At 45.2% G+C, this 53,654-nt stretch carries 78 protein-coding genes and 6 tRNA genes (2 of these 84 cut by a window edge); 9 read left to right on the top strand and 75 right to left on the bottom strand.

Annotated features, from left to right (window positions below; genetic code table 11):
* A protein-coding gene (locus DWY84_RS01440) for a hypothetical protein (RefSeq protein WP_118530170.1) crosses the window boundary here: on the bottom strand, positions 1–374 show its 5' portion. Its footprint begins 67 nt before the window's first position; only the first 374 of its 441 coding nucleotides appear in the window; its start codon is at positions 372–374; its stop codon lies beyond the left edge, outside the window.
* Positions 375–470: 96 nt separating this feature from the next.
* On the opposite strand from DWY84_RS01440, the gene DWY84_RS01435 reads away from it, so the two are divergent.
* Positions 471–707, top strand: coding sequence for a hypothetical protein (locus DWY84_RS01435; RefSeq protein WP_118530168.1), 237 nt, complete (start codon positions 471–473; stop codon positions 705–707).
* On the opposite strand, the gene DWY84_RS01430 is transcribed toward DWY84_RS01435, so the two are convergent.
* From DWY84_RS01430 to DWY84_RS01415, 5 genes are all read right to left on the bottom strand, one after another.
* Positions 700–1,653, bottom strand: coding sequence for a hypothetical protein (locus tag DWY84_RS01430; protein ID WP_118530166.1), 954 nt, complete (start codon positions 1,651–1,653; stop codon positions 700–702). The genes DWY84_RS01435 and DWY84_RS01430 overlap by 8 nt on opposite strands.
* The gene (locus tag DWY84_RS01425; RefSeq protein ID WP_118530165.1) at positions 1,653–2,789 is read right to left on the bottom strand and encodes a hypothetical protein; all 1,137 of its coding nucleotides are present in this window, start codon (positions 2,787–2,789) and stop codon (positions 1,653–1,655) included. The genes DWY84_RS01430 and DWY84_RS01425 overlap by 1 nt, the downstream gene beginning before the upstream one ends.
* Positions 2,789–2,947: a hypothetical protein gene (locus DWY84_RS17305; protein ID WP_182434895.1), complete on the bottom strand. Its 159-nt coding sequence runs from the start codon at positions 2,945–2,947 to the stop codon at positions 2,789–2,791. The genes DWY84_RS01425 and DWY84_RS17305 overlap by 1 nt, the downstream gene beginning before the upstream one ends.
* On the bottom strand, positions 2,940–4,916 hold the full coding sequence (locus DWY84_RS01420; RefSeq protein WP_243024701.1) for a tail fiber domain-containing protein: 1,977 nt from the start codon (positions 4,914–4,916) through the stop codon (positions 2,940–2,942). Before DWY84_RS01420 ends, DWY84_RS17305 begins: the two co-directional genes overlap by 8 nt.
* A 207-nt stretch (positions 4,917–5,123) precedes the next feature.
* Positions 5,124–5,525, bottom strand: coding sequence for a DUF6711 family protein (locus DWY84_RS01415; protein ID WP_118530162.1), 402 nt, complete (start codon positions 5,523–5,525; stop codon positions 5,124–5,126).
* A 99-nt stretch (positions 5,526–5,624) separates the two neighbouring features.
* On the opposite strand from DWY84_RS01415, the gene DWY84_RS01410 reads away from it, so the two are divergent.
* Positions 5,625–5,993 carry a hypothetical protein gene (locus DWY84_RS01410; protein ID WP_147354260.1) on the top strand — a complete coding sequence of 123 codons (369 nt, stop codon included), beginning with the start codon at positions 5,625–5,627 and terminating at the stop codon, positions 5,991–5,993.
* 588 nt (positions 5,994–6,581) lie between these two features.
* Here DWY84_RS01410 and DWY84_RS01405 read toward each other — a convergent pair.
* From DWY84_RS01405 to DWY84_RS01305, 25 genes are all read right to left on the bottom strand, one after another.
* Positions 6,582–7,046, bottom strand: coding sequence for a hypothetical protein (locus DWY84_RS01405; protein ID WP_118530159.1), 465 nt, complete (start codon positions 7,044–7,046; stop codon positions 6,582–6,584).
* An 18-nt stretch (positions 7,047–7,064) separates the two neighbouring features.
* Complete coding sequence (locus DWY84_RS01400) at positions 7,065–8,780, bottom strand: hypothetical protein (RefSeq protein WP_118530158.1); 1,716 nt, start codon at positions 8,778–8,780, stop codon at positions 7,065–7,067.
* Between the two features lie 79 nt (positions 8,781–8,859).
* A complete protein-coding gene (locus DWY84_RS17550) occupies positions 8,860–9,339 on the bottom strand; it encodes a hypothetical protein (protein WP_207665115.1) in 480 nt (159 codons plus the stop codon).
* Positions 9,320–9,631 (bottom strand): SPFH domain-containing protein, encoded by a 312-nt coding sequence (locus tag DWY84_RS17545; protein WP_207665114.1) that lies wholly within the window; start codon positions 9,629–9,631, stop codon positions 9,320–9,322. The genes DWY84_RS17550 and DWY84_RS17545 overlap by 20 nt, the downstream gene beginning before the upstream one ends.
* Positions 9,624–9,776, bottom strand: coding sequence for a hypothetical protein (locus tag DWY84_RS17300; protein ID WP_182434894.1), 153 nt, complete (start codon positions 9,774–9,776; stop codon positions 9,624–9,626). The genes DWY84_RS17545 and DWY84_RS17300 overlap by 8 nt, the downstream gene beginning before the upstream one ends.
* A 1-nt stretch (position 9,777) precedes the next feature.
* Complete coding sequence (locus tag DWY84_RS01390) at positions 9,778–10,029, bottom strand: hypothetical protein (RefSeq protein ID WP_118530156.1); 252 nt, start codon at positions 10,027–10,029, stop codon at positions 9,778–9,780.
* 6 nt (positions 10,030–10,035) lie between these two features.
* A complete protein-coding gene (locus DWY84_RS01385) occupies positions 10,036–10,329 on the bottom strand; it encodes a hypothetical protein (protein WP_118530155.1) in 294 nt (97 codons plus the stop codon).
* 64 nt (positions 10,330–10,393) lie between these two features.
* Positions 10,394–10,837: a hypothetical protein gene (locus tag DWY84_RS01380; RefSeq protein ID WP_118530153.1), complete on the bottom strand. Its 444-nt coding sequence runs from the start codon at positions 10,835–10,837 to the stop codon at positions 10,394–10,396.
* A 72-nt stretch (positions 10,838–10,909) separates the two neighbouring features.
* Positions 10,910–10,981, bottom strand: a tRNA-Gln gene (locus tag DWY84_RS01375).
* A gap of 13 nt (positions 10,982–10,994) precedes the next feature.
* The gene (locus DWY84_RS01370) at positions 10,995–11,261 is read right to left on the bottom strand and encodes a hypothetical protein (protein WP_118530152.1); all 267 of its coding nucleotides are present in this window, start codon (positions 11,259–11,261) and stop codon (positions 10,995–10,997) included.
* 23 nt (positions 11,262–11,284) lie between these two features.
* A tRNA-Thr gene (locus DWY84_RS01365) sits at positions 11,285–11,357 on the bottom strand.
* A gap of 130 nt (positions 11,358–11,487) precedes the next feature.
* A tRNA-Ile gene (locus DWY84_RS01360) sits at positions 11,488–11,561 on the bottom strand.
* Positions 11,562–11,798: 237 nt separating this feature from the next.
* Positions 11,799–11,883: transfer RNA gene (locus tag DWY84_RS01355), tRNA-Ser, on the bottom strand.
* Positions 11,884–12,442: 559 nt separating this feature from the next.
* Positions 12,443–12,515 (bottom strand) — tRNA-Asn (locus tag DWY84_RS01345).
* Positions 12,516–12,911: 396 nt separating this feature from the next.
* Positions 12,912–12,969, bottom strand: a tRNA-OTHER gene (locus DWY84_RS17295).
* 329 nt (positions 12,970–13,298) lie between these two features.
* A complete protein-coding gene (locus tag DWY84_RS01340; protein WP_118530149.1) occupies positions 13,299–14,015 on the bottom strand; it encodes a hypothetical protein in 717 nt (238 codons plus the stop codon).
* Positions 14,016–14,020: 5 nt separating this feature from the next.
* Positions 14,021–14,563, bottom strand: coding sequence for a LemA family protein (locus DWY84_RS01335; protein WP_118530148.1), 543 nt, complete (start codon positions 14,561–14,563; stop codon positions 14,021–14,023).
* A complete protein-coding gene (locus DWY84_RS01330) occupies positions 14,560–14,778 on the bottom strand; it encodes a hypothetical protein (RefSeq protein WP_118530147.1) in 219 nt (72 codons plus the stop codon). Before DWY84_RS01330 ends, DWY84_RS01335 begins: the two co-directional genes overlap by 4 nt.
* A gap of 4 nt (positions 14,779–14,782) precedes the next feature.
* The gene (locus tag DWY84_RS17290) at positions 14,783–14,944 is read right to left on the bottom strand and encodes a hypothetical protein (protein WP_182434893.1); all 162 of its coding nucleotides are present in this window, start codon (positions 14,942–14,944) and stop codon (positions 14,783–14,785) included.
* Position 14,945: 1 nt separating this feature from the next.
* Positions 14,946–15,587 carry a hypothetical protein gene (locus tag DWY84_RS01325; protein ID WP_118530145.1) on the bottom strand — a complete coding sequence of 214 codons (642 nt, stop codon included), beginning with the start codon at positions 15,585–15,587 and terminating at the stop codon, positions 14,946–14,948.
* A gap of 2 nt (positions 15,588–15,589) precedes the next feature.
* A complete protein-coding gene (locus tag DWY84_RS17630) occupies positions 15,590–16,036 on the bottom strand; it encodes a DUF3310 domain-containing protein (protein WP_243024700.1) in 447 nt (148 codons plus the stop codon).
* Between the two features lie 595 nt (positions 16,037–16,631).
* Positions 16,632–17,270, bottom strand: a complete 639-nt coding sequence (locus tag DWY84_RS01315; protein ID WP_118530144.1) for a hypothetical protein — start codon at positions 17,268–17,270, stop codon at positions 16,632–16,634.
* Positions 17,271–17,967: 697 nt separating this feature from the next.
* The gene (locus DWY84_RS01310) at positions 17,968–18,291 is read right to left on the bottom strand and encodes a hypothetical protein (protein ID WP_118530142.1); all 324 of its coding nucleotides are present in this window, start codon (positions 18,289–18,291) and stop codon (positions 17,968–17,970) included.
* Positions 18,292–18,571: 280 nt separating this feature from the next.
* A complete protein-coding gene (locus tag DWY84_RS17285; protein ID WP_182434892.1) occupies positions 18,572–18,727 on the bottom strand; it encodes a hypothetical protein in 156 nt (51 codons plus the stop codon).
* Positions 18,728–18,833: 106 nt separating this feature from the next.
* Entirely contained in the window at positions 18,834–19,031 is a 198-nt protein-coding gene (locus tag DWY84_RS01305) for a hypothetical protein (RefSeq protein ID WP_118530141.1), read from the bottom strand.
* Positions 19,032–19,243: 212 nt separating this feature from the next.
* Between DWY84_RS01305 and DWY84_RS01300 the strand changes: the two genes are divergently transcribed.
* The 3 genes from DWY84_RS01300 to DWY84_RS01290 all read left to right on the top strand — a co-directional run bounded on the left by DWY84_RS01300 (position 19,244) and on the right by DWY84_RS01290 (position 20,295).
* Entirely contained in the window at positions 19,244–19,498 is a 255-nt protein-coding gene (locus DWY84_RS01300) for a hypothetical protein (protein WP_118530140.1), read from the top strand.
* Between the two features lie 82 nt (positions 19,499–19,580).
* Positions 19,581–19,841, top strand: a complete 261-nt coding sequence (locus DWY84_RS01295) for a hypothetical protein (RefSeq protein ID WP_118530138.1) — start codon at positions 19,581–19,583, stop codon at positions 19,839–19,841.
* Between the two features lie 157 nt (positions 19,842–19,998).
* Positions 19,999–20,295, top strand: a complete 297-nt coding sequence (locus DWY84_RS01290) for a hypothetical protein (protein WP_118530137.1) — start codon at positions 19,999–20,001, stop codon at positions 20,293–20,295.
* A 1,072-nt stretch (positions 20,296–21,367) separates the two neighbouring features.
* Here DWY84_RS01290 and DWY84_RS01285 read toward each other — a convergent pair.
* The 40 genes from DWY84_RS01285 to DWY84_RS01100 form a co-directional block, all read right to left on the bottom strand.
* Positions 21,368–22,408 carry a tyrosine-type recombinase/integrase gene (locus DWY84_RS01285; RefSeq protein ID WP_118530135.1) on the bottom strand — a complete coding sequence of 347 codons (1,041 nt, stop codon included), beginning with the start codon at positions 22,406–22,408 and terminating at the stop codon, positions 21,368–21,370.
* Positions 22,409–22,506: 98 nt separating this feature from the next.
* A complete protein-coding gene (locus DWY84_RS01280) occupies positions 22,507–23,046 on the bottom strand; it encodes a hypothetical protein (RefSeq protein ID WP_118530134.1) in 540 nt (179 codons plus the stop codon).
* A gap of 4 nt (positions 23,047–23,050) precedes the next feature.
* Positions 23,051–23,434: a hypothetical protein gene (locus DWY84_RS01275; RefSeq protein ID WP_118530133.1), complete on the bottom strand. Its 384-nt coding sequence runs from the start codon at positions 23,432–23,434 to the stop codon at positions 23,051–23,053.
* 11 nt (positions 23,435–23,445) lie between these two features.
* The gene (locus tag DWY84_RS01270) at positions 23,446–24,147 is read right to left on the bottom strand and encodes a phosphoadenosine phosphosulfate reductase (protein WP_243024699.1); all 702 of its coding nucleotides are present in this window, start codon (positions 24,145–24,147) and stop codon (positions 23,446–23,448) included.
* Between the two features lie 242 nt (positions 24,148–24,389).
* Complete coding sequence (locus DWY84_RS01265; RefSeq protein ID WP_118530129.1) at positions 24,390–24,659, bottom strand: hypothetical protein; 270 nt, start codon at positions 24,657–24,659, stop codon at positions 24,390–24,392.
* 16 nt (positions 24,660–24,675) lie between these two features.
* Positions 24,676–25,041: a hypothetical protein gene (locus DWY84_RS01260; protein WP_118530127.1), complete on the bottom strand. Its 366-nt coding sequence runs from the start codon at positions 25,039–25,041 to the stop codon at positions 24,676–24,678.
* 36 nt (positions 25,042–25,077) lie between these two features.
* Positions 25,078–25,581 (bottom strand): Rha family transcriptional regulator, encoded by a 504-nt coding sequence (locus DWY84_RS01255; RefSeq protein WP_118530125.1) that lies wholly within the window; start codon positions 25,579–25,581, stop codon positions 25,078–25,080.
* Positions 25,582–25,595: 14 nt separating this feature from the next.
* Entirely contained in the window at positions 25,596–26,606 is a 1,011-nt protein-coding gene (locus DWY84_RS01250) for a hypothetical protein (RefSeq protein WP_118530123.1), read from the bottom strand.
* A gap of 21 nt (positions 26,607–26,627) precedes the next feature.
* On the bottom strand, positions 26,628–26,828 hold the full coding sequence (locus DWY84_RS01245) for a hypothetical protein (protein ID WP_118530121.1): 201 nt from the start codon (positions 26,826–26,828) through the stop codon (positions 26,628–26,630).
* 18 nt (positions 26,829–26,846) lie between these two features.
* Positions 26,847–27,227 (bottom strand): hypothetical protein, encoded by a 381-nt coding sequence (locus tag DWY84_RS01240; protein ID WP_118530119.1) that lies wholly within the window; start codon positions 27,225–27,227, stop codon positions 26,847–26,849.
* 18 nt (positions 27,228–27,245) lie between these two features.
* Positions 27,246–27,974 (bottom strand): MBL fold metallo-hydrolase, encoded by a 729-nt coding sequence (locus DWY84_RS01235; protein ID WP_118530117.1) that lies wholly within the window; start codon positions 27,972–27,974, stop codon positions 27,246–27,248.
* Complete coding sequence (locus DWY84_RS01230) at positions 27,940–28,203, bottom strand: hypothetical protein (protein WP_118530115.1); 264 nt, start codon at positions 28,201–28,203, stop codon at positions 27,940–27,942. Before DWY84_RS01230 ends, DWY84_RS01235 begins: the two co-directional genes overlap by 35 nt.
* A complete protein-coding gene (locus tag DWY84_RS01225) occupies positions 28,190–28,591 on the bottom strand; it encodes a YkgJ family cysteine cluster protein (RefSeq protein ID WP_118530113.1) in 402 nt (133 codons plus the stop codon). Before DWY84_RS01225 ends, DWY84_RS01230 begins: the two co-directional genes overlap by 14 nt.
* Positions 28,592–28,597: 6 nt before the next feature.
* Positions 28,598–28,846, bottom strand: coding sequence for a hypothetical protein (locus DWY84_RS01220; RefSeq protein WP_118530111.1), 249 nt, complete (start codon positions 28,844–28,846; stop codon positions 28,598–28,600).
* A gap of 14 nt (positions 28,847–28,860) precedes the next feature.
* Positions 28,861–30,141 (bottom strand): DnaB-like helicase C-terminal domain-containing protein, encoded by a 1,281-nt coding sequence (locus DWY84_RS01215; protein WP_118530109.1) that lies wholly within the window; start codon positions 30,139–30,141, stop codon positions 28,861–28,863.
* Positions 30,138–30,380, bottom strand: a complete 243-nt coding sequence (locus DWY84_RS01210) for a hypothetical protein (protein WP_147354259.1) — start codon at positions 30,378–30,380, stop codon at positions 30,138–30,140. Before DWY84_RS01210 ends, DWY84_RS01215 begins: the two co-directional genes overlap by 4 nt.
* Positions 30,381–30,477: 97 nt before the next feature.
* Positions 30,478–30,915 carry a hypothetical protein gene (locus DWY84_RS01205; protein ID WP_118530105.1) on the bottom strand — a complete coding sequence of 146 codons (438 nt, stop codon included), beginning with the start codon at positions 30,913–30,915 and terminating at the stop codon, positions 30,478–30,480.
* A 25-nt stretch (positions 30,916–30,940) separates the two neighbouring features.
* On the bottom strand, positions 30,941–31,117 hold the full coding sequence (locus DWY84_RS17280; RefSeq protein WP_178716297.1) for a hypothetical protein: 177 nt from the start codon (positions 31,115–31,117) through the stop codon (positions 30,941–30,943).
* 210 nt (positions 31,118–31,327) lie between these two features.
* Positions 31,328–31,564 carry a hypothetical protein gene (locus tag DWY84_RS01200; protein WP_118530103.1) on the bottom strand — a complete coding sequence of 79 codons (237 nt, stop codon included), beginning with the start codon at positions 31,562–31,564 and terminating at the stop codon, positions 31,328–31,330.
* Positions 31,565–31,582: 18 nt separating this feature from the next.
* Positions 31,583–31,864 (bottom strand): hypothetical protein, encoded by a 282-nt coding sequence (locus DWY84_RS01195; RefSeq protein ID WP_118530101.1) that lies wholly within the window; start codon positions 31,862–31,864, stop codon positions 31,583–31,585.
* A gap of 253 nt (positions 31,865–32,117) precedes the next feature.
* The gene (locus tag DWY84_RS01190; protein ID WP_118530099.1) at positions 32,118–32,510 is read right to left on the bottom strand and encodes a hypothetical protein; all 393 of its coding nucleotides are present in this window, start codon (positions 32,508–32,510) and stop codon (positions 32,118–32,120) included.
* A gap of 326 nt (positions 32,511–32,836) precedes the next feature.
* Positions 32,837–33,340 carry a hypothetical protein gene (locus tag DWY84_RS01185; protein ID WP_118530097.1) on the bottom strand — a complete coding sequence of 168 codons (504 nt, stop codon included), beginning with the start codon at positions 33,338–33,340 and terminating at the stop codon, positions 32,837–32,839.
* Between the two features lie 19 nt (positions 33,341–33,359).
* Positions 33,360–35,810: a DNA methyltransferase gene (locus DWY84_RS01180; protein ID WP_243024698.1), complete on the bottom strand. Its 2,451-nt coding sequence runs from the start codon at positions 35,808–35,810 to the stop codon at positions 33,360–33,362.
* Positions 35,811–35,961: 151 nt separating this feature from the next.
* Positions 35,962–36,147: a hypothetical protein gene (locus DWY84_RS01175; protein ID WP_147354258.1), complete on the bottom strand. Its 186-nt coding sequence runs from the start codon at positions 36,145–36,147 to the stop codon at positions 35,962–35,964.
* Positions 36,125–36,295, bottom strand: coding sequence for a hypothetical protein (locus tag DWY84_RS17275; protein ID WP_182434891.1), 171 nt, complete (start codon positions 36,293–36,295; stop codon positions 36,125–36,127). Before DWY84_RS17275 ends, DWY84_RS01175 begins: the two co-directional genes overlap by 23 nt.
* 36 nt (positions 36,296–36,331) lie before the next feature.
* On the bottom strand, positions 36,332–36,616 hold the full coding sequence (locus DWY84_RS01170; protein ID WP_118530093.1) for a hypothetical protein: 285 nt from the start codon (positions 36,614–36,616) through the stop codon (positions 36,332–36,334).
* Between the two features lie 68 nt (positions 36,617–36,684).
* Positions 36,685–37,194 carry a replicative helicase loader/inhibitor gene (locus DWY84_RS01165; RefSeq protein ID WP_118530091.1) on the bottom strand — a complete coding sequence of 170 codons (510 nt, stop codon included), beginning with the start codon at positions 37,192–37,194 and terminating at the stop codon, positions 36,685–36,687.
* Positions 37,191–37,964, bottom strand: a complete 774-nt coding sequence (locus tag DWY84_RS01160; protein ID WP_147354257.1) for a hypothetical protein — start codon at positions 37,962–37,964, stop codon at positions 37,191–37,193. Before DWY84_RS01160 ends, DWY84_RS01165 begins: the two co-directional genes overlap by 4 nt.
* Before the next feature lie 68 nt (positions 37,965–38,032).
* Positions 38,033–38,773, bottom strand: a complete 741-nt coding sequence (locus tag DWY84_RS01155) for a hypothetical protein (RefSeq protein WP_118530087.1) — start codon at positions 38,771–38,773, stop codon at positions 38,033–38,035.
* 11 nt (positions 38,774–38,784) lie between these two features.
* Entirely contained in the window at positions 38,785–39,225 is a 441-nt protein-coding gene (locus DWY84_RS01150; RefSeq protein WP_118530085.1) for a single-stranded DNA-binding protein, read from the bottom strand.
* An 11-nt stretch (positions 39,226–39,236) separates the two neighbouring features.
* Positions 39,237–40,349: a DUF4317 domain-containing protein gene (locus DWY84_RS01145; RefSeq protein ID WP_118530083.1), complete on the bottom strand. Its 1,113-nt coding sequence runs from the start codon at positions 40,347–40,349 to the stop codon at positions 39,237–39,239.
* A 3-nt stretch (positions 40,350–40,352) separates the two neighbouring features.
* On the bottom strand, positions 40,353–40,934 hold the full coding sequence (locus DWY84_RS01140; protein WP_243024697.1) for a 4Fe-4S cluster-binding domain-containing protein: 582 nt from the start codon (positions 40,932–40,934) through the stop codon (positions 40,353–40,355).
* Complete coding sequence (locus DWY84_RS01135; RefSeq protein WP_118530081.1) at positions 40,922–41,830, bottom strand: RecT family recombinase; 909 nt, start codon at positions 41,828–41,830, stop codon at positions 40,922–40,924. The genes DWY84_RS01140 and DWY84_RS01135 overlap by 13 nt, the downstream gene beginning before the upstream one ends.
* Before the next feature lie 2 nt (positions 41,831–41,832).
* The gene (locus tag DWY84_RS01130; RefSeq protein WP_118530079.1) at positions 41,833–42,279 is read right to left on the bottom strand and encodes a hypothetical protein; all 447 of its coding nucleotides are present in this window, start codon (positions 42,277–42,279) and stop codon (positions 41,833–41,835) included.
* Between the two features lies 1 nt (position 42,280).
* A complete protein-coding gene (locus DWY84_RS17625; protein ID WP_243024696.1) occupies positions 42,281–42,775 on the bottom strand; it encodes a hypothetical protein in 495 nt (164 codons plus the stop codon).
* Positions 42,772–44,814 carry an AAA family ATPase gene (locus DWY84_RS01120; RefSeq protein WP_118530077.1) on the bottom strand — a complete coding sequence of 681 codons (2,043 nt, stop codon included), beginning with the start codon at positions 44,812–44,814 and terminating at the stop codon, positions 42,772–42,774. The genes DWY84_RS17625 and DWY84_RS01120 overlap by 4 nt, the downstream gene beginning before the upstream one ends.
* A gap of 296 nt (positions 44,815–45,110) precedes the next feature.
* Complete coding sequence (locus DWY84_RS01115; protein WP_347560737.1) at positions 45,111–45,443, bottom strand: hypothetical protein; 333 nt, start codon at positions 45,441–45,443, stop codon at positions 45,111–45,113.
* 3 nt (positions 45,444–45,446) lie between these two features.
* Positions 45,447–45,662 carry a hypothetical protein gene (locus DWY84_RS01110; protein WP_118530075.1) on the bottom strand — a complete coding sequence of 72 codons (216 nt, stop codon included), beginning with the start codon at positions 45,660–45,662 and terminating at the stop codon, positions 45,447–45,449.
* A gap of 180 nt (positions 45,663–45,842) precedes the next feature.
* On the bottom strand, positions 45,843–46,130 hold the full coding sequence (locus tag DWY84_RS01105) for a hypothetical protein (protein WP_118530073.1): 288 nt from the start codon (positions 46,128–46,130) through the stop codon (positions 45,843–45,845).
* A 3-nt stretch (positions 46,131–46,133) separates the two neighbouring features.
* Positions 46,134–46,325 carry a helix-turn-helix transcriptional regulator gene (locus tag DWY84_RS01100; protein ID WP_118530072.1) on the bottom strand — a complete coding sequence of 64 codons (192 nt, stop codon included), beginning with the start codon at positions 46,323–46,325 and terminating at the stop codon, positions 46,134–46,136.
* A 223-nt stretch (positions 46,326–46,548) separates the two neighbouring features.
* Here DWY84_RS01100 and DWY84_RS01095 point away from each other — a divergent pair, with 223 nt between their 5' ends.
* The 4 genes from DWY84_RS01095 (at position 46,549) to DWY84_RS01080 (ending at position 49,440) form a co-directional block, all read left to right on the top strand.
* Entirely contained in the window at positions 46,549–46,980 is a 432-nt protein-coding gene (locus tag DWY84_RS01095; protein WP_118530070.1) for a helix-turn-helix transcriptional regulator, read from the top strand.
* An 11-nt stretch (positions 46,981–46,991) separates the two neighbouring features.
* On the top strand, positions 46,992–47,432 hold the full coding sequence (locus DWY84_RS01090; protein WP_118530068.1) for an ImmA/IrrE family metallo-endopeptidase: 441 nt from the start codon (positions 46,992–46,994) through the stop codon (positions 47,430–47,432).
* A 32-nt stretch (positions 47,433–47,464) separates the two neighbouring features.
* On the top strand, positions 47,465–48,013 hold the full coding sequence (locus tag DWY84_RS01085; RefSeq protein WP_118530066.1) for a Uma2 family endonuclease: 549 nt from the start codon (positions 47,465–47,467) through the stop codon (positions 48,011–48,013).
* A gap of 254 nt (positions 48,014–48,267) precedes the next feature.
* Positions 48,268–49,440 carry a tyrosine-type recombinase/integrase gene (locus DWY84_RS01080; RefSeq protein WP_347560736.1) on the top strand — a complete coding sequence of 391 codons (1,173 nt, stop codon included), beginning with the start codon at positions 48,268–48,270 and terminating at the stop codon, positions 49,438–49,440.
* A gap of 152 nt (positions 49,441–49,592) precedes the next feature.
* On the opposite strand, the gene DWY84_RS01075 is transcribed toward DWY84_RS01080, so the two are convergent.
* The 4 genes from DWY84_RS01075 to DWY84_RS01060 form a co-directional block, all read right to left on the bottom strand.
* Complete coding sequence (locus DWY84_RS01075; RefSeq protein WP_118530062.1) at positions 49,593–50,603, bottom strand: GGGtGRT protein; 1,011 nt, start codon at positions 50,601–50,603, stop codon at positions 49,593–49,595.
* Between the two features lie 18 nt (positions 50,604–50,621).
* On the bottom strand, positions 50,622–51,314 hold the full coding sequence (locus tag DWY84_RS01070) for a hypothetical protein (protein ID WP_118530060.1): 693 nt from the start codon (positions 51,312–51,314) through the stop codon (positions 50,622–50,624).
* A gap of 233 nt (positions 51,315–51,547) precedes the next feature.
* Positions 51,548–52,936: an NADPH-dependent glutamate synthase gene (gene gltA, locus DWY84_RS01065; RefSeq protein WP_118530058.1), complete on the bottom strand. Its 1,389-nt coding sequence runs from the start codon at positions 52,934–52,936 to the stop codon at positions 51,548–51,550.
* Between the two features lie 78 nt (positions 52,937–53,014).
* Positions 53,015–53,654: the 3' portion of a sulfide/dihydroorotate dehydrogenase-like FAD/NAD-binding protein gene (locus DWY84_RS01060; RefSeq protein WP_118530056.1), read on the bottom strand. 245 nt of this gene lie beyond the right edge of the window; 640 of the gene's 885 nt are visible here — the last part of the coding sequence; its start codon lies beyond the right edge, outside the window — the gene reads right to left on this strand; it ends in the stop codon at positions 53,015–53,017.

Genomic DNA, 53,654 nt, shown 5'->3' with positions numbered 1-53,654 from the left:
GCTGCCGCAAGCTCTGCCCGAATATCTGCTTTTTTCAGGACCACAATCATAGCCGCACCATGCACATCTTCTGTGGTGTAAAGAGTGTTGCCGGACTCATCAGTGCCAGCTTCCACCTGTTTCGTGCCGATCACGAAATCCATTTTCTTAGTAATTCCATCCAGGCAGGTGTAACCAACCTTGGTCTCCATGGCCTCGCCGTCTGCGTCCAGAATCAGCAAACGGTCATTCCCTTCGATGTCCGACTCGATCTGTTCATAGGTCTTGCCATTCGGGAATACAAAAATCACCTTTGCGGTATCATCCGCAAAATATGCCCCATTCGGTGTCAGCTCATAGACTGCTCCGCTCTGGGTTTTAAGTTTCTCACTCATAAAGAGCTCCTTTCTGCCCTGTTTTCGGGCAATAAAAAATAGACCCGAAGGTCTTATTGAAAATGTTACACTTCCAAAATTTGGAAAAAAGTTTTTGTGCAAAATAGTAATTTAGCAGATAAATTTGATAAATCCGGTGGAATTTTTTCTGGAGATATAAATCTCGCTGATCACAAACTTAATTTTACTAAGGGTGGTACTCTTGGGTTTTATATTTACAAAGATGATTCCGGTAAGCTCGGAGTATACAACCATGATAATTTACTTTTGGCATACTTTGATTTTGGTGGAGGTCTGCACATGCGCGAAAACATTGTTAAGGATATTACTTGATGCAATACGAAAAACTGTCAAAAATTTGCATACCTATAGAGGATTCTCCGCACCAAAAGCGTAGGCCACCGGTTGTAATCGTTTGCACTAGACTTACAGCTACGTTTGGGTTGCCCCAGGTTGATATACTATGATACAAAGCGTCCTTTGCGAGCGGTAATACGCCATTATTAAGTAATCCTACATTGTCGCATTTTTGACTAGGAGTGAATACAAAATAAACAAAACACACCTTGCTAATTACGTGATAAGAAATGTTGCCAGATCCATATGCCGTATTAATAGCATGAGATACATCGGTAATTCCAGAAGGTGTTAAATTACTATATAGTGAATTAACCGCCTGCGTTACATTCGTGGCGTCACCGGCTGAAAGGTCCGTCCCCATACCAAGGCGCTCATACAGTGTATGTACAAAAGCACTGCTCGGAATCTTATTGCCGTCATTTGCATCGATACCAGAAACCATATTCTTTAAAAGAGCATTCTGGTCCAGATTCATAGTCGTTGCAATCGCCTTTGACACCTTACCCAAGACTTCCTTAATGGCTTCTCCAGCAATCAGATTCGCCAGCTCTGTAGCCTGTTCAAAAGCAGTGTTGATAGTCAATGCACCGTCTTCCCCGACAGTGATATCATCACTGCCTTTAACCATGCCAGCAGAATCCTGTTGAGCTGTTTTAGCGCTTATCTTTCCCTCTTCATTTACTTCTGTTGTCGTACCGTCCGGCATAACAGTTCCAAGGCTGTCAACCGTTGCCTTTTTTGTGCCCGCTGCCGACACCTGCCAATATGCCGTATCAGTAGGCAGTGTTCCAATCGGCGGTCTTGCTTTCGCAACATAGCTACTTCCGTCGTGTTCAACAAGATTGCACGCTTCATATTGTGTTTCGGCACTCCAAATGCCCTTTGGCACGATAGCCACATATCCGTATGATACTGCCATTATGCTAATACCTCCATTTCTGTATTTCCTGCTTCTCCATACAAAACTCCGTCTTCAAGCCAAAATCTCATGCCCTGTGCCTTTTTATCACTCATTAATTGGCCCGTGGCAAAATCAATGTAAAACTGCGGCACCACAAGGCTTGCCGCTGCATCTATCTGATCTTTCAACTTCTGTGCCTGCTGACAGTAATACTTCGCATTATCCTCCGCGTCCTCAGGCGCAACACCGCCAACAGCATAGCGTTTCGCATCATCTGCGCTGCCAGATGCTTCTCCGGCTTTTTTTCTAGCAGAGTTTGCGCTTTCTGCAGCGTCCGTTGCCGCCTGTGTAGCTTCTGCCGCCTTATTCGTAGCAGTACTAGCTTTCTCCGCCGCCGTCTGCGCGTCCGCCGATGCACTGTTGGCACTCGCAGCTGCATTTGTGGCCTTTTGGGTAGCAATACCGGCCTGTTCTGTGGCTGTCCCAGCCGCCTGGCTGGCCGCGGTCGCATTGGTTACAGTTTCCGCAGCCGCCTGCTTGGTGCCCTCATAGTAATACTTGGCATTGTCAGTTTCGCTACCCTCAAACTCTGCATCACCAATTGTATACCTCTTGGCAAACTTCTGGTACTGCAACGCCGCATCTCTGGCATTCTGCGCATCAAGCATATACTGACGAAATTCTGACTGAATGGACGGGTCCAACTTGTCCATAGTGACCGAGCCGTCTATGATGCTGGCTGTCACTTCACGATCTGTCATAGTAAGAGCGATCGTCGCAGAACTCTTGAACGTATTCAAGAATTTCCCAATATCGACCTGCTTCTCAGTCCCGTCTGCCAGCGTGAGAATGATGATGCCCTCGTCCGTCACATCAAAGTTGGTAACAACTCGTTCGATATCCAAATCGTATGTATCAATACCGCCGCCCAGTTTTGTGACGGTAATAACCCCAGTCTTCGCATCTACATTTACGGATTTTACGAGCGTGTTTGCAATTTCCATGGATAATTTAGAAGCATCCAGCTGAACAATTCTAGTATCTGCCTCCTTGATACCATTTTCCATGTTTAAAAGGTTTTTTCGGCTTAAAGCCGTCCGCTGCGATGGAAGGTTCTGCCAGTCAGTTATGATATAAAAAGCTTCGTATGCCATTAAGCTTCACCTTCTTTCTCTTCATCGTCAGCCTGCGGAAGGTTGCGAATAATATTTGCTGCATTGTACAGCAACGCTCCCTGATCAGGACCCGTCACAGAAATTTTATCTAAAGAAAATAAAATCAGCTGTCTTTGTTCTTCCGATAACTTATACATCTTGAACTTCCTTTCCGACCAGCCGTTTCAGCTGATCAATTTCTCTCTGTTGGCCCTGCACCGCCGCTACCAATATCGGAATATAGTTGGTGTACGGAATCGTATAATACCCATCATGTCGACCATATAGCGGCATATCGCAATCATGCCTTTTACAAATTTTTCTCACTTCCTGAGCAACAAACCCTATTCCTGGTATGTCTCCATCATTCATCCGAAATGATACAGGCCGAAGCTCAGATATGATATCCAAAGCCTTTTCGGTTGGAATTTTCTTGATATCGTGTTTCAGTCGTTTATCACTCCACCATTCCCCGGCAACAGAGCTGTATATTCTGCTGCACTGAATACTGCTATTACAATCTATATAGCCAACAGTTAAAGAATTAATATTGGCATCTTGCTGCACAATCAAATTATCACATGTGTGCGAGCTTGCAATGAGTATGGAAAAATAACCTGTATTGGTTGATGATGTAGAGCCTATCTCAATGCTTTTGGCAACCACCTTACCGGTCTTAGCATCTACCGTAAAAATTCCGTCTGCTACGTTGATGCCGCCTTTAAATAGCCCGTCAATAACGGTCAATTTTCCCTCTGGCGTGAGGGACGAGAACTCAGCCTCCCAGCTAAATCTATTACCCTTGATGGAGATTCCACCACTTTCAATGGACAGCTGAGAAGATACATCTCCCTTGCTGACCTTCATCGTGATGGAATCTGACAGCAATTTAATCTGCGCATCGGTGTAATCATTCAGATTTTTCACAGACAACGCAATCTGATCAGCACGGACACCCAGTGCCGCCTCCGCTTCACCCGCACGCTTCGCTTCCAATGCAATAGCTTCTGCCGTCTGCTTAAACTGCGTTTCCATGTTTTCTTTCAGGTTCCGCATATCGACCGAAATCTGCTCAATGGATTTTTTAATAACCGCAGATTTTCCTTCCAGCTGAATTATCTGGCTCTGGATTCCGAAGTTCTCCTCATACTCGATGCTGCCGGATGCTTCAAACGTATCCATCATGCCCTGAATGCCTGTCATGGTCCGTTTCAAGCAGTACGTTTCGATGACATCATCTGATGTATAACAAACAAGGCCATCTCCGACCTCAATCCACGGTAAACCAGGACTCACAATCTTACATGGCCGATATGATCTGCCGGCAATATTTTCAAAAGCCGCTGCAGCTATCTCTTCCAACTCCTCTGAGGATTTTCCATAGGCAAGAAAATTTCCCTCAATAACGTAGGTATTGCTTCCTTTGCCGTAAAGCACACCAACGTCACCTTCCTCCTGCCGTATCTGCAGGCGGTCAATTGGTGTGACAATATAATCTTCATACGAAGTATCTGACTGCTTGTAAAACAGAATTTGTTCCGTATTTTCATCGTCTAGCAAATCACCCGGAAATAAATCATCATCCGGGAAAAGAGTCTCTGACGGGTAAAGACCTGCGCATCCTAAAAACTGATAACGCAAGCGTCCAGTCTTATCAATATGACCAAAGCATCCATTAATCTCGCAGATGGCCTGCAATACATCAAGGCCACTCAGCTGCTCAGGATCAATAGTTTTGCTTACCGGCATATCATCTAGCGGAAGATCTGTGTCAATCTGCTTCACGCCAATATACTCACATAAACCATCTCGAAACTCTTTCAGCGTAAGCGGAAACGTCAACACCTGGTACCACGCAGATACATCGGTGCTGAATTTTCGCATACGGTCATAGGCAGTAATCTTTTTCAGTCGACGGTCTGCCTGACGAACAAAGCTGTCTACGGTGTAAATTCCCATAGCCATCTCATACCCATCAACCTCTAGCGTAACCATGAATTCCAGTCCGGTCAGATCCTGTTGCACATCAGCAACCGTAACCTCAAACTGGGCCGCATTGCATTCACCAAATTTCAAATCATCAGATTCGCACAATCCCTCAGTGATTTTTATTGATTCTGTCTGCATCTGACTGTTCTCGATAATGTAAGACGGCTCCTGTTCTGCCGGGAACAGTTCTTCGGACGGAAACAAGGCTTCTTCCGGATAGATCATCTGGATAGCGGAATCAAAAAAACGCAGCTTCCATTTCCGCCGCGTCTCTTCACCGATATTGTCCTGCCAAAATATTTTCTTTATCTCTTCTGGCACCGCCAGCATCTATCTCACCACCTCTTAATACTCTGTGATTGTTATGATTATTGGCTTGTACAGAATAGTTTTCCGCTTCTCATCTACGTTTATGATCTCGTATGGCACATCCGCAATATAAAACCTACCGGACACATATGAGGATGTATTCGGATTCCAGTATTCAACATCGCACTGCACCCGCGCTCCATGCTGAATAAATTGATTAAGACGCTCCACATCTGCGAGATACATATTGTGCGTGGAAAACTCAACCGAAGTGGCTGTATGAGGAAGCGCATTTCTGTGCAATTCACCGTTCCCATCTCGATATGGGTCGAGGTCCATAATCTGATCAGGAGTGCACTTATAGGATTCAAATGCTATCAGGTCATTAGGAAATACCTGTCCATTGATTTTTAAAAGCCAACCCTCAAACGCTGCCACAACTCACCACCTCGCATAAAAAAAGAGACGCCCATTCTGGGTCGTCCCGATAACCATTCTATTTCATGCTACCATTCTATCATATCAAAAACGGCATTTGTGGCAATCTTAACAGCATATAGTAATTTAACCGATATGAAACCAGCCCATTATTCTGGCATATCGGCACTGGTTGGTACATTGACTCGTAATTCATCGGTGATATCAGGAAAAATGATTTCGCTTGCGATTACGATACTTTCTCCGATAAATTCTACAATTGCCGTTGATACAGCTTTATTTCGAATTCAGGGCAATGTTGTAAATACAATCGGATTTGTGCTCTTAGGAACTCAAACGGTTGGTTATGTCTACGCCGGAAGTTATCGAAATGGCTATACAGACTTTTTCATACGTACAGCATTGGGAAATCCGGCCGTCACAGCAAATACAGAAATTTTCATCATTGCCAACATTGAGCTGCAATAACTAAATCATGCGAATCCATGATACTTCGTAAGTTACTTCACTGATACTATCGCTCTGGAAGAATCCTGCATAGAGAGTTATTCCAGAAGCGGGAGCTACATAAATAAACGGCAAACTAAGGGTTCTGTATGAAACAACTCCGGCTGGAAGTGGCAACGGTAAAACACCCTCGCTTTCCCACAGTGGTATATTTCCTGCCAAATCTTGCAGATGGGCATCCATATAATGCGAGGTATTTCTGTTTACTGTTGCGACTTTGAACACTCCAATATAAATCCCGCCTGCCGCAAAAACAAGCGGATGAGCAGTATCAGCACACCAAGCCCCTACTGTTGATGGTGTAAACGTAATAATACCGCTATAGTATGGTGATGCAATTTTTACAAGTTGTTCACACAGCGGCCATGTAGCACCGCCATCGGTGCTTTTGAAATATCTTACGGTATCTTCATTGGCTTGTAACTGTAAGCGTCTAACAATGTTACCGCTGCGAGATTGTAACGAAACTGTGTCATCTGGGTAATAGAATATATGGCTCGTTAAATTACTATATCCAAAAGAAAGAGCCGGAAAATGCCGACTCCTTTCCTATACCGCTTCTACTTTCTCCACCTGTTTCTTCAAAAATCTGTCGATCTTATCACCGATGGCTCGGCGGGAAAATCCAAGCTCATTGCCAATTTCCTCATCCGTTTTCCGCTCAACATACTTCAAAGCCAGAATATGCTTCATTTCTACATCATCCGGCGGTATGGACTCCAGAAATGCTTCAATGTCCAGTTTCATATCCTCAAAAAGCTGCTGATTCCCTTTCAGATCAATTGCAAGCTGACGGACAGCCTTACTCCGCTGCTCTGTACTTTTGATAGTAGGGCCAGAAACAACAAAATGGCATTCTGCAAACGGAAACTGCTGCATAGATCCTTTTACCACGCCATAGGCAGCCTGAGCCGGGTGCGCTTCGTAATATTTAAGGCGGCGCTGGATCCGTTTAATCTCTGATTCCAGATATGCATAGGTTTCAAGGTATTCTCTTGTCAGAATTTTAATCATAATTGCATTCTCCCCTCTCTAAAACAGTCTCGGCATTACTTTGACTTCTGCCTTAAAACCGCCCTCTATTGCACGTTCAAGCTGGCTCAGTGAATCTGCCCCATCATCGTGATCATTATGGCCAAGTTGAACGAATGTTGTCGTTTCATCCATAGCAGCATCATACTCTTGACTTCGCCTGTAACGATGAACTCCAGGTGGATCATGTTTTGCTGCTTCATCTATCAGGCTGTTAGGTGCGAGAAAAACAAACCGACGTTTAATATCACCGGAGTATTGAATGATTTTTGTCATCTTAGCCATCTTGTTTGGAGCTTTTGTTGAAGTTATTGAGCAGCGATAACCCTGCCTAGCCAAATCATCGCTGATGTATTTCGCATACATTTCGCCGCCGTTGTTTGCCTCGAAATTTATTTGTTGAATCTTGTTTCCAACAATTTTCCCCTGAACAATTGGAAGTGTTACCTCTTTCGCTCCCTTGTTAAATACCCAATCAAACACGTAAACGTCTCCGTTCTCATATTCAGCTCCTATCGGCATTGAAAGGCTATCTCCACCACCCCAAGCAACATCACAAGCCGTAACAGTTCTAACAAATCCGCCCTCCGGCAATAATCCGTAAAAATACCTCAAGTCATTTTCAGGGAAAAGCAGCCCTTCACGAACAAACGGTTTTTGCATGAACTTCGCCCACCATTCATTAGGATCCAGCTTTTCACGCATGTCTCTGTAATATTTCGTAGAGAAACCGCCATATTCATACTGGAAATTAGACTCATCATTTTCATCTAGTGCCGGTATCTTTCTGAATCTGTACCGTGGATCATGCTTGTGTTCTTTTTCCAGACGGCCCAATGGATCCATAACATTCCAACGGGTTCCTACCATCAATTCACGAGATCCATCGTTTTTACGGTCAACTAAGATATTCAAATAATCCTGGTATCTGTTTTCCAGTCTGGTAGGGCTCAAGCTCTCTTGGCGGTCACGAATCAGGTCATCAACATATAAATAGCCATCATCCGAAATGTCAACCGCACCGGTCCATGTACCATCAATACCGCGGCAAGTTAGTGTAGCAAAACTCTCAACGGCATCAAGGTACATTTCATTCTTTTCTGCGGATCTGTTCGCGATTCTGACCTGTGAGAATATTTCCCGGAATGTGTACTCTTCACTCTCTATCAGCTTTGACGCATCGCGGTAAAAACGGTCTGCCAAAATACCGCTGTGTCCACTCATAGCGTTATGGCCAGCCGGCCTTTTACCCATAACCCATGCCATGAAGAAAATACATAGGGTAGACTTTCCAACTCGTGGCGGCAGCGAAATGCCAAGGAAGTCTATCTTCCGGTCTTCCAGATCCTGCAGATCATCCACGACAATTTTCAAGGTTTTCCTTCGCGGAATATAGAATTTTTTCTTTTCCCGCCGTTTCCTCTCCATGTAGATCAGGAAAGAATCGAAGATATATGGCGCTTCAAACCTTATCGTATCCCAATATAACTTGTCCCACTGGCGATCTCTTGTACTGGAATATTTGTTGACTGCCCATTTTTTGATATATCCGGAATAGGCCATGACAAAATCCCGACCATCCAGCGTGATATCTGTGTTATCTTCCATCGTGTACCGCAATTCAGCCAGTAAATAGCTCAGCGATTCATACGATGGCGGTGATTCCAGTTGCCGTTTCAGACCATTTATGATTGCCCTATGGCCTTGAAAATCCATAAAAATAGAGCCTCCTTCCTCTGATATTCAAAGGTCGAAGGCTCATAAAGGCTCTGGTTTAAATCGACATCAACAAAAATTATTCTGCAATTTTAATTATTGGCGTTGTATCTCCCTGCACCTGCGGAACAGAACCATTCCATTTTTCAATTTTCTGTTTCTCAATCAGTTCTGGAGTGAGAGACGCTGCGATCTTAGCATTCGCTTCGGCATCAGCTTCAGCCTTAATTCTTGTCGCTTCTGCTTCGCCCTCTGCTTGGATTTTTTTCTGCTCCGCAACAATAGCCGCTTTCTCCTTTTCCTGTTCGGCGGCGATTAACGCTACCTGCTTATCCTTGTCAGCCTGAACCTTTGCGGTCTTAGCTTCAATATTAGCAAGTTCCAGTTCCTGCTGAGCTGTTACCTTCTTTTGAATCGCTGCGGAAGTCTCATTATCTGTAGAGATATTAGTAAAGTTCACTGTGTCGATCACAATACCATATGGTTCAAACTTCTGCTTCAAATAGACATCCAGTGCTTCGTTAAGTTCCTGCCGCTTATCACCAAATACATCCGTCACCGGATACTTTGCGGTAACCTCCTGCGTCCAGGCTCTCATCCTCTGGAGAATCCCCCTTGTCCTCAGATGTAAGATATGACTGTTCGATTCCGATAGAATATGTAGTGATTTTCTTTGTCGGTGCCACCAAGTGCCAGCCTTGCGTAAGAACTTCACCATCAATTCCGCCATTCATGTTGTAAACGATGCCAACATAACCAGCCGGAACTTTCTTTGTACAAATAACACCGCCTGCAATCACCGCAATAATGATTACACCTGCAGCAATGCCGCCTACTAATCCCTTACTCATCTTTCTTTTCCTCCTCTTTTATATGATTCATAGCATTACACCAAATACAAGCAACCATCCGCCCTAATGGTACAAATACAAATGCCAAAAGGAACCATGCTACCACTCCAACAAGCAGCACCAACACCCAAAATACTATATTCATCTCACACCTCCCACACATGCACTGTAAAATCTCTCCGACACTTGCTGTTCTTGCATTTATACGGCATCTTGAAAATCCGCGTCTCCGGCAAAATCTTCACGGCCTTTTTTCCGCACCACGGACAGACCGCCCATCTGCTGCCATCTGGAAAGGTTTTGACAGTTGCAATTCCGTCGAAACCATCTTCCGGCTGGTTCACGCACCGCCGGAACGCATCTTGTTCTATGCTGTTTATAACATCAGCCATGTTCATTCCCCATCACTCCTTATTCCGCCTCAGCTTGTCCACCTCTTTCACCAGGTTATGCGGTATCTGAAGGACAGTTATCAGCTTCTCACCTGAAAATATGTATGCCTTATCCGAATAGAGTCGAATTTGATTAGCAGCATGATTCCGAAAATACAGGCCATCCACCCACTTTTTCAGATTTCCGGTCAAATCACTATGCCGAAGCCCCTTCTCATAGGCAATCTTTGCAATCCGGTCAGAAGATTTCTCTTTCAAGCCGCAGCGCTGCTTCATTCTCTGCTTCGCATGCTTCGTAACGATCATCAAATTCACCTCTTTTCGGACAAAAAAATACCAACCACCAAATATTGATGGTTGGTAAAATATGTTATTTTTTTCGATTGTTCATGCCTGATTTCACTTTTAAATATATACATTTAGAAATGGTAAAACTAATCAATGCGATTAATAAAATGATTACACATATAAATATTGAAATATTTTTGTTATACAATTTAGCAATCATTGCTACCGACATTTCAATAACCGAAAATATAAGCGGAATTCCTAATAGATCATGGATATCCGATGGTTCTTTTTCACTATTCATTTTGTCCTCAAACATCATCACATAACTCATAAATAAAACGTTCGCAATATATACCATGAATGAAACCGCAGTTGAAAACACAAGTAACAACAAAAATGATATACTAGAAAAGAAATCCCTATCCCAAACAAACACAAATATCAGTCCCGGAAATAATAAACCACCTATTATCGCAACCGTATAAAATATTCTTGCTGTTAAAAATTCAACTAATTTATCCATTGTTTTCCCCAATCTTACGTGATAGGGGAATTATACCACTCCAACCATCAATATTCAATTATCAACGTGCAACTGGGCCAGTCGGATTCGAACCGGCGCATCCAGGAGTCAAAATCCTGTGCCTTACCGCTTGGCAATAGCCCATCATGCCATACCCTCAGATACGGCGCGCTTCCGTCAGCAACTGGCTCAGGACCAGAACTGTGCTTGTAAGCTCAGCATTTATATTCCGCTCCTTAGTAAGAAGCTTATATGTTCTTTTACAGTCCTGAGAGCATCCATCTCGTTCAGCTTCCAGACAACTCTTCATCTCCTCCAGATCATTGACCTTGCTTTCCAACTCGTCAATATGAGCATCTAATTCGTGGAACCGTTTCTCCAAATGTTCCCGGGGCCACTTGCGGACCTTATCCATATCAACCATTCCTACACCTCCATTTCATTAAAAGCCGACAGAGGGACTTGAACCCCCGACCTACTGATTACAGGTCAGTCGCACTACCAACTGTGCTATGCCGGCATGTAAAGGGCGTGTCGTTATTGCCCAACGCACGCTCCACTGCTTACAAGGCAGCCGCTCATGAATCGCCCTGTGGGTCTTACACTCATCCTGCTCGCTTTACACTCTTCCGCGGGCAATGCGGAAGTAATGGACCGTCAGGGACTCGAACCCTGGGCCGCCCGGTTATGAGCCGGGTTCTCTAACCAACTGAGTTAACGGTCCTTAGCGATTCCGGCTTTAGAACAACGTGCGATTGTCGCAAACAGCCGCTAGCATAACCGCTTGCTACATACATTGCTCCAAATACCGGCATTGTCATTCTCTTTGAGGTGTTTCGCTACGCTCAAATCAGTTGGGAGCGACCCAACAACACGCCATGATAGGGATTCGAACCCCAGAACCATTACGGTCAGCAAGTTTTCAAGACCGCCTCCTCGACCTACCGGACTCATGGCAAAACGCAGTGGACGGGATTTGAACCCGTAAGCCGAATTAACGACTGACAGATTAGCAATCTGCTCCAATACCATTATGGGACCACTGCTTATACAAACATGATTAGGGCTTCCCCTTATCCACCATAGATGCAACCATATTCAGCCAATGTGACGATAAGTCTGAGCTTTTGGGAGCGACCCTTGGCTTCTTACCGCGGTCAAAGCACATACAGGATTTCACCTGTAAATTTCACGGTTCTTTCAGATTAAATGTTTTTCGATAGTTTCTCTTATACTTTCGATCAAAATTTTCAATTCTGCCATACCGCTACTTTAACAAATTTCTTGTGTTATACCCAGATTTCTCCAGTTCAAGGCAAATCAGCTTATTGAGATTTCCATTTAGTCCGTAGTCTCTCACACCACTCACATCAATGGATTATTCCTACACCGCAGGCGTCTATTGTACGCTGACCACAAGGATTCTGCTTTTGGTTTCTCTATGATGATACACTGCACAGCGTTGTTGATGGTTTCCATCTTCCCACCAGGATCACCCGCTGATGAAAGAATCAATAAATCCAGTATCCCGAATTTATCTATCTCATTACTGTGCATCTCGGCAAGGCTGAAAAACCTTTCTGCACCGAGATAATCATGTTTGAACTGGCATAGCCGGACTCGAACCGGCGACATCATGATTAACAGTCATGCGTTCTACCTGCTGGACTATATGCCATTCTTATCAACCTGTAAGGAAACCTTACAAGTTCAACCATTCGAAATTGCCGAACAGTTAAATAACGGGTAATGGAATCGAACCATTCGCCTGTCAGCTGTATTATCGCGCGCTTCTGACCGCTCTTCCCAATGAGCTAACCCGCTTCAACCGGCATCAGCCGGTTAGCAATATATTTGTTCGTGCTATGCCCTGCACTATGCGGTTTTTAAGGTTCATATCGTTTTACCGCCAATCTACACGCCGCTCTTTTATTTCGGATGAGCCCTCAAGCAGTAGTTGGGCCAAACCTCACGGCGGTCGTAAGCCGCCTTAACAGCCTGTTGGCTATGAGGTGTTCACATGGGGTACACAAAAATAAGATTGCGCCGCACAGTTATATGCGCCTGTGCGGGAAAGATGGAGTGGGGATCGAACCCACGACCGTAATACTCTACCACTGAGCTATCCATCTTCCGGCCTGCCGGCCGTATCGTTCATATATTCACATTTTCATTCAGATAGCGCGGCCCTCTCAGCAACTTACCGCATGAACACGTTGCCATTGGCCCACAATGCTTTCCTGCATTGCTCGTCAGGATTCGTTCAATACCGCAAATACAGTTCCGCATCCAGGCTGTCGCTACTCTGGATGCCTCGATCGTAAACACTGATAAGGAATCCCGCACTTACCAGATCTATACGACCTTTCTGCCCTTTTCACCGGGCTGTCAGCTATGAATTTAACCCATTCCACTGAAAGGAACAGGATAATTCCGAAATAAGTAAAAATCATTCTTTACCTCATTTGTTCAGCCAGTCATTGTCCAGATAGTAAAATCCGAACGTCGCGGCACCAGTTAACAGTATCCATACCCCCCAAAACAACCATGTCCAGGATGTTGTCATGCTTTTCACTGCCGATTCAATATCGGTATCAGCAAAAAAACTTGAATCATCGGAAAGAGTTCCATCTCGCAAATCTGTATATACGGTTCCTGTATTTTCTGTTGGAACTCCATAATAATCAAACCGGACGTACCCTGATTTATAGATCGTATCTATGTACCTGCTCGTTGGCATTTGGATTTTTCTGTAATCCATTTCTATATCAAGGAATTTGATTTTCTGAGCGTGAATGCTCTCATCCCCCGCATAGTCCCAAGTCCAATACTCTTCTATGCGAGTATATTCATGACCGTTGCTGTCTTTTTCCGTAACCGACCTTGTGTGCTTGTTGTAATGTTCCTCAACTTTTTCCACATACAGGTACTGACCGCCAATTTCCGGATATGTTACTGGATCCACTGCTTCCAAAGTGCCATAAACAAAAGCATTGCCAACCGAAGTATCCATTCCATATCGAAATTGCTCAGAATCCGTAATCTGGACAGCCTTATAATACTCAGAATTCTTTTGAATCTGGTGAGCATCAATCCGACCAGCAATTACAAATCCCAAAATCAGCATAACCGCAATGATTGTGATGCTGGCTAGGATCTCTCGTTTTGTTATCTCCATATCAATCAATCTCCAAACAAATTTGTCGGAGAATCTACAGGCGCATCATAGTCAAGCAGCTCGTATTCCATTCGCTCGTAACCAGTCCAATCCAGGAAGATTCTGGCCGGAAAACCTTTTACATATCGCCTATATACTCCGACCTGCTTATTGTAGTTGGACCGGTATTGTGCGATCAGATTTTCAGTCGTTGCCAGATCTGTCATGTACTGTCTGTAGTTCTCGTTACTCTTAAGCTCTGGATAGGCTTCTGCTACCACCGAAATGGCCGTGGACACATTTTCGATTCCAGCTGCGCCGCCGCGACCGTCTACGATTGCCTGTAGAACCTCTGCCTCATGCTTATCATATTGCTTAACCGCATCCACCAGATTCGGAAGCAGGTCGATTCGCCGCTTCTCCTGCACATGAATGTCAGATTCTGCCATTTCAACCGCCTGTTCAAGTGCGATTGCCTTATTCTGGCTACTCTGCACTCCGTACACGCCTGCTGCTCCGACAAATACCACTGCCGCCGTGATCAGTAGAACCAACTTCCACTTTTTCATTTACTGACACCCCTCTTGTCTGTTTTCGGTAACCCCATAATGCGCTCATTAAATTCCTGAAACGCTTCTGTCCATGTCTTTTTGCCCTTCCGAGCCATGAGGTCAATTCCATCACTGAATGCTACGCCAGCCATTGTGGTTCGCTCAACCGGATCTCCATTGCTCCAGCAACGACACATACCATTCTTTCGCATACGAACAATCAGAAACTTCATTGAATCACACTCCTATCGCAATCAGTGCTGTGTTGAAAATCAGCAAAGCCGCCACGAAACTGGCTACTACTTTCGATGCCATATCCTTTTCAGCACTGGAACTCACCGCTACTGCAATCACGAAGATTGCATTCAGCGTATATGCTACACCTTTCAAAATCTGCATATCACACCTCCACCGTAATCAGTTCTGAAAATGGCAAGGTTTCAATCCAAGCACAAAACTGATGCCATTCGTCCAGCTTATGGTTTTTCCTCGCATGGTACATATTCCGCAGCACCGCATAGTTCAAAAGGACTGTACGCTTCTGGTTGTAGCTGGAAGGAAGGAGCTGGATCATCTGCCACCAATAGCACTTGTCTTTTGTTTCAAGATATAGCTTACGGAACATATTCAGATTTTCCACAGTAGCTTCCATCATGCCTTCTGCTGAATAAATGCGTGTAGGAATTGGTTCATCTGAAAGAAGATGTTCATGCGAGAAATCATCAATGGTAAATTCTTTAGCCTGAATCTTATGCATTGTGGAACAGCTGTTGCTCACAGTGCCAACCTTGTAAGTTTCATACTCCTTGTACCAGTACAGCGGAGCCGTAATATCAGCCGTGACAATGATAAACCGCATGAACTTGGAGTGATCGGTTCCTGAGGCAACCAGACGCTTCATAAGATCCAGATCCGCCTTGCCTATCTGCATATGGCCCGGCCAGAAAAGGCTATCACTCTTATCCCAGGAGTTCATCGGATTGCGCATGCCTCTGATGGCGGCTTCCCATCCGCCAACCTCTGTTTTCTCAATGAATATCATAATTACCTCCGTTCCTCAATCCAGTCATAATGTAACTCATTTTTCAGTTCCATAGCCCTGTTGATATACCAGTCAGCCTTTTTCATGTCCTCATCATGCTTTCCCTTGCTGTCCGCACGATAACGGTACTTCCAAGCGTTGCAGATGCAGAAATGAATCACAGCTTCTTTACCGAATATGGCAATCATCTCGTCAATACATTCATGCTGCCGATTGGTGTAATGAGTAGGATGGTTTACCGGATCATCTTCCGGTTTCTCCATTCCACACTTCTCTGGTGCAAACGGAATATCTACATCATCAATGGACCGATAAGGCCAGTTAAAGCCGTACACATCGCACTTATCTATCTGTTCAATGTACTGATCATAATTATCACTGCTACTACTTCCGCAAACTAATTTTCCATCACATCTGCGGACCGCAGGACATTTTTCACATTCTTTCATCGTGCCGTTCCTTCCTCTCGCCATCTTGACAGCCCTCTAAGAAATCAAGCTCAAGGCCGTAATTCTCACTATCCTCATTGATGCAGGTCCATTCGCCCTGGACCAATTTACAAAATCTACAGCTTCCGCAATGAGTCATTTCTTTGCCTCCGAAGTGCCTTTTTTATTTTTAAAAAATTTTTGAAGAGGTCTATTGCCATCTGATAAGGGATATTACCTCTTCTGGCAGGACATATAAGTCTTATGGTAATTGAGGGAGGTCTTTTTTATTTTTCGGAAGTTTGAGGAGCTAACTGGCCTCGGAAGATCTCACCACCAGACCCCCTCCCCCATCCTCATCTGAGCCTGAGGAAAACTGTCTGATAATAGTTTTAATTGTTTATCTTAAATCACCTATGTATTACCCGGAACCATTCAACTATTCGTTAAATTACCGTTTTGCGAATAGTTAAAAGCACTGTACCACTCAAGAATCCAGTAAATAAGCCACTTTCCAGACCTCACGCAATTCGCTGTGAATTGTATTGAATTGTGTCTCGCGCACGGTCTCGCTATTGTCTGACAATATAGCTTGTTTTCAGCGGCTCTCTGGGGCTTAATCTGGCAAATCATCGGGCGAATCTGGCAGCAGGTCAACCACCTTGGCCCGCGCTGCGATCTCTTCCCGGCTGTATTCCGGCAGCAGGTCGCGACCATCGCTCTGTATGATCTGGATGTTATCCCGGTATCCGTAGTTTGCTTTTAGGGCAAACATACAACCGATGTTCCCGGTCTGGATAACCTCATCGTATAGACTTGATTCACATTCCGATTTCCACTTTTTCGCCGTTTGGGAGTGTCCAGAGCTTACCCGCCCCGCATATTCGCCATTAATCCAGCTTGTAATAGTAGTATTATCTATGCCAGTCATAACGCTATATCTCATTAAAGTGGGTTTAATCCTACAAGTACAACATATAACTGTATATATATCCCATAAGATACCTAATTCTTTAATATCATCAATATTAGCCTTATACTTTCTCCTAATATCCTTTAATAACTCTGTTAACCCTTGAGAAGTACATAAGTCTATATTAGGATGACGAGATATAAACTCATTGGTTATAGTCATGATCTTAGCTGTAATATTAGCTATATACTCTTTCTCTGCTTCTTCTGTATCTTCATCGGTGTCTAACTCTATAACAATATTATCAACCTTATAATCGTCTTTGTTATTGTTGTATGCCATAATGGTTTATACCTCCTTTCTGTTTAAGTGTCATACTCTTTCACATCATTCTCAAAATGGGGCTTTTCCGGGTGACTAATCTGGGGCGATGCGTTCCGGATCTGCTCCAGGTGATCCGCTGCACATACTCCAGATGTCAGATCTGTTCGTTTCTCCGTTTTTCTCTTTCTGTTCTACTCGTTCTATCTCTCATGTCGTTTATATACCTCTCTCACGTCCATATTTGCCGTTTCCTGCCATTTCGTGTTATCCTGTGGGGATTTTCTCACCTAGCCATCAAAAATTGATTTACGGGCAAATAAAAAAGCCCCGGCGAAGTAAGACAGACTTATATTATCTATCCTACAACGTCAGGGCCTTTTGCTTGGCTCGGTTGCACTTCTGAAACGTTTATTTGCTTCAGGTCTGTACGCATATGCGCACACGCTACAATGATATTAAATTAATTGCCATTATCATATACATTTTGCTTATTATTGTCAAGCATAAATTTTTATTCTTTCTATTGCCTGTTTTACAATCAGGGCGAAGCAAAAAAGGGAGTCAAAAGAAAATGCACTTTTCTTTTGCTATCCCTTTAGGGATAGTTTTCTTTTTGTAATTGTTATTTACAAAATCTTAGTTTTAAAATCTAATTCTTATATATAACGGCCCAAATATGACCCGTAGCCCTACGGCCCAAATATGACCCATAGCCCTACTTTTTCACACGATAATAATTTACTCTTATTTCGCTTTGCTTTCCTGTCTTTGCATTTATCAAATGATCCCTGTAAGACTCAATCAAATCAGTTTTCAACAGCTCCGCTTTTGCCCTTTTAAGCACTGTCAGACTAAAACCGCAATCATTCGCAAGTTCTTCATTTGACCGAAAGAAATAGTCTGATTCCGCGGATGTATAACGCTGCTCTAGCTCATTGAGTACCACAAAAAGCCACTTCGCATTGATTGACAAGTCCTTGTATGGATCCGTAAAGATCAGCCTGGAAAGCTGCATGTAATTCTTGTTGCCGTGTTTCATCTTCTTGCCTGCTCTGCTCCTTGACATTATACGGACTAGCGGCTAAAATATGGGCAGAAAAAGCCTATACCGCTTATGATCCGATAACCGCCACCGTTCCCCAACGCCCAGGCGGTTATTGATTTTATTATAGCTCATTCTCCCAGATCTGGACACAACAAAAAGAGCCGGTATAATACCGACCCTTTACAACCTTCTCAAATGCTGTTATACTCTTCTTGCTGGAGGGCGGCGGCAAGTTCCGCCCCCCTCTGGATTCTGTGAGCCGCTAGGCTCTTTTTTAATCTTCTAAAGTGCTCTGCAGGTTCTCCAGAACTTTCTGAATCCGTGCATCTTTCTTTTCAACGTCCTTTTCCTCTTTGGCTTCTTTCAGATCATCAATCAGAAATCTAATAAAACCATTAAACTGTTTATCAGTCATTCCCATATCGTTCATGTGCTTCTCCTTTCTCCGCTTGCCCGGTAACTATCATTCGGTTACTACCTCTTGACAGTTTCTATTATAATATAAGTGCGTTATATTGTCAACTATTATATGTGCGTTATTTTAGTATTTTTTCCAATTCATCCAATTTAGAAAGAACTGTATCACGTATAAAAGCCGAATTAGTTTTAGAAAGCTTTAGGGCCTCTATTCTTTCTTTTGTTCCCTTTGGAAAGACAATATTCAGTCTGTAGTTGTTTTTTTCATATTCTCTAACTGCTTTTCTTTGTGCTTCACTCGTTCTCAAATCTCCCATTTTCAACACCTTCCTATATTGATTTATATATAAATAATATCATATGTGCGTTATATTGTCAATTTTATATGTGCGTTATATATTTTGCATAATTACAGTCCATTTATATGTGCGTTATTTTGTCAATTATTCCATCTATACTTTTATATCTATGTGCGTTATAATACAATCATAAAGGACAGCAGACAACCACCAAGAAAGGACAAACCACTATGACAAAGAACGAAGCAAGAAGCGAAATCAAATATTTACTCAATAACATCTTCCTGACTGATGAAGCCGAAGCCATCGACGAAATTTTATCTCTCCAGCTTCCGGAACTTCAGGAGGAAATTGACTACTTCCGCCGCCTTAAAGATCAGGCAGCGCAGGCAGAGCGCACCACCTCCGGCGACGAGCATTTGAAATACAGACACCGCCGGGAATCGCTCAAAAAGATCATGGATCTGATTTATTTATATTTCTAGGCCGTTTGGATTTGCCCGGGTTCGACTCCCGGGACGGCATTAACTCCCCGGCTCCCAGGGTGAAAGGGAAGAAAGAGAACGTATGAAGATTTTACTTGAAAAACTGGAAAAACTGGAAAGAGCCGAAGAGCTCGCCAACCGCGCCGAGGCTGACTATATCAGCGAGCCAGAAAACGAGGAGTTTGAAAAGATCTTCGATCGTGCATATCAAAACGAATTCGCCGCCTATGATGATCTGGCGAAATACATCGTGCAGATAACCAGCGGGGAAATTGATGAAAAGGCTGCGAGAAAGCTCATACATACTAAAAGGAACGAATTGAAAAGCCTTTTACAGGCATAACCGCCGCAGAGGATGCAAGCCCGGCCCGTTACCGGGCGGCGGTGTTTTCCGGAAAAGAAAAGAGGGAATCAAATGACAGCTTTTATTATTGTTTGCGTTTTTGCTGGCGGCTATATGTGCCGCGTAGCTGTTGAGATTATGAAAGGGGAAAAATAAGATGAAAAACTATGAATTTGACAAAATGGGCGGCATCTGGGTAGATCAGGCCCGCGATATCACAGAAAAGGGCGAGTTTGTCGCACATTCTGGAAATTGGGATTTATGGAGCTACTGCGGCACTGTTTACAGTATCCCGGTTAAAGGCTCCGGCTGCAGCGCTTCCGTTTGGTGTACCCTGTCCAATCTGCGGCGGCATCTGTACCACCTGCGCAACGTCTGCGGATATTCCGAGTTAATCCCGGCAGACTGGCAGAACGTAAACTCTGATTTCTTGCGCGGTCTCGGCATCGCGTAAGATGGGTATAATATAGGCGGCTCCATGCTGCCTTTTTCCCGTGCCCGGTGGCACATTTTCGGCGGTTCGATTCCGTCAACGGGGTTTCCGTGTGCATTCCGGCAGGCGTGGCGGCTTGTCGTGCGCGGTGCATACGCTCATACGGTAGCGCATAAGGCCGGGAGACCGTCCCGGAATGATCCAGACAGCCACACAAGAGATATAAGCACATCGGCGGCCCATAGCCGCCCCGAGAACCGCGAGCGGTAAATAACAGCGGGTGACGTGATCCGGGAAAGGATCCCACGCAAGACACGCGGAAAAGTTCGGTTTCCTGCTGCTACCCATAGCAAGCACGGCAAGAGCGCAGGCCGTCACAGCTGCGCCGCCTGGAGCCGGTGCGCCCCAGATTACAACAAACGGCACCCGGAAGCGCACGACACACGCAAAGTATCACAGAACATTTACAATTCAATATAACAGCTATTTGGCGGCTTAATCCGTTTATGGTGAGCGATTCCGCACCGCAACACGAAAACAGGCATAGCGGGCACGTCAGAGCGTCACAGGCATATTTACGGCTTGCGTCTTGTGCGTTGTTGTGCTATGATGAGGCAAAACAATACCAACGCGCAAAATCTGCGCTATCAGTGCGCCCAAATGGATGCAGGGCAAACAGGGAACACTACAGCGACACCCGGTACCATTCCGGCGGCTCTATCTGCTTTTCTGCTGCTGATCCGCTCCGGCCTATATATTTTTGCTGCGCTCATACTGTGCCCAGAGGGTCACGGGCCTAACTGTTTCCAAAATAGAAACTGTTGCGCACGATATACGCCCGCACTGCGCCCGGATCCACACAGGCGGCACCGTTTCGGCTATTCGTATGCCATCCGGCAACCCAACCAGGTAAAATCTCCGCAGTATCCGCGCAATATCCGCGCCCGATTTCCGGCTTTCATTTCGAATTTTCCCCAAACGGTAGATTTCAAAAATTTTCAGTTTTTTAATCTGGACTTTTCATCTGTAAAAAGCGCTACCCGGGGGGGTTCATTTTCTATCACGTTTCCTGGCAGAAAATTTTTTTCCAAAACTATGCCATGCACCGCTGACGCGCAATGCGAAGTGACTCAGGGGTAGATTCTGCATAGTACATGGATGTTACCGCCGGCGAAGCGTGCCCCATGATTTCCTGAATAAGGCCAATATCAGCGCCGCGGTTCTTCAACTCCATTCCAAGGGTTTTGCGGAACTTATGCGGATATGCCCTGCCTTTAATTTCAGAACGCTTTTTCAAGTCTTTCAGAATAGTCCGAATTCCGCCTGCTTTCAGCTGCCCATGCGCCCCGCGGCTATGAACGAACAGATACGGTACGTTGTCTGCTCTGGAATCCAGATATTTTCTCAAATAATGCCGCGCATCGTCATCTAACCAGATAGTCCGGTACTTATCACTCTTTTCACTCTGAATCACGATATCTCCGGTCTGCCAGTCAATCATATCTGTGGTAATGGCCGTGATCTCATTCACACGCGCTCCGGTACTGCGCAGCACTTCCACCAGGGCGCGGTCTCTCGTTGTCTGACAGGCATCCCGCAGCTTTGCCATATCATCCCGCTTAAAATAGTCAATCGGCTTCCGAACAACCTTGCGGCGCTCAGTAACTTCCACCGGGTTGTCCGTCCGCAACCGATTCTTGCGCATCCAGGAGAAGAATGCGGACAAGTAAAGTCTCTCGTTATTGATGGTGCTATTCTGATTGCGCTTGCCGGTAATGCTCATGTTTCGGTTCTCATACCACTGCAGATAATTGTAGATGTCCATATCATCAATTCTCGTCAGTGCTTTCCCGGTCATGGTTGCGATTTGACCGACCGCCCGAAGGTAATTGTCGATCGTAGCTGGTTTGAGGTTCCGTTTCTTGTACTTGAACAACTCCACAATCTGACGGTTCTGCTCTTCCACGCTGTTTCTGACATCCACTGGCAGCAAATTCACTTCTTCCATACTAACGGCGGCAAACTCCTTTGCCAGAACAGTTTCCAGAATTGCCAGCACATCCATCGGCAAATGCTCTTTCATTGCAATCAAAATTCTATCTCTAACCTTAACTTTTGTATCCTGTCCACCCATGTTATCTTCTCCCTTCGCTCCTTATCAAGAACTTACGTTCGGTTGAAAGGTTTTTTATATGCCGGGTGTTACCCCGGCACAAAATTTTTGTTATTCAGTTACTTCAAATCAACCGTAAAATCATCTACGATTGTCCCCTCTGGAATGTAAATTTTATAGTAGTTGGCATCACTGGTAAACCACAGCCAACCACGATGCTTTTCATACCACTCCACCCTATAATCTCCATCAGAATAATATAATACGGCACTATCAGACCTCACCTTATTTGCCACAAATCCTCCGCCATCAACTTTTACCATATACTGATACCAGAGATCTTCATCAATGTATCCTCGCCGCATGTAAACAGTTCCATTTATCATATTGCTGTCACCTAATGCAACAATATGCTCCACTGCGTATGGCTTATCTGATATGGTCCATTCGGCTCTATCTTTTCGGTACTCGCCATAGAAAAACAAAATCATTAAGCCCAACCAGATAATTAGTAGAGCAATTCTTCTCTTGTCCTGCGCTGATGTATCCTTATTGGAGTACATTTCATCAACTGGCTCAAATAGAATTAGAATCTCATAAAGCGTTAAAACGGCCATAGCTGCAATATGAATTAAGATCAGTACATTTGCGCTCGTCATAACATTACCTCAAATCATCAATAGAAAACACCAGACCCTCACAATAGATATCCTGTTGCTCATAAATATCAAACCGCTCGCACGGAATGTCCGTCTCATAAGTCCAGGTTGCCTGAATTCCATTACGGTTCGTTCCGTCACACCACTTGGCATCAATCCAGTTGGCACGTTCCTCGCCCTCCTGATCTACGCCATCACAATCAAAATATACTCGGCCACCATCAAAACATCCACCCTCATCTCGGAATGCTCCTGCAAACTCCATCAGATCATCTGAAGCACCTGTCACCATAACAAGGCCGCTCTGCTTTGCATCTTCCAACACATCCTCAAAACTATCTCCATACTGTCTTCCATTCAGCTTCTCAGCCAGTTCTTTCTTTGTCATATCGAATCTCCTCAATCAATTTTTTCTAAGTTTAAATAGCACATAATTCCGCAGTCCGGAAATATCTCCGTGTTCATGTTCCCGCGGTCTGGATCCAGTTCATCCAAATACACCGGTTGCCCTTTGCTATCCTTCAAAATTGCATGGCCCACCTGACGCTCCAATCTTGCCCGGCTCTCAAAAACCTCTGGGAAATCCTTGCGAATCCGGTTCCAATAACCCATGCCGCCTTTGACGCACCCGATGCAATTATTATTCGGATATCCAAGATCATACATGGTCGGTCTTTCAAAAGAAAATGTTCGTTCAAATAATCCATGCACATCTTCTTTAGAAAGAGCTTTTTCAATCAAAGGGAATTCATGGGCTGCCTGCGGATTTTCTCCCACCAATATGTCAGCCCTGTTTTGTTCTTCCCGGTCAAATCCCCAGACATAAGTCAGTTCGCAATCCTTATGTTCCATTTCCCATTGTTTTCGCACTCGCTTTTTCAGCCAGTTCGTACATGGGGCAAACCCGTTTCGATTATTTTTGAAACCACCAAAAGCCCTCACACAATCCTCAACACAGCTATATTCCTGCGACCGTAGAACCTGTATCTTCTGTCCGATTGCCGCCTCGCAATCCTTAATAAATCTCATGCTATCTGGATGCTGGTCCTTAATGTCTATGTAAATCCACGCATCGACATTTCCTGCTAAGTATCCTGCCATAAAGCTGCTTACTCCTGCGCTGATCCAGCACACCTTCTTTTTCGTCATAACACCACGCTACAAATGCTGTATCGTGGATCACCATTCGTTTGCCCTCAGATTGCAGCCATGTCGTTTCCGGCACAGCTCTTTTCGGCCACGGTGTTGAATTTTTCGGTACGCCACCGCCGTTCACTGCGCACCAACCCGGTTTACCGGGCATTCGTTATTCCTTTCTTCTAATCATTGATTTCATAGTTTCCTCACATTGATTCAAGTAAAACCGTTACCAAGTCAAGTTCCCCATTTTCTTCGATAAATGCTACAGCAAGGAAGCCATTCTCATATCCAGGAGAATCAAAGCCATCTTCCTTGTCTATTCCAAATTTCACTTGCTTATCAGTCAGCATCTTCGTAAGTTCATCTTCCATTGAACAGTAGTTCCCATCCTCGTCTTCGCGGGACTCGGAATAATACTCACCATCTTCCCGATAATACTTTTCAATGCACTGCTCAATAAGTTCTCTAATCATAAAATTTTCTCCATCTTTATTCTTTGCACATCACACTGCCGCCAACATTAATATTTCCGCCAACATCACCGCACGCAACCGAACCAGTAGCATCAATATCACCAGTGACATCACCACAGGTAACTGAACCACGGGCATCAATATAGCCAGTGACATTGCCTTTTACACTGCAACTTCCACCGCATTTAATATCCCAGGCATTGCCATGTACCTCTACGTTTCCGTTGCATTCCACTCCATTAACATCACCATCAATAATGATATTGATATCTCCAACACATTCCTGAATAACCTGCCCATCAACAAAAACCTTACCATTGTTAATGTGTACCCTGTTTCCAGTGCAAGGAATGGTCTTTCCGTTAATCGTTATCTTGTTCATACTGCTTTCTCCATTCTCTGATTGTTCATCAGCTTTTCAGAAATCATTACCAAACAACGAAAGTTGCTCATACCCTGGAGCCTTCACAAAGTCTACCGGAAGGCAGATTCCATACTGTTCGCAGATGATCTTTGCCATCTCAGCTGATTTATATGGAGCACTGCCCTGTTTATCCATCCTACTTGCCAGCGCCTGGATCAGCTTTGCAACCTCTCCCGGATGTTCCGTGAGCAAACGCTGCGGTTCATCCTCCATTTCGTGAAAACGGTTGATATAGCGAGCTGTAAACTCTACCCCCTTCTGACCAGTCATCTTGTGGGCGATAAATTCGCACCCCTTCTTCGTAACAAGAAAACACGGAAGCGTTTTGTTCTGATCGGTAACGTATGTAGATTCCTTAAAGAAATCGGTAAAGCCAATTTTGGCTTCTCCTAACTGCTCCGTATATTTACGAATATCACGCAACAACTTCGCATGTTCTTTTCCGCACCACTCTGCGGCTTCCATCGATGTGATGGTGGTTCTAGTTAATTCATTCACATTATTCACCTCGTTCAGTGCTTGTACTTGTCTTTCGGAAATACATTTTCCAGCTCCACTCCATACCCTTCCATGATATCTTCCAGGGCGAAATAAACACAATCATCCTGGATTTTGGCATGAATTCCCCCTTCGTCAAATACTTCTGAACCAAAAATCTCCTTAAATCGTTCCATGAAATCTTTAAAAAACAGAAGATTGACCCAGACACAAAATTCTTCGCCACAGATCCACCCAAATTCATCAACCCATGAAATATCTGGATCATCTTCATCTGGCTGCATTATCAACTTGTACAATTCCAATTCGTAGTTTTTCTTCATACACACCTCTTCAATTTTCTCTTCGCTGAATGCTTCATTCCTGTTTTCTGCCATTATTGCATCTAAGCGTTCATACTCGGCTTTCTGTGCCTTGCTCCACTCGGGAGTTTCCCGCAACTTCTGCGATGCCACCCAACCTTTATGACAAAAAGGCTGTCCATCCTCTGTACATCCTCCGTAAGTCTGCTTGACAATCCATCCCTCATCTTCCAATATGGATACAAGCGCATCCGTATCTTTATCTGTCAGAAGTAAATAGTGCTTAATCTCCTTCTTTGTGGTTGGAATCCAGCATCCATACCCACAATACACGCCATGATTAATAAAAAGTTCTTTGCCATCCCACAAGAGATTTCGCATATGACCTGACTCTGGATTGTAGATATAAATTTCTTCTTGCCGCCCCAACAGACATACCCCTGCAATCGTGAGATGATACATAGCATTCTTTCTGGCAAGATTGGTTTCTACCATCGCATTCCACATTGGACTATCTCCATCCCCAGTATCGTAATGGTTACGATACGGCTTATAAAAAATTCGTCCGGCTCTCTTATAAGGTCTTTTGTAATCCAAGCCAATACAATGCTCCATGTTCGCAAAAAGAATGTCAGGAAGCTTTCCTTTTGCCTTATGTCCAGACATAACCGTATCCACTATGTCCTTTAAGACATCTATCCACATTTCTTTGCTTAAACTCATAGGTCCTCCCAATCTAACCGATTAATCTTTGCTGTACGGCTTACCACAAAATGGGCAATATGAAACAAGCATTTTCTTACCATTAAATGACTTTCCATTTTCGTCTATTCCCAAAAATCCAACGGCAATTCTTCCAGAAATAACATCTCTATCTAAAAAAACTGCTTTATAACCAAATTTCTCAACCAAACCTTTTTCTTTTTCCGCAATGCAATTACACACTGTTTGCACCTCCAAACCTTAAATAAACTCCGTAATATCATAGATTTTTGATATATCCAGCAATACCTCTCGCATCTCTGCCTTAGACCAAAGCTGCCGATAAAGCATAGCCATGATGCCGTCAAATGTTTCAACACCGAACTGCAGGTTATCATACATTATTTCATCAAACGCCCCATCATCTGTGTAGAACTCCGGCGGCATAAGTGGATATTCAAGCATACGCTCATCTTCATCGTACTCGTAAACACCAGCAAATAATCCGTCTGCATTTTTCGTGACATAGAACCCGCAAGCATCTTTTCGCTTAGTTTTCACTACTCGCCGAGTGCAGGTCTTTCGCCCATCCAGAATTACCCGCACCATGTCTCCGTTAAACAGAATCGGCAAAACCCTCATAACCCTCACGCTCCTTTCCTAAAACGGCTCCGCTTTCAGTTCAACTTCAAGCCCTGGCTCCGCCACCATTACCGGGCAGTCAATCACTGCTGCAATCTTCTCTCGAAATCCAGCCGGATCCCCATTATGATCACTCAGATGGATGAGAACCACATTGCGAAGATCGTACGAAGTATTCGCCCGGACAAAATCTTCCGCAGCTTCAACACTCATATGACCCTGTAAAACATGCCGGCGCTTCTCGCCGCTCTCTTCCGATTCATCCAAATATTCCTTACTGTAGTTGGCTTCGATCAGGATATGATTGACCTCGCTGAATCTGTACTTCACATACTCGGTATCCGTGGCGAACACCAACCGCCCCATATCGGGATGAGTTACTAAGAACCCATTGCACGGGCAGTCATGGATTACTGGAAACGGCTGAACAACAAACCGACTGATTCCAGTCTTATGTTTCGGCGGGAGCGGTTTAATCCGCTCGCCTCCGCATTCCTCGATGTCTGCCGCCGTATCTTCTCCACCGTAAACAGTGATACCGTTTTTCATATACTCCTTGATATGAGCAGCGTGATCGCCGTGCCGATGTGATACCAGGCAGCCAACCACCTTGCCAATCTGCCAGTCAATGGCTTTCTTGACCTCAATCAGCTTACAGCCGGCTTCAATCAGCAAAATCTCATCATCGGCAATCAAGGCGTATCCATTGCCCTTACTGGAACTTCCAATGACTTTTAGCTTCATCATATGCCCCCTCAATTAACTCATCCTTCGGTAAAACAAAGCTTGCCACATTCCCTAACGCACCAAACCCTCTAAGCATTTCCATTGCTTTCAGCACACGATCTGGCGTTGAATACTCCGCAAACAGCAATTGTTCGCCATTCCAAAGCCCATAAATCATTATTCCTTCACTGATAAAAGCTGTCTGCTCATACGGCACATCATACTTCTGATTCTGGCTAATTACTCTCAAAAAACTCCCTCCTCACATCCACGATTCGTCTGTTCTTGCGAAGCTCTTCACGCTTCACCTTTGCCCGCTGTTCGTTGTCACATATAAATTCTCGGCACACAAACGGCCGTACCGGATAAATTCTGCACTTATCTTTCCCCTTGCTGATATCCAAAAACGGGCAAGTCATATCCAGCGGCTGCTTTACCGCCGGGAACATCCGTCTGCATTCTTTGATATCATGCTTACGAATATATCTCCGAATTTCTTTGATCTCCTTGCCATTCATTGGAAGAAGATTGCTGCAGCAGCTGCCGCAGCCTGTGCATTCTCCATCTTTGGTGAAGTTATAGATGTTATCATCCATATCACGTCTTACCTTTTCAAGTGTGCTTATGCACTCAACCATGTTATTTCATCCCCTGTTTTCTTTATAGCCTGGAGCACCTTTACGTTTCCGCTCCTGCTCGTCAATATATGCCCAGATAAGACCTGCGGCGAAACTTGCATGGTACTTGTGAAGGAACTGTCCGCAATCCCTTATCAAACAATCCCAGTATTCATCCACATCCTCCACATTCCAATATTTCTGCACAAGTTTCCAATACTCTGTAAACATGAGCCACATCTCGCTTTCGCGTTGGAACTTCTTCATCCATTCCATGTCCCGCAGACCTCCTAGTCAAATGGTGTTGCTTCATGATGTTGCGTAAAGTTTCCAGCGCCGCCAACTTCGGAAAAGGTCATCCGCGCGCCATCAAAGCTAAGTTCCACCTTAACAAGCTCGCCTTGGCGATTTTTTGCAAGTTTGGAACCTTTTCTAGTAACATCATCCTCGTCCATGTTCCAAAGGAACATGACGAAGGAAGCATCCTGCTCAATATCGCCAGACTCTCGCAGATCCTGTAATTCCGGTTCCTTTGTGGTTCGCGTTTCACTGGTACGATTAAGCTGCGATAACAGGATTATCGGAACCTTCAAATCCATCGCAATAGCCTTTACCGCCTTGGATATAGCACCGACTTCATTAACCCTGTTCGGGTACCACTGATCTGACTGCATAAGCTGCAGGTAATCAATCACTATGTAATCCAGACCAAGGTATTTGCACTCGCTTCTGATTTCAGACGGCTTTACCGGACCACTGTGAAGGTACATATTGTACTCACGTAATTCCTTGTTTGCCAATTCAACACGCTTCCGCTCATCACTCAGATAAGCCTTGGCCTTTCTGACACGTTTAAGTTCAATACCAGATGTTCGGGACAGCATACGCTCATACACCTGCTTTTCTGACATTTCCAGATTGTACAGCGCACCAGTCTTTCCCTCTGCTGACAACGTACTGATAATCTGTGTCACGAATGCCGACTTACCGACCGCCGGACGGGCACCGATAACCATAACATCTCCAGGCTCCAGCAGAACCAGAGCATCATCCAGAAGCTCCATGCCAAATTTAATTCCAATGTCAGGCCGGTCCACGAAATGTTCCTTTTCCTGTTCGTCTACCACCTCGGCAAATGGCTTCAACTTGCTATGCTTGCCCGTCTGCTGCAAAGCTTCCAGCTCCGTCATCAGTTCCCCCAGTTGCTTGTCCACATCATCCGGCTTCGCCTTGAATTTATTAAACAGCCGATACATCTCCCGCGATTTATACTCATTGATCAGCACCTTTGCGTAGCTCACAATCTCAACCGATGTAACCGTGGATTCAAAGCAATCTCTCAGTTCCTGATAAACATCATCATCACCAAAATTCTCAACATGCAGCTTCGGCGCCAAACTAACCAAATTGATTGGATCTCCAATGGCATAAGATTTAACTGCTTCCGCATAAGTCTGACGGTACACCTCGTTCTCAAACATTTCAGCTCGCAGATCTTCGGACACCTTAGCAATGGAATCCGGATCCATCAGAATAGAACCTATAACCGCCCTCTCTGCATGTAAATTCACGCTTTAGCACCTCTCTTGGAATTTTTCTTTTCAAGCAACAGATCCAGCCATGTAACTGTCTCTCTGGTTCCACCTGAAAACTCCAGCACTGCCAGTCTCGGGTACTTTGCGACAACAATGCCCGTTCTCAGCACTCCATCATAAGAACCACCGATGTTCTTTGAACTTGCTTTTACTGTACGAATACGGATTTTGTCCCCCAGTTTCACTTTTCTTCTGAGGGCATCCAGTTCGCTCACTCGAATTCCCTCGTTAATCTTTTCATTCACCTTGCTCATAATTCGAAAGGAAGCCAGATATCTTTTCCCGGCCGGGGCTTCCGCCTCCTTTCATTTTTTATTTAAATGGCTTCTCGGATTCCGTTTTCTTTCCATACATCCTAATACCATTATTTTTAGTCATTCTCACAACCGGAATTCCTCTGTACATCGCCAATGGCTCTCCAATGCCACGAAGCCTATGTAAAATATCAAAAGCCCGGAATTCGTTTTTGCCCAGACAAATGACATCCGGTTTTTCTGGTTGCGAATCATATTCCAACCTTATTCTTTCCTCTACGCCATGCGCATACTGCAATAACGGAACTAAAGCATCTGCAATAAGGCATCCCCAGTCATTCTTGCCACACAAATGCAGAACACCGTCAGGCATAATTAAATCCATATCAATATACGCCCCCCTGTCAGAATAACAAGCGCTATCAAATGGCTTTTGCATATTCTCGGGCGATGAAAAATTAACCTTTTTCACCATTACATCAAATTCTGCGTTCATATAAAAATCTCCTCCAAATTTCAGTTTACCAAAGTATCAAGTCGTGCTCGTCATCAAAAGAATAGTCGGTTATCGGATTCGCAATTCCATCTTCGTCTACAAAATATACTTCTGAATCATCACTATTTTCTTTTAGTTTTCCATCTTCTATTAAGTTTTTCAAAAACATATAAAGCGCATATGCTCCTATTGGATTTTCCAAGCTTCTTTCCCTCCATCAAATCTTACTTTCAGTTTAATCTTTCTACCTTTGTATCTACAAATTTTCTGCCGCATGACGGACAGTATTTTGTGCCGATTTTATGAGGTAGTGATTGTTTGCATTTTGAACAATATTTTTTAACAGTGGCGCAACCACTCATAACTTCTACAAGATAAGCCTTGTCAAAGAACATTTTTACCTCTCCAAATCTTAATTTTCCGATGTTTCTCGCTTTCCATCCAATTCATGAAAATCTGGTTCCCAATCATGCAATTTCATCATCGACACACAACAATGAATTTTCGTGGCACATCCTTCACAGATTTCGCCCAAACTTTCGTTAAATGATATCCTTGGATTTCCTCCATTTGCCTGCAACTGCTGTCTCCAAGTCTCATTGCACGGATCAATTTCTTTTCCACAGATATCACAAAATATTTTTCTCATGACACCCTCCTCCAAATCTTAATATCCTAATGCAATTAATTCCGCTTCTGTGTCTGCTGATGCCACCACAGACACGCAAGTTACAGATGTCGGTTTTGCATTGAGCTCCGGACACAATGCGCGAAATGCATCTTCCAGCTGTTTGATCCCTTCGTTCGTCAGGGCAGATCTTGATGTATTCAGCTGTACTTCGTCTTTGTCTCCATAAATGTTGACAAATTCAATATTCACAGCCGAATGATTCTTATTTTCGTCTTCGGCATAAATACCATGCTTTTTTGTTAATTCTGTGATTGTCATTTTTCTCCTTAATGTGATAATCTTAATTCAATTTTGTCAAAATCTCAGATCTTATGTGTTCAAAAATCTCAAATCACTCTGCGTAATAAAAGCAGTTTCCGTTGCATGTTTCGTATCCGAGTGGGCAATCATCCAAGTCCAGAGGGCTTCTGTGATTCTCATCGACCTCGCAACAAGCGCCACCCGGTAAGCAGTAAACTTCTATTCCATCTTGAATCATTAACATAGTTATCGACTCCTTCAAATCTTAATTTCAGTTAAAAAGTTCTTTTATCTTCTTCTCAACCGCTCCCTGCACCTTGACATTTAATGCCTCTTCGCACCGCTCTGTCACCTTATAACGGGACGTATAAACATCCATCTTATTGTCAACCGCTTGCTCGATGATTTCTTTAAGATCTAAATTTTTTACTGCTTCTTCAATAGCAGAATACACAGCACTTTTCACGATGTTATTAAGTTTTCCTTTGTATCCCCACAATTCGCCGTTAAATAACCGCTCCACTTCTCGTCTCACTTCTTTATCGATATCTTCGTTACAGACATTTCTAACAGCTTCTCTGGCCTTCGCTCTAACAGCTTTGGTTACTTCCTCATCAAAAATTTCATTTTCTGACAGGTCAATTTCCAATGTCAATCTTTTCATAGCATCCTCCAATCTTAATAAAAATCATCAACATCATCCAGAAAGTCCTCATAGACCTCGCATCCCTCGCAGGTCCGCTCGTTGCATTCGTAATGTAGTTGCAATACGGGCACCTCATAGAACCCTCCAAATCCTAATTATGGGCATACAGATAATGAGACGAACCATGCGCCGTAACGCCACCGACACAATTTCGTTTAAGCAATCGGCCATCCTGTACCCCGTATATTGGTTACCATTTATACTGCCCATATCCTTAATTTGTGAATGCACGCCTTATGCAATTACGGCATCTGCTGCGTGCTTATCCTCATCATTAATTAACCCTAATTTACAATATCTCCCCAATCCAATTTCTGCCCACACTTCCAGCAGTATGTAAATTTTTCTTTCACTGGCGATCCGTCTGTGTTAAAAAATTCAACCTTCACCTGATCAGCTTCACAGACCGGACATAACCAGGGCGTACCATACCGCTGCTTTCTGTGCAGAATCTTTTTCGGTTTCTGAGCCTCCGGAATGTCTTTGTTTTCACTGGAAATATTTTCCTTTAATTTAGAGCTATTCCACGCCGAAATTCGGTCACAAAACCGTCTTTCTTTCCGCATAATCTGGTCATAATCAACCATCAATCCAAGTTCTGTTGCACACTGCCGAACGTCTGTATACCCCTCAATCAGGTGCTTTTCAGCTTCTTCCTTTGTTACTGGAGTAGGATTCTCGCCGCGCTCAATTCTGGCAGCCTTTAAGGCAGCCTGAGCAAGTTCCGCGGCCTCTTCGGCAAATTGCTCCAACATAGCTGCCTTGCCAATAGCTTCTAACATCACCATAACTAGTCTCCTAATCTAATTACATAAAATCAAACAGCGTAGGCATCGAAATTTCATTTTCTGCTGCATGCAGATACCCTACACCATCACGGAAGTAGTCCGGATTCAGTTCAATTCCGTAACCTTTCCGGCCCATCTTCACCGCGGTCATCGGTACAGTCATCAGCCCGCCGAACGGATCCAGTACCAGGTCACCCTTGTTACTGTACCGGTTAATGATCCGCTCCACGATATCCAGCTGCAACGGACAGACGTGCATCTGCGCCCGGCGGCGGCTCTGTGTGGTGTTGAGGGTGCGCATACGGTTGATGTCGTCCCACACATCCAGAGTGTTCCAGGAGCCCGGAGCCACCACCATGAAGGTAGCCGGAAGCTTTCCGTTCTCATCCAGCTTTTTCGCCAGTTCCACATGTTCCTCATAATCATAGACATGTTCCCGGCTATATTCCCGGTAAACTGCCTGAAGGTTGTCCACAGAGATATTTTCCAGTTCTTCCTTGCTGACCAGCCGGTCCCCTGATGATCTCCAGTATCCATGCGCGTCAATCTGCCACTGGGCGCGGGTGTAATCTTCCTTGCTCTTGGTCACCGGAGTATCCGCATAAGCCGTGGAGCGGTCCGTTGGGAGCTTGCGGAACAGCAGAATGTATTCCGGGCAGCCTACGCCCATCTTGGAACCGTCCTTGCACTGCTCTGTCCATCCCAGTCGGTAGGTCTGGTTGTTTTCCCTGACCACATCTGTCACCACCGTGATCATGCCAAAATACTGGAAACCATGTTTCATATAGTGGCTGATGCATTGCGCATGGAACGGTTCGATGGTCGGCATTCCGGTCCCTGTGGCATTGCCAAACAAAACACGGTCTTTCACATGGATGGCCGCCATACGGCCAGGCTTTAACACTCTCAGAAGCTCCGGTGTCAGATAGTCCATCTGCTCAAAGAACCGGTCCGTATTCTGGTTATGGCCGAAGTCGTTATAATTGGCGCTGTACTCATAATGATTACCGAACGGAATGGAAGTATGGATCAGATCCACGCTGTTGCTTTCCATTGCCCGCGTCTCTTCCACACAGTCACCGTATACCGCGGTGTAATAAGTTCCCTTTACCGTCCGTTCTTCTCTGCTTCCGTCCACACCCATTTTTCTTTTCAACCTCTCTGTCTTATTGGAATCGTTCAATCCGTATTTCTTTACAATCTCGACCATCTTCTGGACCATATGGTTATGATTGTCCCACTTTTCCATCAGTGCCTCTTTGATCTGGCGTTCATTCTCCATGTAAATGATGTCGATCACAACCGGCTCCTGCTGCAGGAAACGATAACACCGATGCACCGCCTGGATAAAATCATTAAATTCATAATCAATACCCAGAAAAATCTCCCGGTGGCAATATCTCTGGAAGTTACAGCCGGATCCGGATAATGATTTCTTTGTCGCGAACAATCTCGTTTTGCCATTTGAGAAATCAATCACCCGCTGCTCACGCAGGTCATGATCCATAGAACCATAAATATCTACCGTATCCGGCAATGCCTTTTTAATGGCGTGCCGCTCATTTTCCAGATCATGCCATAAAAGAAAATGATCTTCTGGCGAAGCTTCTACAATCCTCCGCATCTCTTCCACGCGCTTGTCAATACTGTCCCGCTTAACTGCTGCCGCTTCTTTCAGTCCTTCCGCCGCTTCCTGGAAGAGCTGAATCTGGCCATTTTTGTCTGCCGTATCTCCGTAGTGAATCGGCAGCTCATGCCACCTCACTTCCAGCGGTGGCAGATCATAGCCATTATCCGAATAATCCGAATTCAAATCTGACGGCCTGGTGATAAATAGCGCCCAGCTGCTCACCCACATCCAAAATTCATCTTCCATGTTCGGATACAGGGTCAGGTTATTGGCCTTGGTGCTGTCCCGCTGGAAGAACCGTGTCAACGCCTGTCCTGTATCCATCACTTCCAGATATCCGGCATAATGGATCAGTTCCTTGTACCGGTTCGGTGACGGTGTGGCCGTGGCCACCAGCTTATACGGGACATTTTTGAACTTATCCAAGAACGTCTGATAGGTCTTGCTTCCAAACGATCTCAACACGCTGGCTTCATCCAGGGATGTCGCGGTGAAAAACTCCGGCTGAATATCTCCATCCCGGACACGCTCATAGTTTGTTAAGACAATCTCGCTGCTGCTCTGATGCACCTCATCCATTGTCCGGCAGTAGACCGGCTTTTCATATCCCAGGACCTCAACCGCGTCCCGTGTGAACTCCTGTTTTACGCCCAGCGGTAGCACGATCAGCGCACGGCCGCCATTGTGTTTCACGGCCAGATGACAAAATTCTAGTTCCTGCACCGTCTTACCAAGGCCAAAGCTTTCAAACAGTGCCCGTCTGCCGCCCTTCAGCGCCCACATCACAGCATCTCTCTGGTGCGGTTTCAGCACCGGATTTACTTCTGCGGGATTTATCACCGTCCCGCTCTCTGTTGCAAGTTCAATTTTGGTTTCCAAAAATTCTTTGTATGTCATATTCTCAGGAGCCTGATATATCGTTACCCCGGCCGGAGGCTCGGCTCCTTTCTGTAACCTCAATACTGATTCAAATTGATTGTCACCAACTCTCCTACTCTAATCTCATCACATCCAGATCCCGTGCCGGGATATCTCTGTACTCACCATTGTCCATCAGCACGCCGCATATTCCGTCATAGCTGCCGATTACTTCTCCGCAAACCAGCTTGCCGCCGGTCAGGGCGAATTTAAGCCGCACACGCATAATGGAAATATCACTTCTCAGTCTCATCATCATTCTCACCGTCCTTATTTGCTCCATCATTCTTAACGACATATCTCACACCGCATAAACCATAAGTTTCTTCCACATATCTTTTTAAATCAGACTCTTCGCCGTCACAGACCCGATTAACCTCTTTCACAACTGCCTCGCAAAACTGCATCAGTCTCGACCTTCGGTCATTTTCATCTTTGATAGGCTACCAGTGAAATTTTTCAACCAGGATTCTCGTTGGTACCGACATCAGAAGTGCAAGAGCTCTTTTCATGCGCTCGTCTTCATCTTCTGCTTCGCGGCTCTCCCACTTTTCTTTAACAAGCTGCTCCATCTCATCCTTAAGCCGCTCTCTGATTCTGTCTTCTTCCGCTTTTACCGCCTGCCGTTTCATCATCTCAATCTGGCTGGCCGTATACTGGTAATAGACCGGCTTCTGTGCCAACGCTTTTTCCTGGCGCCGGCGCTCTGCCCTTGTCAATGCTCCCATGTTGTTCATTACCTCCGCATAATTCAATGACTGCCAGCAGATTCAGTCTGCCATGATCATCGCAGCATTTACTCCGCCGAACCAGATAATCTCTTGCAGTCATGATTCTTCTGCTCCAATCTCACAGCCTTATCTTCTTCCCGCCAAACAAGCATCCCCGATCGGAACAAGTCCTGCTTCACGCTCTTGTCCATCAAGTTAAATTCCCGGTACAACCTCTGAAATTCTGTCATGACCCGAAGATCACCAGATTCAAATGCCTGCCGTCCAATGGTGACAAAGGCATACTGCCCAGCGTAATCCACTTCTTTCGGCTTGGCGCCGCTCTGCAACTTGTTCCAAGCTACCGACCAGTCATTACCAGCCGCGATATTGACATAGCGCCGCAGATCCGCAATGGTCGGCGGGAATGTCTCGCACTTAATATATTTCTTCACAGCTGCTGCCAGCTGATTGTATGGGATATCCTTCAACAACTCATACCAGACCGACACTGTTTCCAAGTCTGCCATAAATCCGTTCCTCTGATATGCCGCTTTCATAGCCGCCGCCAACTGCGCAAATTCGCGTTCTGTCACTCTTTATCACCCGCCTTTTCCAAAAACTCTTTGATGGCCGAATACTTATCGTTCGGCTGGCTTTTGCGCCTCTTATGCTTTTCATCGTCATCATGGAGCGGGAATAATCCCTTCCAACCATTCACAATGGACTGCTCAATGATCTGCCGCTGTACTAGAGGATCCGGCGCAAGTTTGTTAAGCTTATTAACAGCCAACTCGATTGCCCTGTCAGTCATCGGCGAACGGATCTGTTTGCGAAATTTTATGAACTCAATAAATGCTGCATTGAGCTCGGGGTCGCAAAAGAAATCTTTTTCTTTTGCTGTTCCGTTAGGAACAGTTTTCTTTTTAATATTATTCTTGTTAAACCCTTCTTGGTTGTGGTCATTTATTTGGTCATTTATCTGGTCATTTATTTGGTCACTTTGCTCTTTTGATGCCCCGCAAGCCTTTGTTTTATCAGCATTTCCATACTTTTGAGGTTGGTCATTTATTTGGTCATTTTGTTGGTCATTTATCTGGTCAAACACACGTTCCGACTGATACTCTTTCCATGCCAAAATACTTATTAAGCTCCCTGCCTTTGCTCCCTCAATAGAAATCTGACCATTTTCCTGAAACAGCTTCAGAATACGTTTCACCTTTATTTCGTTGATGTTTAATCTCTCACCTATAACCCTTCGCCCGGTTATTAGTTGCCCTGGACGCAGCTCTACGGTTTTACCACCATAGAGCTGAGAATGGGCATTATGCGAAGCGTTGAGCAATAGGTACATCCAAACAGCCATGTGATCCGCATCCTTACACACAACCCGGTTGTCAAGAATCTTTCTGTGAATCTTTATCCAACCATTCACTATTCTTCGCCTTTTTCAAGTAATTTTAAAATTTTTGCACCGGCTTCTTCCGGTTTACAAAAAAGGAATGTCACACCATATTTGGTCTGCATTGTTAAGCAGGCTTTGGCGATTTGCTGGCCCTTCATAGCATCTGGATACTTCTGTACCCTCTTATACTTTGGGCGGCCGGTACGATAGTACCCGATTACTTCATTCGTGGTTTTCCAGTAATCCAGACGCTTATTTCTCCAATAAAACAGGTCATTGATACTTTCGACTCCATCATCATTCTCGACCAGCACATACAGCTTCACACCGCTGTTCTGGGCCCGCTTAAGGCCCCGGTGGAAGAACCCATGCCGCTTAACGTAAAGCTGCTGAAAAGCAGCTATCTGACCCTCTGGCACATTGTTCTGGAAACACAGGTCATTGATTTCTTTTTCCGCATAACGATCAGCGTCATCATCGCAGACTGCGTGAAAAATCTTATCTGCCAGTGCTTCGCTGATAATGCCCTGTTCTGCCACGGCAAATACCTCAGCCTTAATATCTGTTTTCGACATCTGCTTAACCTGAATATCTCCGATTAGTTCATAAATATCCTTTTTGGTATCAATGCAAACGCTCTGATCAGTCGGCAGCGTATAATCTCCGCAGTACAACGCCGTCCGATTCCAGCTAACGCCTACAGAGCGGAAATAATCATGCTTTGCATTATGCCGTCGCTCTTGCTGCCGGGTGTCTTCTAAGATCAGCACTCAATCACCCCCTAGTTAAACGGCAGTCCTTCGTCTTCCACACCATCCGGGATATTCATGAAGCCATCACCAATTGCGCCAGATGGTGCCTGTCTACCATCCTGCTGATTTCCGCCTGCAGAACTCTTGCCGTCCGCAAACTCCTGATCCTCTGCGATAACATCCGTGGTGTGAACCTTCTGACCCTCTTTATTTGTGTAACTGCCAGTCTGGATACGTCCAGACACCAACACACGCAGGCCCTGACGGAAATACTTCTCTACAAACTCACCGGCCTTGTCGAATGCTACGATGTTAATAAAATCAGCGGCTGGCTCATTATCCTTTCCTCTGGCACGCCCTCTACGGTCCACTGCAAGAGTGTATCTCGCAACGGCCATAGAACGCTCGCCACTGGTGTAGCGAATCTCTGGATCCCGCACCAGGCGGCCCATCAAAATCACTCGATTCATGTTTTCAAATCCTACCTTTCACATTTTGTTCCGTTTATTTCAAAGTCACCGGATATACCGATTACCAGGCATTTTCTGCCATCAACCATCTTGACCTCAACATCACCGGTACAGGTCTCATCAACCTTAACAGATACTCCAGGCAATTCTACATTCAGAAGTCCATTACCGACCAGATTGGAAAGCATCAGATTCTCGTCACCAAAAAGGTTCTCGTAAACTGCATCGAATTCCTTCTGATTCAGTTCTCCCTCAGACTGCTCACTGATAATGTCAAAAATCTCTTCACGTTCAAGCATCTTGATATCCGGTAAATCTCTGCTTTCTTCTGCCAGATCCAGGAGTTCTTCATGAATAGCTTTAATGATGTCACTGGTGCATTCCTCGCCCAAAGTGCTTTCGATCAACTCCGAAAAACCATCTTTCTGATAATCAGAAGGCAGCGGCACCGCAGCGCCCAGAACTTTCTCAACAAAGCCCCCTCGCAAATCTTTCTTCGCATACATTAACGCCGCATGTACATCCGCGGATCTGTCGTTGAATGCCGGGAACAAAAATGCTGTATCCGTCATTCCTACCACTCTGTCACGAATCCGGTTCTGAAATTCTCCGGCCATCTCATCATAGCTGAGACCAGGCTTAGAAAGTTCTACAGGGCAGATACAGCACATGATGTATCTGTAAACCTCATCGGAAGCATCGTCCATTTCGATATTGTCAGATCCTTTCCCCGGAACATCGTATGCATCGTAGACAAGCAAAATCAGATAGTTCCCCACATAGTCGTAGTTCTCAATAACTTTGGAATAAAACTCCTGCAGCAAGTCATCATCTTTTAACTGGCTGTTTCTTAATTCCAGCAAAAACATCTGCTCTCCATTTTCAGCAAACTGTCCACCGCGGAAATCCAGGTTGAACAGATTCTTTCCAACCTTTCCAGACAGGCCTTTACGGAAGATTTCAAAATACTTGAAAATTTCATCTTCCGGCAATGATAAAAACGCTTCCCGGAAATCTGCCTTGATGTTCTTCTCCGCATCCACATAACAGCCGCAAATGCGTGCGATGGAACAGTTTGCCGCGGTGAACTGCCGCTTAATCTCTGCAATCTCTTTCTTATTCATCTGCTACTCCTTTGCCAAATCGTAAAAGACCAGTTCTTCATTCTCTGGGAGCGGGCATTCATCCTCACGCCACTGTAAGCTCTCGACTTTGCTCCAATGATCTGTGAAACCCACTCCGATAATGGAAAACAATGCTTCTGGATAACATCTTGAATCAATCAGAAGCCGATCAGAACGTTTATGAGTCCGGTTATCCAGATTCTCAAAAATGAAATCACTCAGCTTTCTGGCATCTCTCAAATCATTTACTGATGGCTTAAAATGAACCGCGTAAGTGACTCCGTCCACCTCTTTTAACACTGCCTTGTCTGCCCATCTGGAAACCTTCACACTAGAAGAATACAACCAGATTTTTCCAGTAAAACCATTCGCCCGCAGGCGGTGGATCATCTCCACCACCCTCGGTGCTAACAGCATCGGTTCACCGCCGGTAATCACAACCTCTTCATATTTCAGAAGGTCCTCAAACTTGACCTGCGGAACATCACCGATATGTTTGTTACAGCAGTTCTGGCAGTCTCTAGGGCAATCGTATGTAACAATTACTCTCGCTGTCTTTTTCATAGCCCCTCCTACTGCATCCATGCAGGCTGTTCTTCCTCTGTCTGAACGGTTTCTGCTGCTTCTTTCTCAGGTTCGTAGTCAACAACATGACCATCTGCCGGATCCGGTGCTTCATCGAAATCCACGGAGTTTGCATTCTGCTGAATATCATAGGCAACATTCTCAGCCACAACATCTACATTCTCAAACTCATCATCCTTTTCTACGCTGTCAACCACGATAGCATCACCGTACTGCTGAACTATCTGCCGGCAAGCCCTTGCGGTCACAGTTTTCTTCGCCATCATATCTGTGAAATCTTTATGGGTACCGGAATTTTCCTTGTATCCAAATCCCTTGCGCCAGGAAGTCTTAATCTGATTGATGTTCATTACCTCGATGTACCGGCTGCCATCATTCAGGGTAATCACGCAGTAAGCGCCCTTGATCTTGTCTGTGTCAATGTTCGTGAAATCCTGTTCATGCTTGTCCAGAATCTTCCGGCCATTCTCCAGATGGTACTGAAATACATCACCATCGTAGATGCACTCAGAATCAATGGTCTTCACACCATACCGGTGAGCCATAGCTTTCCAGCCGTGATAGGAGACCTGGCACTGAAGTTTGCCGCCATACGCAATTGGATAACACTGCTTTTTCTGCATATTCAGGCCCTTGGTCACCATGTCCATCAGACAGTTTGCGATACTGGCCTGAGAACAGGTTTCAAGAACGCATTTGCCATTCTTATCATTGGTCTCCTTCAGCTGCAGGTATGCGCCCATAAGAGCATTGGTTGGATTATAATCTGCTGGGAAAGAAAGGCCATACTCTTCTTTCTGTCTTAACTGTTTGGAAAGCTCATCAATGAACTTGTTATTTACGATCAGCGCCGCACCCTGCTGACTTGCGGTCGCAATTGCCTGTTTCTCTGCCATAGTTACTTATCCCCTTTCTTACGGAACATATTTTTCATCATCTGGGCCACGCTGAATCTCATTTTGCCACTGGTCTGCTTGGCAATGGATGTATTCGCCATAGACTGAATCGCTGCTCCCATAGTCTTATGATTTTTCTGATAACTTCTGCTGCTTCTCTGTTTATGTTTTAATGCTGTTGCCATACCTCTAATCCTCCTCGAAAAGTTTTTAAGAATAGATGCCAATCCTGGCTCCATTTTCTCCAATTCCTCAAGATCATCCGAGACACTTTGTTTCTGAGTTTTCTTTGCATTTGCGCAAATTCTGTCAACAAAATCAGTTGCGTTTTCCTGATCTGTGTTCTTTACAAGCATCTGATAAAACGCACGCAAAACATTTTCCATTTCGCACGCAAGCTGTCCAACTGTTCCCGCCATTTCAAGTTTATCGCCTTCAAATTTAATCATCTTATTTCCCCTCCATATTTAATCTCTTGTAATATCCCGGATAAGCCACTTCGGCTTCCAGTGCTACATCCTCTGGATGAATCCGATATCTAGATCCAGTAACCGTAACGATCACCTTATAATCTCCGTAGTCCAGAATCTCTACGGTCGGACTGGTTGTCCGCAAATATCCATCTTTGATAACCGGGTGTCCGTAAACACTTCCACGGAAATATTTCGGAAGCAGTTCCGGCGGCTGAATCTGCTGACTTACTGCATTGACCACACACCAGTTTTTGAGAATGATATCAGATTCGATAAGGCCCTGGATGTTCTTGATTTTATCCGCAAAAGCTGCCACTTCCTCTTCCGGCACATCAACCGCCGTGACAACACCTTTCGCGCTGGAATTGATCTGCACCAGGTCTCCCACCTTCACAAGCACATCCGAACGATATGTATACTCACGTCCGGCCGGTACATTTTCTTTCAGAAATTTGCATTTAATAAGCATCATCTCACCTCTGTTCTAAAATCCTTGTCATCGGATACAGACAAAATAATCATCTGGGTATCCAGCTCCGGCATATTTCCCGCAGAGACGCGCTCTCCGTTGTCGATAATCACTGGAGCCTTAACGCCAATGATGTTGGAAAGCACATTAACGATTTCCAGGCCGATAACAAGCTTCTCTGCGCTTGATGTAGTGTTTTCACCATATGGGCTGCCGTTCTTCGTATAAACATCACAGACACGCTCAACACCGCCATTCTTCTGCTTGCGGAACATTTGAAAGCGGACCGTCTTGAAATGCTTGTTGATTTCGTCCGTCAGGTAGGAATCTTTCAGCGTCTGGAATTCTTCGCACTGAATCAGAATATTTTCTTCATTGGCAATCATCTGTACCTTAGCCTTAAACTGAGTTTCCAGATCTGCCACACGATCTTTCGCATCAGAAGCTTTATCGTAAGCGGCAAATTTCTTGTTCACCTCTTCCAGTTCCTGCTCCCATTTGACTTTCTGGCCCTTCAGCTGCTCACGGTAATCAGCACCAGTATTCATAGATCTCAGGCCATCCTCACAGGTCTTGATCTCCAGAACCAGTTTTTCATAAAGCTGATTCTCAGATAAATCCGGTTCCGCCGGAATCTTTTCAAGCGCTTCCATAGCCTCAGTCTTTTCCTTATTGGCAGAAATCTTCCGACTCTTAGCAGCTTCCAACTTAGTTGCAACCTCAACTTTGTTGGCTTCGTATTCCTTGATCTTGGCTGCACATTCACTGCCAGTAGCATTAATATCTGAAATACGTTTCTTCTTTGATTCTTCAAATTCTTTTCTGCCAGAATCGTACTGGGCACGGTGAACAGCTTCCGACTCATCATGACCTGCAAGCAATTCTTCCTTCTTTTCTGCCGGAAGCAGCTGTCCGCATGTCGGGCAAACAAAATCATCTGCCTTTAATTCCGGCAACGGCTCATATGCATGGAACTGAGCCCCCTTTACCTCGCTGTACTCCTCCATAAGCTTATCCCGCTGCGCTTTACTTTCTGCGATAACACGGTCCAGCCGCTCAAGTTCTAACTCGCATTCTTTCTGTGCCTGCATTGCAGTACGGAAATCATCTTCTGCCAGGTCAATGCGCTTCTGCGCTTCCCGTCGCTGTTTGTTAAGTGTCTCGATGGCCGCATTCTCAATGGTGGACTGCTTCGCTTTTAACTCCATAATATGACGCTGTTTCTCGGAATACTCGTCAACCGCCGCGGTGGTGCTTTCCATCTTCTGATTAATCTCATCCAGATTTCTTTTTATATCGTTGCGCTGCAGTTCCAGTTCAGCCACATCAACCTCAACAATGTCTCGCTGACGTTCTGCGATGGATGCCGAAATCTTGTCACGCTCCTTAGTCATATCTGTAATGGAGCGCTTGGAGGTAGCCCGGATCTCTTCCAGCGTCTTTCCGCCGCGGATCATCTCCAGAAGTTTGCCATACTTGTTATCTGTATTGGCCTTTTCCAGAATCTCTTCCTCGGAAATTCCATTCACCAGAGACATAATCAGATCCAGTTTCTCGGCCTTGGTCAGCCGGAAGAATGCGGTCGGGTCTGTAATCAACATGAAGTTTTTCTCTGATACGATATCAGCGATTCTGGCCTTGAACTCTGTCTCGGAAATTTCTACGTTGTTCCAGGAATAGATGTTTCGGTCTCCTTCATGGACCTCAGTCTCAGTGCCACGCTTCCGCACCCAGTTCTGACGCTGTGCTTTGCGGAGAACAACCTCGGTTCCGTCATTCTCCATCGTCAGTTCCACCACAACATCAATATGGTCGATGTCAATGCCTGCGGCATCGTACGGTCTCGGACGGAACTCTTTGCCCTCACTCTTCCCGGTACTGGACTTTCCGAACAGCACCCAGAAGATGCCATCTGCGATACTGGATTTTCCTGTCCAGTTCTGCGCCGAAATCTCTGTCCGGCTGCCAAATTCAATTTCAATGTTATTCAGCTTTTTAAAATTCTCGAATCTGGCTTTTTTAATTCTAATTTCCTTTGCCATCTTGCATTTCCTCCCGAACCTCTATATAATTAGAGGTGAAAATTTATTTTTCAATTGTTTGAGTACCATACATGTTTACATCATTCTCAAACTCGATTCCCTTGTGGCTCCACCCACTTGGGAATTTTTTTATAATCCCTACAGGGATAATCCCGGCTCCGCTCCATACAGCGATACCAGTAATAACAATCCCGGCAGCCCATCATCAGCACCTCGCAAGCATCAGCTTTGCTAATGAAGCGCAAAGCGTACGGCCACTTCCGAAAACTGCCATGCCAAACATAGCCGTCTTTCTTCTAATCATCACTCTCACCTTTCCCTTCCCATACATAGCCTGTCAACTCCCAGAGGAGCCGCGGACTGATGTAATAATTTGTCTTCTTATTCCGATCCAACTGCTTCATATCAGTCATCAGCTCATCCCCTTGTGTAGCCTTTCCGATAGGCAACCATCCAGAAATGATTCCGGCCTGCACCCAACCAGGATTCTTTCCAAAGATCTTTGCAGCCGTAGCAACCGGAACACTTCCCGCCGGAAAGTTCGGCATACTGCCTGCACCGATAAGGATCCGGCTCACATGCTCCGCAATTTCTTTTGATCTGGTAAGATCAACTACATTGTTATCCATAGTTCACACCCCCTTTAAACGAAGTATCTTGTTCAGTCTGCCCCGAGAACGCTTCCCGATATACTGGCCAATCAGGAACAACTCTTCCGGGCTTAACCGTCTTATTGGATGAGGCCCCAGGCAAGCGTGAATCGCTGGATAGGAAACCCCGGATCCTTCCGCTAACCGTTCCAGGGTAATGCCCTCTTTTTTAAGAAACTCAAGAAGTTCGTTTTCCATGCGCTTCACATCCTTCCTAACGTAAAGCCAACCACAGGGCCACCAGTGACAAAGCCGTAGAAAACACGGACAACTTCAAACTGAGCTTTACAGCATCGTTTAAGCATTTCTGGTGCTCCACCACAAGATTTTTAATTTTTCTCATCTTCTCACCCGTCCTTCCGCTCTTCTGCGAAATACTCAACCGGAACAATTTCTAACCCATACATCTGCGAACTGCTTAAACAATTCAAAACATTCTTCCGCATCCGTATATGTAAGAATCAAATTTTTCACATTTTGACTGCGTCCGGTCTTATGTGAATAAAGTGCTCTTGCTGATATATCACACGCATTAGCAAGTCCCCAGAGCTTGTTATCATGTTTCTTCTGTAACCTTTCCCAATGTTCCATGAACAGGCGACGATATACATAATTCGGTGGTAATGCAGGAGAAACATCTTCCTTTAAATCAATTGTGATTTTCAACTTTTACTCCTTTACAAGATCTTCGACTTTGATTCCCATTACACCAGCAATCTTTTTGAGCGTATCAACATTCGGGCTAACCTTGCCGTCTTTCCATCTGCTGATACATCCAGCGCCCAAATCAGCAGCAACTTCGATTTCCTGGAACGTAATATGCTTTTCCTTGCAAATTTCTTTTAAGTTCTCGTAAACCATTTCTCGCTCTCCTTTCATATTTTATGAGTTTGCGATAAACAACAAATTTATATTGATTTATTTTGCGATATATAGTAAAATAAAGTCACCACAACAATATTTAATAAACGCAAATCACAATAATTGCTCTTTATCGCAACTCATGTCTTTATTATACGTGATATATGGCAATTGTCAAGTGTGATTTTGCGTTAAATCGCAACTTTTTTTGAAAGGCAACCATATGAGTATAAAAGACAGAATCCAAACGTTATGCAAACAAAAGGGAATTACCAGTAAAGAGTTAGAATTACAACTGGGATTTGGAAGAGGTTATATCAGCAAAATGGATAAATCAAATCCTACTGCGTCCAATCTCAAAAAAATTGCAGACTACCTCGGTGTGACTGTAGGCTATATATTGTCAGATACAGAAAATGCACCAGAAGTAGAAAAAGCTCCGGAATTAAATGTTAGAGACGAAAGGGATATAAAGAAAGACCTCGATTCTCTCCGTGAGAAACTGGCCAACAAAGAATTTGGTCCGGCGGCATATGACGGTCAGGAAATTCCAGATGAAGACATTGACCTTTTCCTCGGTCAGGTAGATTTAATGCTGCGCCGGGTAAAAGTTAAGAACAAAGAGAAGTACAATCCGAATAAGAACAAAAAGTAGGTGATGTAGGTTTGAATGATTTTGTCAGAAAGAAAGTTCTATATTATAAAAGAAAATTTGATACCTCTGACCCATTTAAACTTGCCGATCTTCTCGGTATCGAAGTTATGACCTGCGATATCGGCTCCAGACTTGGGTGTTATATGTATATGAAACGATCTAAGTGTATATGGATAAACGAATGCTTAGAGGGCAATGAGCGGCTCTTTGTCATGGCCCATGAACTTGGGCATGCCATATTGCACCCGAAGGAGAACTGCTATTTTTTAAGAAACCAAACCTTTCTAAATACAAAAATCGAACAGGAGGCAAATGCTTTTGCCGCGGAGTTTCTGATCCCAGACGAAGCTATTCTGGAAGCTATGGAAAATGGGTATACCATTGACCAATTTGCACGTATTCTGGGATATGAAAAGGAATTGGTTGAATTAAGAATGAAACGGATTTCATAAGCGCAACACCATTGCAGAAAGGAAGTGTTCACATGCCATTATTGAAAAATCATTATACATCAGAAGATTACTGGAACCTGCCAGAGGGCGATCGTGCTGAGCTGATTGATGGAAAATTATACGACATGGCACCGCCGAGCCGAATCCATCAGCAGCTTGTCATGGAACTATCCGGAAGCGTTCGGGACTACATTAAAAGTAATCATGGAAAATGCCTGGTTTACCCTGCTCCATTTGCCGTTAACCTCGATGCGGATGACAAAGACTGGGTAGAGCCGGATATTTCCGTGATCTGCGACCCTAACAAGCTGACTGACCGCGGCTGCTCCGGAGCTCCGGACCTTATCTTTGAAATCGTGTCTCCATCCAGCCGAAGAATGGACTATAACCGGAAAAATACTCTCTATTCTGATGCTGGTGTCCGTGAATATTGGATTGTAGACCCAGCCAAAGAGCGTGTTACCGTTTATCATTATGAAGACGATGCAGCTCCGGTAATCTATCCCTTTGCGCAGGATATTCCTGTCGGAATCTATCCGGGACTGACAATCAAAATAAATGATTTACTGGAAAACTACTAAAATCTCATGAAATGAAAAACCGCCCGGTATTGGCGTACCGAACGGCTTTACATAGATTTTCTCTTACCAGATTTGCTCTGGATTGATTAATCAGCTTAGACACCTGAATTATATCATTTCTGGAGCATCCTGGCAAGGGTGTTATTTTTATACTCATTTTTAAAGGAGGATGCCCTATGGCACTGATAAAATGCCCAGAATGTGAATTGCAGGTAAGTGATAAAGCCATTTCCTGCCCTCATTGCGGATATCCGTTGGATAAATCCACGGTACGGAAAAATACCAGAAATACAAAGAAACGAATGCGCCTGCCGAACGGCTTCGGGTCCATTACGGAAGTAAAAAACAAAAATCTTCGCAACCCATTCCTGGCCCGCGTTTGTGTTGGCCGGGACGAGCTTGGCAATTTCATTCTCAAATCTCTAAAGCCAAAATCATATTTTCCCACCTACAATGACGCCTACACGGCCCTTGTGGACTATAACCGCAATCCTTATGATCTGGACGACGATATTACCGTTCAGCAGCTGTATGACCGATGGACGGAAGAATATTTTGAAAACGTTTCAGATGCCTACCAGCGCACTATTACTTCCTGCTGGGCCTACTGCTCTTCCATCTACAACATGCGTGCAAAAGATCTGCGGGCCCGCCATATTAAGGGCTGTATGGAAGAAGGATTCCGAATTGAGGACCGGGGAAAGCAAAAAGGTCAGCAGGTCTTTGCCACGGCCGGAACCAAGGCACGGATGAAATCCATGTTCAATCTCATGTTGGATTATGCTCTGGAATATGAAATCGTAGAGAAAAACTATGCCAGAACCTTTGAAATATCTGATGATATTGTAAAAGAAAAAGAAGAAGCCAAGGTTCCGCATATTATCTTCACTGAAGATGAAATGAAAGTACTGTGGGAGAATGTTGGAAAGGTCCAGTTCGTTGACTGGATCCTGATGCAATGTTATATGGGCTGGCGTCCTCAGGAACTTGCTACGCTTCGCCTGGATGAAATCAATCTGGAGCAGTGGTACATGCAAGCCGGCATGAAAACTCCGGCCGGAAAACAGCGCATAGTTCCCATCCATACCAAAGTGCGCGATCTACTTAAAAAAAATTATGACTTTGCCCTCTCAATCGGAAGTGAATACCTACTCAATGATAAAGGCCAGACCCATGCAGGTTCATGGAAACTCACCTATGACAAATACTCAAATCGCTTTGCTAAGGTCATTGCTCAGCTCCAGTTGAACCCGAAGCACCGCGCTCACGATCCGCGCATAACATTCATCACACGCTGCAAAAAAGCTGGTGTGGATGAATACGCTCTAAAAGAAATGGTCGGGCACTCAATCCAGGACATCACCGAATCCGTTTATACGGTCCGGGACGTAGAATGGTTAAGAAGTGATCTTGAAAAAATGCAATAGAAAAAAGGGGCCGAAATCGACCCCTTTTTGAATACCATTCGGTATACAAGTACGGTATACAAGTAATCTACAATTAATCGACAAGTGTACCGTTTTTACCTGTCTTTTCTGGTTAATACCCATTAAGAAAAATGGCTTAAAACCGTCATTTTTTAGAATTTGCCAGCGGTTGCTGCTTCCTCAACAGCTACAGCTACAGCTACAGTCATACCAACCATCGGGTTGTTACCTGCACCGATCAGACCCATCATCTCTACGTGAGCCGGAACGGAAGAAGAACCTGCGAACTGTGCATCGGAATGCATACGGCCAAGGGTATCGGTCATACCATAGGAAGCCGGGCCTGCTGCCATGTTATCCGGATGCAGGGTACGTCCGGTACCGCCGCCGGAAGCTACGGAGAAGTACTTCTTGCCTGCTTCCAGTCTCTCCTTCTTGTAGGTACCTGCTACCGGATGCTGGAAACGGGTCGGGTTGGTAGAGTTACCGGTGATGGAAACGTCTACATTCTCTTTCCACATGATTGCAACACCTTCCGGAACGCTGTTTGCGCCGTAGCAGTTAACTTTTGCGCGAAGACCCTCGGAGTAGGATTTGCGGAATACTTCCTTAACCTCGTTGGTGTATGGATTATACTCAGTCTCGATGTAGGTGAAGCCATTGATACGTGCGATGATCTGGGCAGCGTCTTTTCCAAGACCGTTTAAGATAACGCGAAGCGGTTTCTGACGAACTTTGTTTGCTTTCTCAGCGATACCGATTGCGCCCTCTGCTGCTGCGAAGGACTCGTGGCCAGCCAGGAATGCGAAGCACTCGGTCTCCTCTTCCAGAAGCATCTTGCCAAGGTTACCATGGCCAAGACCTACCTTACGGGTATCTGCAACAGAACCCGGGATACAGAATGCCTGCAGGCCCTCACCGATTGCTGCTGCTGCCTCTGCTGCTTTTCTGCAGCCTTTCTTGATTGCGATTGCTGCGCCTACGGTGTAAGCCCATTTAGCGTTCTCAAAGCAGATCGGCTGAATACCCTCAACCATCTTGTATACATCAAGACCTGCGTCTTTGGTGATCTTCTCTGCCTCTTCAATGGAAGCGATGCCATAGCTGTTTAATGCTTCATTGATCTGTTTGATACGTCTCTCATATGATTCAAATAATGCCATGATTATAGTCCTCCTTCTTTACGCCTGTCTCGGGTCGATGATCTTAACTGCATCAGCAACACGGCCGTACTGACCTTTTGCCTTTTCCCAAGCGGTGTTCGGGTCATCACCCTTCTTGATGAAGTCAGTCATCTTGCCAAGGCTTACGAACTGATAACCAATGATCTGATCGTCTGCGTCCAGAGCGATACCAGTTACATAGCCCTCAGCCATCTCCAGGTAACGAGGACCTTTCTTTAAGGTTCCGTACATAGTACCAACCTGGGAACGAAGACCCTTACCAAGATCCTCCAGGCCGGCACCGATCGGCAGTCCATCCTCAGAGAATGCGCTCTGGGTTCTGCCGTATGCGATCTGTAAGAACAGTTCTCTCATTGCGGTGTTGATTGCGTCACATACCAGGTCGGTGTTCAGAGCCTCCAGAACGGTTAATCCCGGAAGAATCTCTGCTGCCATTGCTGCGGAGTGAGTCATGCCGGAGCAGCCGATGGTCTCAACCAGGGCCTCCTGGATGATACCCTCTTTTACGTTCAGAGTAAGCTTGCAGGCACCCTGCTGCGGAGCACACCAGCCCACACCATGGGTCAAACCGGAAATGTCGGAAACCTGTTTGGACTGTACCCATTTTGCTTCTTCCGGAATCGGAGCAGCGCCATGATGAACGCCCTGTGCAACTGTGCACATCTCTTCTACTTCATGTGAATAAATCATGTTAAAACTCCTTTCAACTATGTAATGTCCTGAAAGTACGTGCTGCACGATGTTTCCGCAATTTTTCCAGCCCTGTACCCGGCAAATCAAAGATTGTCAAAAACATCACACCATACTTGATTACATTTTCTCACAAAAGTGACAAATAGTCCATAGTTTTTTTGTAGAAATTTAAGAGCAGATACCTCAAATGTATGTGGTACCTGCTCTTTTTTTCATTATTTTATGTTTGATTATTTATTACTTAAGTACTCGTGGATACCCTTTGCACCGTGCTTTCCTGCTTCCATAGCCAGGATTACGGTTGCAGCACCGGTTACGGCATCACCGCCTGCGAACACTCCGGCACGGGAGGTCTGTCCGTTCTCCGGCTCCGCAACGATGCATTTACGCTTATTGATCTCAAGTCCCTCCGTGGTAGAGGAAATAAGCGGGTTCGGAGAGGTACCAAGTGACATGATGACGGTATCTACATCCATCACATACTCGGAGCCTGCGATCTCTACCGGGCGGCGTCTTCCGGATGCATCCGGCTCGCCAAGCTCCATCTTCACAACCTTAATGCCCTTAACCCAGTCATTCTCATCGGTCAGGATTTCTACCGGGTTGGTCAGAAGATCGAAAATTACGCCCTCTTCTTTTGCGTGGTGAACTTCCTCCACACGTGCCGGAAGCTCTGCCTCGCTTCGGCGGTACACGATGTGTACCTCAGCGCCGAGACGCAGTGCGGTTCTTGCAGCATCCATAGCTACGTTTCCGCCGCCGACTACAGCAACCTTCTTGCCTGCTACGATCGGGGTGTCATAATCCTCGCGGAATGCTTTCATCAGGTTGTTTCTGGTTAAGTACTCGTTTGCGGAGAATACGCCGTTTGCGTTCTCGCCCGGGATGCCCATGAACTTCGGAAGGCCTGCGCCGGAACCGATAAATACTGCCTCAAAGCCCTCTTCATCCATCAGCTCGTCGATGGTAACGGACTTGCCGATGATCACGTCAGTCTCAATCTTAACGCCCAGCTTCTTCACGTTCTCAATCTCAGAGCGGACAACGGTCTCTTTCGGGAGACGGAACTCCGGGATACCGTAGGTTAAAACTCCGCCTGGCTCATGAAGTGCCTCGAAGATAGTAACGTCGTAACCCAGCTTTGCCAGGTCGCCTGCGCAGGTCAGGCCTGCAGGGCCGGAACCAACCACAGCAACCTTCTTGCCATTCTTCTCTTCTGCTGCTTTCGGAACAAAGCCGTTCTCTCTGGACCAGTCAGCCACGAAACGCTCCAGCTTACCGATGGAGATCGGCTCACCCTTGATGCCGCGGATGCACTTACCCTCACACTGGCTCTCCTGCGGGCATACACGGCCGCAGACTGCCGGAAGTGCGGAAGACTCAGCAATCACATTCGCTGCAGCCTCGAAGTTTCCGGCTTCTACTTCTTTAATGAATCCCGGAATGTTGATGGAAACTGGGCATCCGCCCATACATTTTGCGTTGTTCTTACATTTCAAGCATCTGGAAGCCTCTTCCATAGCCTCTTCTTTGTTATATCCATAGCACACTTCCTCAAAGTTGGTAGCGCGCACCTTTGCGTCCTGCTCTCTGACAGGAGTCTTCTTTAATACGTCCATTCTTAATTATCCTCCGATCACAGACAGCTTCCCGCTGTCTTGCCTAATGAATCCAAATGAGTGAACCTGCAGCCCGGATTAACCGTTGCACTGGCCGCAGCCGCCGTGATGGGTATCACCCTCGACAGCCTTTAACATGGCTCTGCCCTCTTCGGTCTTGTACATCTGCTGACGCTTCATAGCCTCGTCAAAGTTTACGAGATGGCCGTCAAACTCCGGTCCGTCTACGCATGCGAACTTCACTTCATCACCAACGGTTAAGCGGCATGCTCCGCACATACCGGTTCCGTCTACCATGATCGGGTTCATGCTGACGATGGTCGGGATATTCAGCTCTTTGGTCAGTTTGCATACAAATTTCATCATGATCATCGGTCCGATGGCTACGCATACATCGTACTGTTTGCCCTGGTTCTCTACCAGGTCTTTGATCACTTCGGTTACCATGCCCTTGCGCACATAGGAACCGTCATCAGTGGTAATGTAAAGATTTCCAGCCTGCTCCTTCATCATGTCTTCCAGGATCAAAAGGTCTTTGTTCTTTGCACCTACAATAACATCCACATCAATGCCGTGCTGTTTCATCCACTTTACCTGCGGGTAAACCGGTGCAGTACCAACACCGCCTGCTACGAATAAGTACTTGCGGCCCTTTACCTCTTCGAAATCTTCCTTGACGAACTCGGACGGCTGACCAAGCGGTCCTACGAAGTCCTGA

Origin of the sequence: Clostridium sp. AF27-2AA (assembly GCF_003478505.1) — a bacterium.
Classification (GTDB): domain Bacteria; phylum Bacillota; class Clostridia; order Lachnospirales; family Lachnospiraceae; genus Brotaphodocola.
This window is presented reverse-complemented; position numbering and strand designations above follow the sequence as displayed.

Coding starts and splice junctions, on each gene's coding strand:
- DWY84_RS17625 (WP_243024696.1), bottom strand. CDS start 42,775: ATGATGCTTATTAAATGCAAATTTCTGAAAGAAAATGTACCGGCCGGA.
- DWY84_RS01085 (WP_118530066.1), top strand. CDS start 47,465: ATGCCATTATTGAAAAATCATTATACATCAGAAGATTACTGGAACCTG.
- DWY84_RS01100 (WP_118530072.1), bottom strand. CDS start 46,325: ATGGTTTACGAGAACTTAAAAGAAATTTGCAAGGAAAAGCATATTACG.
- DWY84_RS01325 (WP_118530145.1), bottom strand. CDS start 15,587: ATGATATTCATTGAGAAAACAGAGGTTGGCGGATGGGAAGCCGCCATC.
- DWY84_RS01405 (WP_118530159.1), bottom strand. CDS start 7,046: ATGATTAAAATTCTGACAAGAGAATACCTTGAAACCTATGCATATCTG.
- DWY84_RS01170 (WP_118530093.1), bottom strand. CDS start 36,616: ATGGGAGCATTGACAAGGGCAGAGCGCCGGCGCCAGGAAAAAGCGTTG.
- DWY84_RS01370 (WP_118530152.1), bottom strand. CDS start 11,261: ATGGTTGATATGGATAAGGTCCGCAAGTGGCCCCGGGAACATTTGGAG.
- DWY84_RS01315 (WP_118530144.1), bottom strand. CDS start 17,270: ATGGCATACAACAATAACAAAGACGATTATAAGGTTGATAATATTGTT.
- DWY84_RS01240 (WP_118530119.1), bottom strand. CDS start 27,227: ATGAGGGTTTTGCCGATTCTGTTTAACGGAGACATGGTGCGGGTAATT.
- DWY84_RS01265 (WP_118530129.1), bottom strand. CDS start 24,659: ATGATTAGAGAACTTATTGAGCAGTGCATTGAAAAGTATTATCGGGAA.
- DWY84_RS17300 (WP_182434894.1), bottom strand. CDS start 9,776: ATGAATATAGTATTTTGGGTGTTGGTGCTGCTTGTTGGAGTGGTAGCA.
- DWY84_RS01330 (WP_118530147.1), bottom strand. CDS start 14,778: ATGAAGTTTCTGATTGTTCGTATGCGAAAGAATGGTATGTGTCGTTGC.
- DWY84_RS01340 (WP_118530149.1), bottom strand. CDS start 14,015: ATGGAGATAACAAAACGAGAGATCCTAGCCAGCATCACAATCATTGCG.
- DWY84_RS01260 (WP_118530127.1), bottom strand. CDS start 25,041: ATGAACAAGATAACGATTAACGGAAAGACCATTCCTTGCACTGGAAAC.
- DWY84_RS01430 (WP_118530166.1), bottom strand. CDS start 1,653: ATGGCAGTATCATACGGATATGTGGCTATCGTGCCAAAGGGCATTTGG.
- DWY84_RS01425 (WP_118530165.1), bottom strand. CDS start 2,789: ATGGCATACGAAGCTTTTTATATCATAACTGACTGGCAGAACCTTCCA.
- DWY84_RS01390 (WP_118530156.1), bottom strand. CDS start 10,029: ATGAACATGGCTGATGTTATAAACAGCATAGAACAAGATGCGTTCCGG.
- DWY84_RS01145 (WP_118530083.1), bottom strand. CDS start 40,349: ATGAATAAGAAAGAGATTGCAGAGATTAAGCGGCAGTTCACCGCGGCA.
- DWY84_RS01205 (WP_118530105.1), bottom strand. CDS start 30,915: ATGAACGCAGAATTTGATGTAATGGTGAAAAAGGTTAATTTTTCATCG.
- DWY84_RS01400 (WP_118530158.1), bottom strand. CDS start 8,780: ATGGATTTTCAAGGCCATAGGGCAATCATAAATGGTCTGAAACGGCAA.
- DWY84_RS17285 (WP_182434892.1), bottom strand. CDS start 18,727: ATGAACGATATGGGAATGACTGATAAACAGTTTAATGGTTTTATTAGA.
- DWY84_RS17290 (WP_182434893.1), bottom strand. CDS start 14,944: ATGCAGATTTTGAAAGGTGTAGCATATACGCTGAATGCAATCTTCGTG.
- DWY84_RS01310 (WP_118530142.1), bottom strand. CDS start 18,291: ATGAAACACGGCAACAAGAATTACATGCAGCTTTCCAGGCTGATCTTT.
- DWY84_RS01295 (WP_118530138.1), top strand. CDS start 19,581: ATGAAGATTTTACTTGAAAAACTGGAAAAACTGGAAAGAGCCGAAGAG.
- DWY84_RS01385 (WP_118530155.1), bottom strand. CDS start 10,329: ATGATCGTTACGAAGCATGCGAAGCAGAGAATGAAGCAGCGCTGCGGC.
- DWY84_RS01110 (WP_118530075.1), bottom strand. CDS start 45,662: ATGGAAAACGAACTTCTTGAGTTTCTTAAAAAAGAGGGCATTACCCTG.
- DWY84_RS01305 (WP_118530141.1), bottom strand. CDS start 19,031: ATGGGAGATTTGAGAACGAGTGAAGCACAAAGAAAAGCAGTTAGAGAA.
- DWY84_RS01075 (WP_118530062.1), bottom strand. CDS start 50,603: ATGGCATTATTTGAATCATATGAGAGACGTATCAAACAGATCAATGAA.
- DWY84_RS01190 (WP_118530099.1), bottom strand. CDS start 32,510: ATGAAAAGATTGACATTGGAAATTGACCTGTCAGAAAATGAAATTTTT.
- gltA (WP_118530058.1), bottom strand. CDS start 52,936: ATGGACGTATTAAAGAAGACTCCTGTCAGAGAGCAGGACGCAAAGGTG.
- DWY84_RS01225 (WP_118530113.1), bottom strand. CDS start 28,591: ATGGTTGAGTGCATAAGCACACTTGAAAAGGTAAGACGTGATATGGAT.
- DWY84_RS17305 (WP_182434895.1), bottom strand. CDS start 2,947: ATGTATAAGTTATCGGAAGAACAAAGACAGCTGATTTTATTTTCTTTA.
- DWY84_RS01195 (WP_118530101.1), bottom strand. CDS start 31,864: ATGACAATCACAGAATTAACAAAAAAGCATGGTATTTATGCCGAAGAC.
- DWY84_RS01235 (WP_118530117.1), bottom strand. CDS start 27,974: ATGATGAAGCTAAAAGTCATTGGAAGTTCCAGTAAGGGCAATGGATAC.
- DWY84_RS01130 (WP_118530079.1), bottom strand. CDS start 42,279: ATGATTAAATTTGAAGGCGATAAACTTGAAATGGCGGGAACAGTTGGA.
- DWY84_RS01335 (WP_118530148.1), bottom strand. CDS start 14,563: ATGAAAAAGTGGAAGTTGGTTCTACTGATCACGGCGGCAGTGGTATTT.
- DWY84_RS01250 (WP_118530123.1), bottom strand. CDS start 26,606: ATGAGTTTAAGCAAAGAAATGTGGATAGATGTCTTAAAGGACATAGTG.
- DWY84_RS17630 (WP_243024700.1), bottom strand. CDS start 16,036: ATGAAAGAATGTGAAAAATGTCCTGCGGTCCGCAGATGTGATGGAAAA.
- DWY84_RS01300 (WP_118530140.1), top strand. CDS start 19,244: ATGACAAAGAACGAAGCAAGAAGCGAAATCAAATATTTACTCAATAAC.
- DWY84_RS01220 (WP_118530111.1), bottom strand. CDS start 28,846: ATGGAATGGATGAAGAAGTTCCAACGCGAAAGCGAGATGTGGCTCATG.
- DWY84_RS01185 (WP_118530097.1), bottom strand. CDS start 33,340: ATGGTGATGTTAGAAGCTATTGGCAAGGCAGCTATGTTGGAGCAATTT.
- DWY84_RS01290 (WP_118530137.1), top strand. CDS start 19,999: ATGAAAAACTATGAATTTGACAAAATGGGCGGCATCTGGGTAGATCAG.
- DWY84_RS01120 (WP_118530077.1), bottom strand. CDS start 44,814: ATGGCAAAGGAAATTAGAATTAAAAAAGCCAGATTCGAGAATTTTAAA.
- DWY84_RS01135 (WP_118530081.1), bottom strand. CDS start 41,830: ATGGCAGAGAAACAGGCAATTGCGACCGCAAGTCAGCAGGGTGCGGCG.
- DWY84_RS01160 (WP_147354257.1), bottom strand. CDS start 37,964: ATGGCTGTTTGGATGTACCTATTGCTCAACGCTTCGCATAATGCCCAT.
- DWY84_RS01200 (WP_118530103.1), bottom strand. CDS start 31,564: ATGAGAAAAATATTTTGTGATATCTGTGGAAAAGAAATTGATCCGTGC.
- DWY84_RS01070 (WP_118530060.1), bottom strand. CDS start 51,314: ATGATTTATTCACATGAAGTAGAAGAGATGTGCACAGTTGCACAGGGC.
- DWY84_RS01095 (WP_118530070.1), top strand. CDS start 46,549: ATGAGTATAAAAGACAGAATCCAAACGTTATGCAAACAAAAGGGAATT.
- DWY84_RS01270 (WP_243024699.1), bottom strand. CDS start 24,147: ATGGCAGGATACTTAGCAGGAAATGTCGATGCGTGGATTTACATAGAC.
- DWY84_RS01380 (WP_118530153.1), bottom strand. CDS start 10,837: ATGGATAAATTAGTTGAATTTTTAACAGCAAGAATATTTTATACGGTT.
- DWY84_RS01175 (WP_147354258.1), bottom strand. CDS start 36,147: ATGATGATGAGACTGAGAAGTGATATTTCCATTATGCGTGTGCGGCTT.
- DWY84_RS17275 (WP_182434891.1), bottom strand. CDS start 36,295: ATGCAGTTTTGCGAGGCAGTTGTGAAAGAGGTTAATCGGGTCTGTGAC.
- DWY84_RS01280 (WP_118530134.1), bottom strand. CDS start 23,046: ATGACGAGCGCAAATGTACTGATCTTAATTCATATTGCAGCTATGGCC.
- DWY84_RS01420 (WP_243024701.1), bottom strand. CDS start 4,916: ATGCAGACAGAATCAATAAAAATCACTGAGGGATTGTGCGAATCTGAT.
- DWY84_RS01140 (WP_243024697.1), bottom strand. CDS start 40,934: ATGGATGCAGTAGGAGGGGCTATGAAAAAGACAGCGAGAGTAATTGTT.
- DWY84_RS17545 (WP_207665114.1), bottom strand. CDS start 9,631: ATGAGTAAGGGATTAGTAGGCGGCATTGCTGCAGGTGTAATCATTATT.
- DWY84_RS01285 (WP_118530135.1), bottom strand. CDS start 22,408: ATGGGTGGACAGGATACAAAAGTTAAGGTTAGAGATAGAATTTTGATT.
- DWY84_RS01150 (WP_118530085.1), bottom strand. CDS start 39,225: ATGAATCGAGTGATTTTGATGGGCCGCCTGGTGCGGGATCCAGAGATT.
- DWY84_RS01275 (WP_118530133.1), bottom strand. CDS start 23,434: ATGACAAAGAAAGAACTGGCTGAGAAGCTGAATGGAAGACAGTATGGA.
- DWY84_RS01115 (WP_347560737.1), bottom strand. CDS start 45,443: ATGGATAACAATGTAGTTGATCTTACCAGATCAAAAGAAATTGCGGAG.